The organism is Paracoccus benzoatiresistens (genome assembly GCF_026913015.1).
GTDB classification, from domain to species: domain Bacteria; phylum Pseudomonadota; class Alphaproteobacteria; order Rhodobacterales; family Rhodobacteraceae; genus Paracoccus; species Paracoccus benzoatiresistens.
In genome coordinates, this window is record NZ_JAPTYD010000011.1 from 55352 (window position 1) to 98219 (window position 42868).

Sequence of the window (42868 nt, forward strand, 5' to 3'; positions counted from 1 at the left end):
GGGGCATTCGGCCCCTCGACATGGACGGACCAGGACAGGTCCTTCTCCAGCGACCAGGGGCCGCGTTCGGCAAAGACGGCGTCGCCCGCCTCGCCCGACAGGGCGGGGCTGGCAGCCAGCGCGGACAGGCCCAGCCACAGGGCCGCGGCAATGGCACGTTTCATGGTCATCCTCCCAGTTCCGGGGCCAGAGTTGCGCCACCAGGCGCGAAGAACAAGCCCCACCCTGCCGGGCATCGGCCTTTGGTCGCAGCCGTCATGCCAGGATCCCGCCCAGCATCTCGGCCAATTCGGCCGGACGAACGGGCTTTTCCATCAGATGCACCTGCATGGCCACGCAGTTGCGGGCGATCTGCGGGTCGCGATGCGCGGTGATCATCACCGCCGGGATCGGCTGCCCGGCCGAGCCGCGCAGCGCCCGGATCGCATCCACCCCCGTATCGCCGTTTTCCAGGTTGTAATCGGCCAGGATCACGTCCGGCGGATCGTCGCCCATGGTCGCCAGGGCCTCGGCCGTGCCGCCGGTCACACGGGCGACCATGCCGAGGCGGTCGCGCAGGATCATTTCGTATCCCCGCTGCATGCCGGGATCGTTTTCCACCACCAGCGCCACGCGGCCCCGCAGGGGCAGGGCGGCGGGAGCGGGGCGGGCGGAGGGGCCGATCCGGTGGCGGTCCACGACGGGCAGGCCCACGCGGAAGACGGTGCCGCGCATCGCCTCGGAATCCAGGCGGATCGGGTGGTCCAGCTTGGCGCAGGCGCGGCGCACGATGGACAGGCCCAGGCCCATCCCCGGGGTTCGCGCGTCATTGCCGAGCCGCTGGAATTCGTCGAAGATCCGGTTGCGATCCACTGCCGGGATGCCGACGCCCGTGTCATAGACGCACAGCCAGCAAAGCGCGCCGCGCCTGCGCGCACCCACCACCACGCCGCCCCGGTTGGTATACTTGATCGCGTTCGAGACCAGGTTCTGCGCGATCCGGCGCAGAAAGACCGGGTCGCTTTCGACCACCGTATCGGTCGGCACGAAGGACAGGCGCAGGCCCTTGTCCTCGGCCAGGGGGGCGAACTCGATGGCCAGCCTGCGGAACAGCTCGCCCAGGGGAACCGGCTGGCGATGGAATTCGATCCGCTGGCTGTCCAGCCGCGAGATGTCGAGGACCGCGTGCATCAGCTGTTCCACCGATTCGAAAGCGCCCGACAGCCGGTCGGTCAGTTCCTTCTGATGCTCGTCCATGGGCGTGTCCGCCAAGGCCGACAGGAACAGCCGCGCCGCGGAGAGGGGCTGCAGAAGGTCATGGCTGGCCGCGCGCAGGAAGCGGGTCTTCGAGCGGTTCGCCTCCTCGGCGCTTGCGCGGGCCACGGCCAGTTCGCGGTTTCTTTGCGACAGATCGGCCAGGGCGCGCTCCAGGTCGCGGGTCCGCGCCATCACCTCCTGCTCCAGCGCGACGGCGGCCTGGAACATCGACCAGGCGGAACCGCGCGATTCCTCCAGCCGGTCGATGCGGTCGATCAGCACCTGGTTGATGCGCGTCAGCTTTTCGACCCGCCGTTCAGGCCCGTCATCGTCACGCAGCATCGGAGGCCTCGGCCCGGGTCTCGTCTGGGGGCTGGGGCATGAAGGCCAGGCCCACAAAGGTCTGGTTCACATGCATGCCGCTGTGCTGTTCGCCATAGGTGTTGAAGCCCGCCACCCGGTAATGGGCCAGAAGTTCGGACATCCGGTCGCGCAGGCCTTCGCGCTCCACGGCAAGGCGCCGCAGGATGCAATCGAAGCCCAGGATCATCAGCGGCGGCCGCGGCAGGGAGGCCAGCGCCTCGGCAAAGCCCTGGGTCATGTCCTCGGCCCGGCCAAGCGTCAGGACGGTGCCGGTGTCGATGGCCGACATCAGCGACAGCCCGCCATCAGAGGTCAACGCGCTGATCGCGCGGACATGGTGGTGGCGCCCCGTGCGCAGCAGCAGGGGATGGCGCGCGAATTCGGCAGGCGTCAGCGCGTTCAGGGCGGTGCCGGTCAGGCGGGCATATTCCTCGGCCGCGGGTTCGGCGTTCAGTTCCAGGATCCGGCGCTTTTCGGGGATCGCGTCGGTCACGACGACGCGCGTCTCGGTCGGGCTGAAATGGGCGAAGGTGATCTCGCTGACCGCCAGATCGGTTTCGACCATCAGGAAGACGGCGGCATTGGTGATCACCTTGCCTTCCGCCAAAAGCCAGGTCTGGCGGAAGAACAGCCCGTCGCCCGCCGATCCGCCAAGCGTCGGAACCGATGGCAGGGCCGCGTCGATCGTGGCGACCAGCGCGTCTTCCTGGCCGGCCAGGCCATCGACCAGAAGCAGACCGAACACCGCCCGGTCCGGTCCGGGGTCGAAGCGGGCCTGCAAGGCGCGCAGGCTGGCCATCCAGTCCGACACGGGCAGCGCGTCCAGTCGGGGCAGCACCATCGCCTCGGCCCGGAAATGGGCGGACGGAAAGCCGATGGCCACGATGCTGTCGGACGCATATCCCCCCGGCCCGATCTCGCCGGCCGAGGAACAGCCCGCGATAACGCAGCCCTGGGGCAGGCCCGACCGCAGCACGGCGTCAAGCGCGGACAGTTCGGGGCCATGCGCGCCGAAAACCAGGACCAGACCCGGATTGGCTCCGCGCAGGCCGTCCAGCAGGACCAGGCCGTGATCGGCCTGTCCGCGGTCGGCCTGCACGGCCACCGGCCCGGTGGCGCCCTCCTTCGCTGCCGGGCCGGTATTCATCAGCCCGCCTCGAACAGGCGGACCGTATTGGCAAGCAGCACCGCCTGGGTCCGGCGGCGTGCGTTGATCTTGGACATGATGGCGGTGATATGGGTCTTCACCGTCGCCTCGGCGATGGACAGGTCATAGCTGATTTCCTTGTTCGCCTTGCCCTGGCAGATCAGCCGCAGGATCTTCATCTGCTGCGGCGTCAGCGTGGCGAAGCGGCGGGCGAGTTCCGCCTTGGCCTCGTCCTCGGCATCTGCCTGGTCGGGGGCCCAGCCTTCAGGGGTGACATGTTCCCCTTCCCACATGCGGCGCAGGCTGTCGACCAGGGCCTCGCGGCTCAGCGACTTGCTGATATAGCCCTGCGCCCCCGCCGCCATCGCGGCCGAAATCATCGCGCTGTCCAAGTCGGCGGAAATCATCGTGATGGGCACATCGGGCAACTGCCGGCGCAGCGTCACGATGCCCTCGGCCCCGCGCGCATCGGGCAGGTTCAGGTCCAGGATCACGGCATCGGGCGCGCCCTGCGCCCTGATCCCTTCCAGGGCCGCGCCCAGGCTGCGCGCGGTCCTGACGTTCTTCAGGCCGAAACTGATCTTCAGGGTCAGCGCCAAGGCATCGCACATCAGCGGATGATCGTCCACGATCAGGATTTCCCGGACCTGATCGGCGCTTTGCCGTGGCGTCTGCGGCGGTCGTGCCTGCATGGCTGCGGCTGTCATTCGTTTCCTCCCCAGGCGTGAGGCCGCGGTCTCCCCTCCGCAGCGTCTTCGGAAGATTGTAGGGGAGCGGCGCAGCAAAGCAAGCCTGCATCTGCGACCAATGTCGGAGAACAGGTCAAAGCCCGAGAAGGCGAGCGGTCATCCGCCCGCGGCGAATTCCTGGTCCCAGACATTGCCGTCGGTATCCTCGACATGCACGCGGATCGGCTGGCCGTTGGGCTGATAGGCGAAGCGGAACACCGGATCCTCGCTGATCGAGATCCCGGCTTGAAGGGCGAACAGCAGGTCCTCGCCCTGGCGCACGTCCAGCCGGTCGATGAAATGGGCAGGGATGGTCAGCAGCGTCAGCTGGTCGCGCTGCAGGCCCGAAAAGTTCGGGTGCCGGATCATCAGCGTGCCGATCTGGCGGCCGTCCTCCTGGCCTGCGCGCCAGCGCATCTGGCCCATGGTCTCGCGGACCGCCGCCATGTCCTTGCCGGCAGGGGCCGAGCAGCCCCCCGAGGCCTTGACGAAGCGGCCCGCCATCACCTGGCTGCCATTTCCCACATTGGCGATGGCGCGGACATCGGAATAGCTGTCCACGCGGACGCGGAATTCGAAGTCCAGCGGCATCATCGCGGGGCCGAAGGTATATTCGGCGGCCACGGGGGCCGGGTTCTCGTCGATGACAAGGGTCACCGCCTCGACCGCCGGGGCGCCGTGCGGCTGCGTCAGGCGGATCGGGACGATCGCGGCCTCATGCGCGCGGATCGGCGCCTCCATGTCCAGGACGCCGATGTCCTGCGGCACATCGGAGGCAAGGCCCAGGACCGATTCCTTCAGGTCCTGCCATGTTGCCGAGTTCTGCAACGGGTTTTCCTGCGCCGCGACGGGACTGGCCAGCAGCATTGCGGCGACAAACAGGCCTTTCATGGCTATTCTCCTTTCCTCATGCGGCGATAGATGAAATCGGCGGTATCAGCCCCCGCATCGGCTTCGGCGCGGGCCACGACATCGGCGTGGAAGGGCGACAGCGAACAAACGGGATCCGTCGCCCGCGCGTCGCCCGCAAGCGCCATGGCCTGGCAGCGGCAGCCGCCGAAGTCGATGGTCTTGCGGGCGCAACTCTGGCAGGGCTCGGGCATCCAGGCGGTGCCGCGAAAGGCGTTGAAGCTGTCCGACAGGTGCCAGATATCGGCAAGGTCACGGTCGCGGGCGTTCTCGAAGCGCATCCAGCCGATCGACTGCGCGGCGTGGCAGGGCAGGACCGTGCCGTCGGGCGCGACGTTCAGCCCGGTCGAGCCCCAGCCCCCCATGCAGGCCTTGGGATAGATGGCGTGATGGTCGGCGGGGACATAGTCGATGACCATGCGGCCCCGCAGGCGGATGCGCGCGTCGTTCACCACCTGGCGCGCGAAGGCCGCCTGTTCGCGCGTGGGCATCAGCGCCTTGCGGTTCAGGTCCGCCCAGCCGTGGAACTGCACGGTCGCGACCTCGATCCGCCGCGCGCCCAGGGTTTCGGCCAGCTCGATCATCTCGGGCAGGCGTTCCAGGTTCTGGCGGTGGACCACGGCATTGATGGTCAGCGGAAAGCCGATCTCGCGCACCCAGTCGGCAAAGACCATCTTCTTGTCCCAGGATCCGGGATGGCCGCTGATCCGGTCGGCCATGTCGGGGCGGATGCCCTGCAGGGACAGCTGCACGTGATCGACGCCCGCGCGGTCCAGTTCCTCCAGGCGCTCGCGGGTGATGCCGATGCCCGACGTGATCAGGTTGACGTAAAGACCGGCATCCCGCGCGTGGGCCACGATCTGCGCCAGATCGCGCCGCGCGCCGGGTTCCCCGCCCGAGACATGGACCTGCAGGACGCCCAGATCGGCCGCCTGCCGGAAGACGCGCCCCCATTCGTCGGCGGTCATCTCGCCTTGGGCGCGGGTAAGCTCGACCGGGTTGGAGCAATAAGGGCAGGCCAGGGGGCAGCGATGCGTGATCTCGGCCAGCATGGCCATGGGCAAGCCGGGGGTGACGGGGTTGCCGTCCAGGTCGCGGGGTTGGCTCAACTGATCCTTCATGGATGCCCCCTGACGAACACCATCCGCCGTTCGATCAGCCCGGTCAGGAAGTCGCGCACATCGCCGGCGATCTGGTCGGGTGGCGCATTATAGCGCGCCGCGAGGTCGTTGACGATGGCGCCCATGCTGCGCGTGCCGTCCAGTTCCGACAGGATCGCATCGCCGATAGCGTCCAGCTGCATCGCCCGTTCCGGAGCCTGCAACACGCGGATGCCGCGAACCCGATCGTCGGCCAGCCGGACCCCGCGCGGCAGATAGGGAATGTCGTCGGGGGCGATCAGAGGGGCTGGCCGAAGGGGCGCTGGCTGGGCGTTCATGATGCCATCCCCTCTCCAGGTTGCCAGGCGCCTGGCGGGATGTTGCCCTCGACATAGCCGTGCCACAGCGCATCGAGCTGCGCCCAGAGCACGTCGGTCTTGAAGATCAGCGCCGCCGCCGCCGCGTCCTGTTTTTCCTTGGTGTCGGCATGGGTCAGGACGTAATCCAGCCCGAACTTCACATCCTCGGGCGCCTCGGTCAGGCGTTTCCTGAAATAAGACAGGCTGCTGTCATCGGCGAATTCGTAATGCGCCAGCAGCCCCTCGATCCGCTGGGCGTGGATTTTCGGCGCAAAGAGTTCCGTCAGGCTGGCCGCCACTGCATCCAGCAAGGGCATGTCGCGGACAAAGCGGACATAGGCATCGACCGCGAACCGCGTGGCGGGCATGATCCCCACGCCACTGGCGACATAATCCGGGTCCAGCCCCACGGCCTTTGCCAAGGCCAGCCAGCGCCGGATGCCGCCGCCTTCGGCCACGGTGCCATCGTGATCCTCGATCCGCTTGCGCCAGTGGCGGCGCAGGTCGGGATCCTCGACGCGCGACATGAAGGCCGCGTCCTTCATGGGGATGCGCGACTGATACATCCAGCGGTTGATGACCCAGGCCCGAACCTCGTCGGGGGTGCAGTATCCGCCGTGCAGGCGTTCGTGAAAAGGGTGGCGGTCGTGGTAGCGCTCGGCGCCGATGGCGCGCAAACGGGCCTCGAACTCCTCGCGGGACTGGGCCTGGCCCGGTTGGTCAATGGCGTCCTTCACAGCGTGATCTCCATCCCGTCGCGGCCGACCTGCCAGCCGCTGGCCACCGCCTGTTGCGTCTGCGTGCTGCCCGGATCGGTCAGCGGGTTCGAGTTGTTCAGGTGAAGAAAGACCCGCCGCCCCAAGGGCACGTCCTTCAGCGCCACGAGCGTCTGGACCACCGGCATATGGCCCATGCGGCGTCCGGTCTTCCGGCCCAGGCCCAAGCGGATCATCTCGTCATCCTCCCAAAGGGTTCCGTCGAACATCAGAAGGTCGGCCCCGGCAATGCGGCGGACCAGCCAGTCCGGCAGTTCGGCGCAACCCGGAATATAAAGCGCGCGGCGCCCCCGGGCTGTCAATTCCACGCCCACGGTCGTCTCGCCCACCAACCCCGTCTCGACCACGGCGCCTTCCTGGTAAAGCGGCACCTTGCCCGGCACCGCGAACAGCGTGGCCATCAGCCCCGGCGCGATCTCGACCGTCTGGTCCAGGGCCAGGGGTTTTCGCGCCACCAGATCGTCCCGCAAGGCCCCCAGCATCGGGTTTCCGGCCAGCGCCTCGTGGATCACGGGCGTCGCCCACAGCGCGAAGGACTGGCTTTCCCGCAGGGTCAGCAGCCCCGCCACATGGTCGATATCGCCATTCGTCAACAGGACAGATCGCAAGGGCAGGTCCCGCAGCCCTGTCGGATGCAGCGCCGGCGTCGCCGCCAGTTGCACCCGGATATCGGGCGAGGCGTTCAGGATCGCCCAAGTTTGCCCATCCGCGCTGACGGCGACCGAGCTTTGTGTCATGGCCGGTATCCGTCCGGCCCGCGCGGCGTTGCAATTGTCGCAGCCGCAATTCCATTGCGGCAGGCCACCGCCCGCCGCCGCGCCCAGCACGATGATCCTCATGATGCTCCTGACGAAAAAACCCCGCCCGATTGCGTCGGACGGGGCCGTCTACGATGCCTGAAGCCTGCGCCTCAGAACAGGACCGGTTCGTCCTCGGCCGGGGCGTACATGTTGATTTCCATGCCGCAGGCGATTTCCTTCAGGGTAGGTTTCGTCCAAGCCATGCAGTCCTCCTCCAAACTCCATGCCGCACATCTGGCGACTGTTTATTATGTTAGACGAGAGACAACACGTTTCAACACGACTAAGGTCGCAGGTAACAAAAAGTTAATGCGCGGCAACTGTTAACGGGAAGATATGGCAATGTTCTTCGCCATTTTATCCGCATGTCTTGCGACAGATTTCCCGGCCTGCGGCCCGGTGATGCTGGCGGGCCAGCCCTTCGCAAGCCAGGAACAATGCGAGGCGGAAGCGCCACGAATCGCAGCGGACTGGCTTGCGGATCACCCCGCCCTGGTCCGGGACGGCCTGCATTGCGCAGCCCCGGGCGACCTGCCCGCCCTGCCGGTGCAGCAGGTCGCCGAGGGCATCCATGTCCACCTGGGCCAGACGGTGCAGTTCGAGGACAGCCCCGACGGCTGGATCGCCAACCTGGGCTTCGTGATCGGCCGGGACAGCATCGCGGTCATCGACGCCGGGGCCTCGCGCCAGCAGGCGCAGGCGCTGCTGGCGGCTATCCGGCGGATCAGCGACAAGCCGATCACCCACCTGATCATCACCCACATGCATCCCGACCACGCCCTCGGCGCCGCCGTCTTTGCCGAGGCAGGGGCGACCATCGTGGGTCATGCGCGGCTGGGCCAGGCCATGCAGGCGCGCGGGCCGGTCTATGTGGACAATCTCATCCGGCTTTATGGTCCCGGGCCGATGATCGGCACGCAGGTGGTGCTGCCCGATGTCACGGTCGCGGAAAGCCTGGATCTGGATCTGGGCGGGCGCATCCTGACGCTGACCGCCGCGAGCCCCGCCCACAGCGACAACGACCTGACGGTTCTGGACCGTGCGACGGGCACGCTGTTTGCGGGCGATCTTGTCTTTCGCGAACTGACGCCCATCGTCGATGGGTCGTTGCCCGGCTGGCTGACCTGGATGGATGCGGCGCAGGACGCGGGTCCCATCGTGCCGGGCCACGGCCCGGTGGCGCGGAACTGGCCCGAGGCCATCGGCGCGCAGCAGGATTTCCTGACGGCGCTGGACCAGGCCGTGCGCGATGCCTTGGATGCGGGGCTGCCCATGTCCCAGGCGGTTCCCGCCATTGTCCAGTCGCTGCAGCCCTTTGCTGGGGGCTGGAACTCGTTTCCCGACTCGGTCGCGCGCGATGCCACGGCTGCCTTCAAGGAGCTGGAATGGGAGTAAGGATTTGACACAACTACCCGTTTCCTGTGACGATCACGCCAACGGCTCGCACAATGGTTGCGAAAGCCAAGGGGAGGGGGGAAGACGTGAAGCATCGGTTCTGCATCACCGTGGCCTTGGCCGCGCTGGTGGCCGGGGGCGCGCAAGCGCAGCTGGTCATCGAAAAGAACAGCGACGACCGCATCAACTGGAAAAGCCTGGAGGACTTCGGCGCGGCCCATGCCGACCTGAAGGGGCAGAGCGTGACGATCCTGGCGCCCTGGCTGGGCGCGGACCAGGCGCTGTTCACCTCGATCACCGCCTATTTCGAGGATGCCACCGGGGCGACCGTCAACTATTCCGGGTCGAACAGCTTCGAGCAGCAGATCGTCATCGACAGCGAGGCCGGATCGCCGCCCGACATCGCCGTGCTGCCGCAACCGGGCCTGGCCGCCGAACTGGCCGCCAAGGGGTATCTCAAGGACCTGGGCGATGAAACCAGCCAGTGGGTCAAGGACAATTATGCCGCGGGCGAAAGCTGGGCCGCGCTTGGCACCTATGCGGGCCAGGACGGGGCCGAGCGTTTCTTCGCCTTTCCCTACAAGGCCGACGTGAAGTCGCTGGTCTGGTATGTGCCGGAGAACTTCGAGGATGCCGGCTACGAGATCCCCGAAACCTACGAGGAGCTGAAGGCGCTGACCGAACAGATCGCCGCCGACGGCGAGGTGCCCTGGTGCATCGGCCTGGCCTCGGGCGGCGCGACCGGCTGGCCCGCGACCGACTGGGTCGAGGATCTGATGCTGCGCCTGAACACCCCCGAGGATTACGACGGCTGGACCACCAACGCGCTGGCCTTCAACGATCCCAAGGTCGTCAAGGCCATCGAGGAATTCGGCTGGTTCGCCAAGAATGCCGATTTCGTCGCCGGCGGTCCGGCCTCGGTCGCCTCGAACGATTTCCGCGAAAGCCCCGCCGGACTGTTTGAAAGCCCGCCGGGCTGCTACATGCACCGCCAGGCCAGCTTCATCCCGTCCTTCTTTCCCGAAGGCACGGTCGAGGGCGAGGATTACGATTTCTTCTATTTCCCCGCGCCGGCCGATGGCAGCCTGGGCCAGCCCGTCCTGGGCGGCGGCACGCTGTTCGGCGTCTTTACCGACAACCCGGTGGCCCTGGCCTTCATCGACTTCCTGAAGACACCCGCCGTGCATGAGCTGTGGATGGCGCAATCGGGTTTCACCACGCCCCATACCGGCGTGAACATGGAGGCCTATGCCAGCGAGACGCAGCGCAAGATGGGCCAGATCCTGCTGGACGCCACCACCTTCCGCTTCGACGGGTCGGACCTGATGCCCGGCGCGGTCGGCGCGGGCGCCTTCTGGACCGGCATGGTCGACTTCGTGGGCGGCGCATCCGCGCAGGAGGTCGCGGACCGCATCCAGCAGACCTGGGCCACGCTGAAATGATGCCTTGGCGCGGCGGCCTGACCGCCGCGCCCCGTCGCGACTTCGGAGGGCTATCGGCATGGAACTGTTCTGGCTGGCTGTCGGCACCATCGCGGTCGGCGTCTTTGGCTGCGTGGCCTGGTTCTGGGGATCGAACTGGATCCTCGACCGCATCTATCCCCCGCGCGGCTTGAATGCCGGGGACAACATCCGCAAGGCCAACCAGATCCGGCCCTGGCTGTTCCTAGGCCCGGCGATCCTGTTCCTGACCGCCTATCTGGTTTATCCGATCTTCGACAGCCTGTGGCGCTCGGTCCACAACGCGCGCGGCACGGATTTCGTGGGCCCGTCGAACTATGCCTGGCTGATGGGCGACGGCAAGTTCCGCGAATCCATGCGCAACAACCTGGTCTGGCTGCTGGTGGTGCCGGCGCTGTCCACGTTGTTCGGGCTGCTCGCGGCGCAGCTGACCGACCGGCTGAAATGGGGCAACATTGGCAAGTCGCTGATCTTCATGCCCATGGCCATCAGCTTTGTCGGTGCGGGGGTCATCTGGAAGTTCATCTATGAATACCGCGAGCCGGGCGAAAACCAGATCGGCCTGCTGAACGCCATCGTGCAGGCGCTTGGCGGCGATCCGCAGCTGTGGCTGACGCTGATCCCCTGGAACAACCTCTTCCTGATGATCGTGCTGGTCTGGATCCAGACCGGTTTCGCCATGGTGATCCTGTCCGCCGCCCTGCGCGGCATCCCCGAGGAAACCATCGAGGCGGCGATCCTGGACGGCGCATCGCCCTGGCAGGTGTTCTTCAAGATCAAGGTGCCGCAGATCATGGGCACCATCGCGGTGGTCTGGACCACCGTCACCATCGTGGTGCTCAAGGTCTTCGACATCGTCTTCGTGATGACCAACGGGCAATGGGGCACGCAGGTGCTGGCCAACCTGATGTATGACTGGATGTTCCGCGGCACGCCCGACTATGGCCGCGGATCGGCCATCGCCATCGTGCTGATGGCGCTGGTGACCCCCATCATGATCTGGAACATCGTCAACGCCCAGCGGGAGGTGCGCTGATGGAAGGCATGGCCGGGCAGAAATCGGGGCTGGTCTGGGCGGTCAACATCGCCGCCTTCCTGCTGGTCCTGCTGTGGACCATCCCGACGCTGGGGCTTCTGGTGTCGTCGTTCCGCGACCGCGACCAGATCCTGACTTCGGGCTGGTGGCAGTCCTTTTCCCCGCAAGAGGCCACGGGCTTCGTGCGCACGGGCACGGGCGACGACGCGGTCCAGCAGGATGGGCTGTATGTAATCGAGGGCACCGTGCTGGAGGAGGGGCAGACCCTGATCGGCTGGGGCACCCGCGCGCGAGAGCCTGCCGCCTTTGAGCCGGGCGAGACGGCCGAGATCGGCGATGGCTGGCAGGTCACCGTGGCCGAGGATGGCACCTATCGCATGACCTCGCCCACGCCCTTCGAGATGCGCAGGGGAGAGCGGATCTTCGTCACCACCGGCGCCCCCGCCCGGCTGACGACCGAGAACTACAACCGCGTCCTGACCGCCGAAGGCCTGGGCCGCGCCTTCATGAACACCCTGACGGTGACGATCCCCGCGACCGTGATCCCGATCCTGATCGCGGCCTTCGCGGCCTATGCCCTGGCCTGGATGGAGTTTCCGGGCCGTGCGCTTCTGACTGCGGCCGTGGTGGGCCTTCTGGTCGTGCCCCTGCAGGTGGCGTTGATCCCGCTGCTGCGGCTGCACAACGAACTGGGCATCGGCAAGGGCTATCTGGGCATCTGGCTGGCCCATACCGGCTTCGGCCTGCCGCTCGCGATCTATCTTTTGCGCAACTACATGGTCGGCCTGCCGCGCGAGGTGATCGAAAGCGCCCGCGTGGACGGTGCGACCGAATTCCAGATCTTCCGCAGGATCATCCTGCCGCTGTCCTTCCCGGCGCTGGCCAGCTTCGCGATCTTCCAGTTCCTGTGGGTCTGGAACGACCTGCTTGTCGCCACCGTCTTCCTTGGCAACACCAGGGAGCAACTGGTCATGACCGGCGTGCTGCGCGAATTGATGGGGTCGAAGGGCGGGGAATGGGAGGTCCTTGCCACCTCGGCCTTCATCTCCATCGCGGTGCCGCTGGTCGTGTTCTTCGCGATGCAGAAATATCTGGTCCGCGGGTTGCTGGCCGGATCCGTGAAAGGGGGATGACTTGGCGGAAGCGAAAGGCGACCGGGGGAAAGGCGAGGCTTTGACGGAGCCCGTGGCAGGTACGGATTATCGAGGGATATCCACAAGAAGAGGGGGGAGCCGATGGCCGATCTGACACTGGCCGGTGTGGCCAAGTCCTATGGCGAGGTGCATGTCCTCAAAGACATCAACCTGGACATCGCATCGGGCGAATTCATCGTCTTCGTCGGCCCCTCGGGCTGCGGCAAGTCCACCCTTCTGCGGATGATCGCGGGACTGGAAAGGATCAGCGCCGGCACGCTGGCCATCGATGGGCAGCGGATGAACGACATCCCGCCCAGCCAGCGCGGCATCGCGATGGTGTTCCAGTCCTATGCGCTTTATCCGCACATGACGGTGCGCGACAACATGGCCTTTGCGCTGAAGATCGCGGGCAAGTCCCGGGCCGAGGTGCAGGAGGCCACCGACCGCGCCGGCCGGATGCTGCAGCTGACCCCCTATCTGGACCGCCTGCCCAAGGCGCTGTCGGGCGGGCAGCGCCAGCGGGTCGCCATCGGGCGCGCCATCGTGCGCGACCCCAAGGTCTATCTGTTCGACGAGCCGCTGTCGAACCTGGACGCCGCGCTGCGGGTCGCGACCCGGATCGAGATCGCGCAGCTGAAGGCCGCCATGCCCGACCGCACGATGATCTATGTCACCCATGACCAGACCGAGGCGATGACGCTGGCCGACCGCATCGTGGTGCTGGCGGGTGGCGGCATCGCCCAGGTCGGCGCGCCGCTGGAACTGTATGAACGCCCGGTCAACGAATTCGTCGCAGGGTTCATCGGCAGCCCGGCCATGAACCTGCTGCCGGGGCGCGTGACCGCCACGGGGCCCCTGACCACCGTGCAGCTGGATGGCGGCGGCATCGCGCAGGTGGCGATCCCGACCCGCGCGGGCGACGAAGGAATGCGCGTCAACCTGGGCGTCCGCCCCGAGGACATGCGCGAAACCGATGGTCCCGCGATCTTCGAAGGGACCGTGGATCTGACCGAGGCCCTGGGCGAGGTGACGCTGCTCTATTTCGGCACGCGCGGCGAGGGGGTGCCGGTCATCGCCAAGCTGCCGGGCATCCATCCCGGCCTGACCGGGCGGGTGGTGCGCCTGACCGCCGACCCGGCTGCGCTGCACCTGTTCCATGACGGCCGGTCGCTGCTTTATCGCGACGGGGTGGAGCTGCCACCCTACCAGCCGCGCGCATCGGCGGGCATGGCCATGCAGCCTCCGGCCTGACCGCCGGAACCGCCGGCCAGCGGGTTGCCCATAAGCTGCCTGCGCAGATTGCATGTCCGGCTTTCCGAATTTGTCTGGAACCATGGGCTTCCGTTCCGGTTCGGTGCGGAAAAGGGGACAGGCATGCGCATCATCATCACATTGGCTTTCGCCGTCATCGGCGCCGCTCTTCTGGCAGGAGGCGTCTATCTTGCGACCCTGGACGGAAGCCCCTTCATCGCCTTTTCGGGGGCGGTGCTGCTGCTTGTCGCGGTGCTGACCATCTTGCGAAGCCCTCATGCCCGTTGGGTTTATGCGGCCTTCCTGATCGTTCTGGCAATCTGGTCATGGCTCGATTCCGGCTATGACTGGTGGGCGCTCGCATCCCGCATGGGGATGTTCCTGGTCTTGGGGCTGCTGCTTCTGCTGCCGACCGGCGCGCCGCGCAACCGGCCGGCCTGGGTGGCGCTGCTGGCCGTGACGGGTATCGCCGGCATCGGCCTGCTGGGCAGTCTTGCGACCGACCCGCACGAAACCTCCGGTGCGCTTCCCGACCAGATCGCGAATGCCGAGCCCGACATGGGCCCGCCCGGCGGACCCGAGGATTGGCTGGCCTATGGCCGGACCAGTTACGGCCAGCGCTTCTCGCCCCTGGACCAGATCACCGCCGAGAACGTCGGATCGCTGGAAACCGCCTGGACCTACCGGACGGGCGACGTGCGCCTGCCCGAGGACACGGATGAGACGACCTATCAGGCAACCCCGATCAAGGTCGGCAATACCCTGTACCTGTGCACGCCCCATAACTGGCTGGTGGCGCTTGATGCCGATACCGGGGCCGAACGCTGGGTCTACAAGGCGGCCATCGGCCCCTTGAGCCAGCGCCAGCACCAGACCTGCCGGGGCGTCAGCTATTGGCCGGGGGAAGGAGGGGCGCCCGCCCCTGCCACCGCCCCTGCCGCCGCGCCGACGCCAGTGCCTGCGGCTGCCGTGCTGCCCGCCGCGACCGACCATCCGCAAAGCCCCGCCGTCAGCGCCGATGCGCAATCGTCCGGTCCCTGCACCGACCGCATCTTCATGCCGACCTCGGACGCGCACATGCTGGCGCTGAACCCCGAGACCGGCCAGCTTTGCAGCGATTTCGCGGACAACGGCGCGCTGAACCTGATCCACAACATGCCCTTCCGGCAGGCAGGGTTCTATTACTCGACCTCTCCGCCCGTCATCGTGGGCAATGCCCTGGTCGTCGGTGGCGCGGTCAACGACAACTACGATGTGAATGCCCCCTCGGGCGTGATCCGGGCCTATGACGTGCGCGACGGGCGGCTGCTGTGGAACTGGGATTCCGGCAATCCCGCCGCGACCGCCCCCTTTGACGTCAACGATCCGAACCAGACCTATACGCCGTCCTCGCCGAACAGCTGGGCGCCGCTGTCGGCGGATCCCGCGCTTGGGCTGGTCTATGTGCCGATGGGCAACCGCACGCCGGACCAACTGGGCATGTTCCGCAACGATGCCGAGGAAACCTATTCCAGTTCGGTGGTGGCGCTGGATGCCGCCACGGGCCAGGCCCGCTGGGTCCGACAGTTCGTCCATCACGACCTGTGGGACATGGATACCCCCGCGCAGCCCACGCTGCTGGATCTGGACATGCCGGATGGCCGGGTGCCCGCGCTGGTGGTGCCGACCAAGCAGGGCGACATCTATGTGCTGAACCGCCAGACGGGCGAGCCGATCCTGCCCGTCACCGAGCGCCCCGCACCCCAGGGCACCGTCCCCGAGGATTTCGCAGCTCCCACCCAGCCCGTCTCGGCCCTGAGCTTCGAGCCCGAGCCGCTGACCGAATCGAAGATGTGGGGCGCGACCCTGGTCGACCAGATGCTGTGCCGGATCCAGTTCCGCAAGCTGCGCTACGAAGGGCGCTATACCCCCCCGTCGCTGCAGGGCAGCCTTGTCCATCCCGGCAACTTCGGCGTCTTCAACTGGGGCGGCATCGCCGTGGACCCGCGCCGGCAGGTCATGTTCGGGATGCCGCTGCAACTGGCCTTTACCTCGCGCCTGGTGCCGGCAGAGCAGGCCGAGGGACGGGCGACCAATTCGGGCGAGCAGGGCCTCAATTCGAACACGGGCGCGCCCTATGCCGTGGCCATGGGGCCGTTCCTGTCGCCCCTCGGCGTGCCCTGCCAGCAGCCGCCCTGGGGCTTCGTCGCGGGCGCCGACCTGCGCACCGGAGAGATCGCCTGGAAGCACCGCAACGGCACGACCCGCGACATGAGCCCGGTTCCGCTCGCCTTGCGGCTGGGAATGCCGGGGATCGGCGGGCCGGTCATCACCGGGTCCGGCGTCGTCTTCATGGGCGCAGCGGTGGACAACTACCTGCGCGCCTATGACCTGACCACCGGAGAGGAACTGTGGCGCGGGCGCCTGCCGGCGGGCGGGCAGGCCACGCCGATGACCTATCTGGACAGCCAGGGCCGCCAGATGGTGGTGCTGGTCGCGGGCGGCCACGGCTCGATCGGGACGGACCTGGGCGATCACGTGCTGGCCTGGCGGCTGCCTGCCGGCGGGGCCAGCAATTAGCGCTTGGTCGAAGGGCATCGCTGCGTGCTATAATGGGCGTTACCGACCGAGGAGGAGCCGGCCCGGTATGCGTCACGCTGATCATGTCGCAAGAGAGTCGCAGTCGAATTCCGCGACCTCGGCCCTTGCCGCGTCCTGGCGGCGGTCGCTGCTGAAGCATGGGCTTGACCCGTCCGACGCGCGTCGCCCGGAACGGCTGACCCTTGAGGAACTGTCCCGCCGCCGGCAGGCGATGGAGCATTTCCTGCGCGTCGCCGCGCCCCAGCTGGACCAGCTGTTCAATCTGGTCTGCCTGTCGGGCTGCAACGTCCTGCTGACAGACGCCGATGGCGTGGTGATGGACCAGCGGGTGAATGCCGCGGATGCCGAGCAGTTCCGGGATTGGGGGCTCTGGCAGGGGGCCGACTGGTCCGAGGCCGCGCAGGGCACCAACGGCATCGGCACCTGCCTGGCCGAGGGGCGGCAGGTCACCATCCATCGCGGCGAACATTTCCACACCCGCAACACCGCCATGTCCTGCATGGACGCGCCGATCTGGGGTCCCGACGGGCGGCTGCTGGCGGCCCTGGATGTCAGCAGCGCCCGCGCCGACCAGACCGAACGATACAACCGCCTGATCTCGGCCCAGGTGGCGCAGACCGCCAAGGCCATCGAGGCGGTGTTCTTCCGCGCAAGCTTTCCCGGGGCCCGGATCGTCGCGCCCGACGACACGGCTGACGCCGCGGTGCTGCTGGCGGTGGACAATGACGACCTGGCCATCGGCGCGACCCGTGCCGCGCGCCGGGTCCTGGGCCTGGAACGCGAAGGCGCGTTCCGCCCGCGGCCGGCCGCCGACCTGTTGGGCCGCGACGACGACCTGACCGGCTTCGACAAGGGCGAACGGGCCGCCCTGGTACGGGCGCTTGCGCGGGCGGACGGCAATGTCTCGGCCGCGGCGCGCGCCCTGGGGATCGGGCGGGCCACCATGTATCGCCGCATGGCACGGCTGGGGCTGGTCGAAAAAAGCGGCTGACTGTCTCACCGCTGAGACAAACCCGGCGTCGTGGCGGAACGGCCCCGTTGCAACGAATCATCCCCGAGGCAAACCTCCACCCATGCCGAAGAGGGAGACTTCGGGCACGTTGAGGAGGAAAAAAGATGCCGAACGACCAGACGCACGAGTTCAAGGGCGTGGGCGTTATGCCCTTTGCCAAGCGTTACGACAACTTCATCGGCGGGCAGTGGACCGCGCCGAAATCCGGCCGCTATTTCACCAACACCACCCCCATCACCGGTGCCGAGATCGGCGAGATCGCCCGCTCGAACGCCGACGACATCGAGGCGGCGCTGGATGCAGCCCATGCCGCCAAGGACAAGTGGGGCCAGACCTCGGCCGCCGAGCGGTCGCTGATCCTGAACCGCATCGCCGACCGGATCGAGCAGAACCTGGAACTGCTGGCCACGGCGGAAACCTGGGACAACGGCAAGCCGATCCGCGAAACGATGGCCGCCGACCTGCCGCTGGCCGTCGATCATTTCCGCTATTTCGCCGGTGTCCTGCGCGCGCAGGAAGGCGGGATTTCGGAGATCGATCACGACACCGTCGCCTATCACTTCCATGAACCGCTGGGTGTCGTGGGCCAGATCATCCCTTGGAACTTTCCGCTGCTGATGGCGGTGTGGAAGCTGGCCCCGGCCCTTGCCGCCGGGAACTGCGTGGTGCTGAAGCCTGCCGAACAGACCCCGGCCACCATCATGGTCTTTGCCGACCTGATCTCTGACCTGCTGCCGCCGGGCGTCCTGAACATCGTCAACGGCTTCGGTCTGGAAGCCGGCAAGCCGCTGGCGTCCAATCCGCGGATCGCCAAGATCGCCTTTACCGGGGAAACCACCACCGGCCGGCTGATCATGCAATACGCGTCCGAGAACCTCATCCCGGTAACGCTGGAACTGGGCGGCAAGTCCCCCAACATCTTCTTCGAGGATGTCGCGCGCGAGGATGACGATTTCTTCGACAAGGCGATCGAGGGCTTCGTGATGTTCGCGCTGAACCAGGGCGAGGTTTGCACCTGCCCGTCGCGCGCGCTGATCCACGAATCGATCTACGACCGCTTCATGGAGCGCGCCCTGAAGCGCGTCGAGGCAATCAAGCAGGGCGACCCGCGCGACGCCGCGACCATGATCGGCGCCCAGGCCAGCAGCGAGCAGAAGGAAAAGATCCTTTCCTACTTCGACATCGGCCGCAAGGAAGGGGCCGAGGTTCTGATCGGCGGCGAGGCGGCAGACCACGGCGGCGAACTGTCGGGCGGCTACTACATCAAGCCGACCGTGTTCCGCGGCAACAACAAGATGCGCGTCTTCCAGGAGGAAATCTTCGGTCCCGTGGTATCGGTAACCACCTTCAAGGACCAGGACGAGGCGCTGTCGATCGCCAATGACACGCTTTACGGCCTGGGCGCGGGCATCTGGTCGCGCGAGGCCAATACCTGCTACCGCTTCGGCCGCGCGATCAAGGCGGGCCGGGTCTGGACCAACTGCTATCACGCCTATCCGGCCCATGCGGCCTTTGGCGGCTACAAGCAGTCGGGCATCGGGCGCGAGAACCACAAGATGATGCTGGACCACTATCAGCAGACCAAGAACATGCTGGTCAGCTACAGCCCGAAGAAGCTGGGCTTCTTCTGAAAACGGGCAGGCCGGGCAACCGGCCTGCAATGCCGCGCCCGGCGGGGCGTCTCGGACCTTCCCCTTGGGCGCAACCATCCGCCGGGCGCGGCGTTGAACCGGAAGCAATTGCTTCCGGTTCTCGCCATGCCCAAAGACGCTGTCATTTCCGACCCGCGCGATGCCGCCAAAGAGGCGGGACTGGTTTATGTCAACGACGACATGCCGGGGATCACGCGCAGGAAATCGGGCAAGGGCTTTTCCTACTGGGGCCCGGACGGACGCGCCATCACCGACAAGGCGGAACGCCAGCGGCTGGCCTCTCTGGCGATCCCGCCCGCCTATACCGATGTCTGGATCTGCCCCGATCCGCGCGGCCATATCCAGGCGACGGGCCGCGACGACAAGGGACGCAAGCAGTATCGCTATCACCCCGATTTCCGCGCGGTCCGCGACAGCGCCAAATACGACCACATGCTGGAATTCGCCCATGCCTTGCCGCAGATCCGCGCGCGGGTCGATCAGGACATGTCCCGGCGCGGAATGCCGGCCGAGAAGGTGCTGGCAACGGTTGTCCATCTGCTGGAAAACACCATGATCCGCGTGGGCAATGCCGATTATGTCAAGCAGAACAAGTCCCACGGGCTGACCACCCTGCGCGACAGGCATGTCAGCTTCGAGGGCAACGAGGTCCGCTTCCGCTTCAAGGGCAAATCCGGCAAGGAATGGAACCTGGGTCTGCGCGACCGCCGCGTGGCCCGGATCGTGCGCGCAGCCCAGGACATTCCCGGCCAGCACCTGTTCCAGTATCTGGACGAGGATGGCGAACGGCAGAAGGTCACCTCGACCGAGGTGAACGCCTATCTGCGCGACATCTCGGGCCAGAACGTCACCGCCAAGGATTTCCGCACCTGGACGGGCACGGTGCTGGCCGCCCTGGCCCTTGCCGAATACGAGAAATGCGACAGCCAGGCCGCCGCCAAGCGCAATATCCGCGATGCGATCGAGCGGGTTTCCAGCCGTCTTGGCAACACGCCCACGATATGCCGCAAGTGCTATATCCACCCGCAGGTGATCGACGCCTATCTGGCCGACGAACTGAAGCTGGAATTGCGCGAGGAAATCGAGGAGGATCTGCAACAGCCCGGCCTGCGTCCCGAGGAGCGGCAGGTGCTGGAGTTCCTGAAGAAAAGGTTGAAGGCATGAGCACGGTCACAGCCACCCCCGCCGCCCTTGATCTGATCGCCGAGATCGTGGCCGATCACGGCCCGGTCCTGTTCCACCAGTCGGGCGGCTGCTGCGACGGATCCTCGCCCATGTGCTATCCGCAGGGCGATTTCCGCGTCGGCGAACGCGACGTCAAGCTGGGCGAGATCGGCGGCGCGCCCTTCTACATCAGCGCATCCCAGGCCGAGGCCTGGGCGCATACCGACCTGATCATCGACGTGGTGCCGGGTCGCGGCGGCATGTTCAGCCTGGACAACGGGCGCGAGAAACGCTTCCTGACCCGGTCGGAAATCTGTTCGATCTGACCCACGGGCCGATTGGCAAGGACAGGGGCCTTCCCCTATAACTCCGCCGTAATCTGCGGAGATCGGTCATGGCATACAGCGTTTTCATCGATGGCGAGGCGGGCACCACGGGCCTGCAGATCCGCGAGCGGCTGGAGCCGCGCGATGACATCCGCCTGATCCCTATCGACCCCGAACGCCGCAAGGACGCCAATGCCCGGCGCGAGGCCTTCCGCCAAGCCGACGTGGCCATCCTGTGCCTGCCCGACGAGGCCGCGCGCGAGGCGGTGGAACTGGCGCGCGACCTGGACGTGCGGATCATCGACGCCTCGACCGCGCACCGGGTGGACGAACGCTGGGCCTTCGGTTTCGCGGAACTGGACGCGGGCGCCCGCGACCGGATCGCCGCGGCCCGGCGGGTCAGCAATCCTGGCTGCTATTCCACCGGCGCCATCGCCATCATCGCCCCCCTGGTCGCGGCAGGCCTGATCGAGCCGTCCGAGCCGCTGTCGATCAACGCCGTCAGCGGCTATACCGGAGGCGGCAAGGCGCTGATCGCGGAATACGAAGACGGCGTGGCCCCGGCCCATTTCGTCTATGGCCTGAACCAGCGCCACAAGCATATCCCCGAGATCATGGTCCATGCGGGGCTGACCCGGCAGCCGATCTTCGCGCCCTCGGTGGGCAATTTCGCGCAGGGCATGGCCGTGCAGGTGCCGCTGTTCCTTGACGCGCAGCGGACGCTGGAACGGCTGACCCAGGCCTTGGCCGATCATTATGACGGCCAGCGCTTCGTCGAGGTCCTGGACGGCACCGCGTCCCGCATCGTGCCGACCGACCTGAACGGCACCAACATGCTGCGCATCACCGTCCAGGGCGATGCGGACAATGGCTGCGCCACGGTTGTGGCGGTGCTGGACAACCTGGGCAAGGGGGCGTCGGGCGCGGCGGTCCAGAACCTCAACATCATGCTGGGCGTGGACGAGGCGGCCAGCCTCTGATCGCGCGGGGGCGGGTCTGCGACAGCCGCCCCCGCATCATGGGGGCGGTTCGCCATACCGTGCCGGGGCCGCGATCCGCCTGAGGGCCGTCGGTTCCATCCGAAAGGGCGGCACCGGCCCGGGGGCCGGCGCCATCAGGTCACTCGGCCGCCTCGGCATAGGTTTCCAGCGGCGGGCAGGTGCAGACCAGGTTGCGGTCGCCATAGGCGTTGTCCACCCGGCCCACCGGCGGCCAGTACTTGTCCACCCGGAAGGCGCCCGGCGGGAAGCAGCCCTGTTCGCGCGAATAGGGGCGGTCCCAGTCGGCGACCAGATCCTCCACCGTGTGGGGCGCGTGGCGCAGCGGGCTTTGATGGGCCTCGATGCGGCCTTCGGCGACCTCGGTGATCTCGGCCCGGATCGCCAGCAGCGCGGTGATGAAGCGGTCGATCTCGGCCTTGGTCTCGGATTCGGTCGGTTCCACCATCAGCGTGCCTGCGACCGGCCAGCTCATGGTGGGGGCGTGGAAGCCGTTGTCGATCAGCCGCTTGGCAATGTCGTCCACGGTCACGCCATGGTCGGCAAAGGGGCGCGTGTCGATGATGCATTCATGCGCGACCCGGCCCCGGTTGCCCATGAACAGGATCGGATAGGCCCCGGCCAGCCGCGACGCGATATAGTTGGCGTTCAGGATCGCCACGCGCGTCGCCTGCGTCAGACCCGCGCCGCCCATCATCAGGCAATAGGCCCAGGAGATCAGCAGGATGGATGCGCTGCCATAGGGCGCCGCGCTGACCGCGCCCTCGCCCGTCTGCGGATCGCCCGGCAGGAAGGGCGCCAGATGCGCCTTGACGCCGATCGGCCCCATGCCCGGGCCGCCGCCGCCATGCGGGATGGCGAAGGTCTTGTGCAGGTTCAGGTGGCTGACATCGCCGCCGATCTCTCCGGGTTTCACCAACCCGACAAGCGCGTTCATGTTGGCCCCGTCGATATAGACCTGGCCGCCGTGCTTGTGGGTGATGTCGCAGACCTCGCGCAGGGTATCCTCGAAGACGCCATGCGTGCTGGGATAGGTGATCATCACCGCCGCCAGCCTGTTCCCGGCCTTCGCGGCCTTGTCTGAGAAATCCTCCAGGTCGATGTCGCCGTTCGGGGCGGACTTCACCACGACGACCTTCATGCCGCACATCTGCGCGCTGGCCGGGTTCGTGCCATGCGCCGAAACCGGGATCAGGCAGACATCCCGATCCTCGCCGCGCGACTTGTGATAGGCCGCGATGGTCAGAAGCCCCGCATATTCCCCCTGCGCGCCGCTGTTGGGCTGCATGGAGAAGGCGTCATAGCCGGTGATCTGGCACAACTTGTCGGTGAGGTCCGCGATCGCCTCGGCATAGCCCGCCGCTTGCTCGGCGGGCGCAAAGGGATGCAGCGCGCCGAATTCGGGCCAGGTGATCGGCATCATCTCGGCCGCGGCGTTCAGCTTCATGGTGCAGGATCCCAGCGGGATCATCGCCCGGTCCAGCGCCAGGTCGCGGTCCGACAGGCGGCGCATATAGCGCATCATCTCGGATTCGGCGCGGTTCATGTGGAAGACCGGATGGGTCAGATAGTCCGTCTCGCGCAGCAGATCCTCGGGGATGGCGGGGGCCTGCGCCGGGGCCGGGGCGTCGGTGATGCCGAAGGCGTCCAGCAGCCGCGCGATGACGCCCGGATCCGTCGTCTCGTCCACGCTGATGCCCACCCGGTCGCGGCCAACCTTGCGCAGGTTGATGCCGCGATGGCGGGCGGCGGCCAGGATGCCGGCCTGCCCCACGCCCACGCGCACGGTGATGGTGTCGAAGAACGCGTCCGGCGCGACCTCGGCCCCCGCTGCCCGCAGCGCATTGGCGATGGTGACGGCGTGCAGATGCACCCGCTGCGCGATGGCCCGCAGGCCCACGGGGCCGTGGAAGACCGCATAGAAGGACGCCATCACCGCCAGCAGCGCCTGCGCGGTGCAGACGTTCGACGTAGCCTTCTCGCGCCGGATATGCTGCTCGCGCGTTTGCAGCGACAGGCGGTAGGCCTGGTTGCCCTTGGCGTCGATCGACACGCCGACGATGCGGCCCGGCATGGCGCGCTTCAACTCGTCCCGGCAGGACATGAAGGCGGCGTGCGGTCCTCCATAGCCCATCGGCACGCCAAAGCGCTGCGCGGAGCCCACGGCGATGTCGGCACCCATGGCGCCCGGCTCCCTCAGCAGGCACAGCGCCAGCAGATCGGTCGCCACCACGGCCAGGGCGCCCGCGTCATGCAGCGCCGCGATGTCGCCGGCCAGGTCGCGGACATGGCCATAGGTGCCGGGATACTGGAAAATCGCGCCGAAGACCGCCTTGGGATCCAGATCCTCGGCCGCGCCCTGGATCACCTCGATCCCCAGGGGCGCCGCGCGGGTCTCGATCACGGCGATGGTCTGCGGATGCAGGTTGCGATCCACGAAGAAGCCGCGCGCTTTCGACTTCGCCTGCCGTTGCGCCATGGCCATGGCCTCGGCCGCCGCCGTCGCCTCGTCCAGCAGCGAGGCGTTGGCGACCGGCAGCCCAGTCAGATCGGCGACCATCGTCTGGAAATTCAGCAGCGCCTCCAGCCGCCCCTGGGCGATCTCGGGCTGGTAGGGCGTGTAGGCGGTATACCAGGCCGGGTTTTCCAGGATGTTGCGCTGGATGGCAGGCGGCGTCACCGTGCCATGATAGCCTTGGCCGATCAGGCTGGTCATGACCGTGTTCCTGGCCGCCACCTGCCGCATCCTGTCCAGAAGTGCTGCTTCCGACAGGGCAGGCCAGTCCAGGGCCGCATCCTGCCTGATCGCCGCGGGCACGGTCTGGTCGATCAGTGCCTCCAGGCTGTCGGCGCCCACCACCTTCAGCATCTCGGCCATTTCGGCGGGCGAGGGGCCGATATGGCGGCGGTTCGCGAAATCGTCGGGGTTGTAGTCGGTCGGTTTCCAGCGGGTCATGATCGCCATCTCTCCAAGACAGTTTTCATCTTGGCGCAAATATCCTCGGGGATTGCCGGCCCGCGCCATCGGTTTTTGGGGGCCGGCAAGGGGGCAGACAGCCCCCGGGCAACATCAGCCGATCAGCGCCTGATAGGCTGCGTCGTCCATGAAGCCCTCGATGGCCTTGGGATCGGCGGGCTTGATGCGGAAGAACCAGGCGGCCTGGGGATCGTCGTTCACGCTGCCCGGCGTATCGGCCAGGGCGCTGTTCACCGCCGTGATCACGCCCGCGACCGGGGCCGCGATGTCCGAGGCGGCCTTGACGGATTCGATCACCACGACCTCGTCGCCGGCCGAGACTTCGCGGCCTTCCTCGGGCAGTTCGACAAAGACCACATCGCCCAGCTGCTCGCTGGCATGGGCGGTGATGCCGACCACGATCTCGTCGCCCTCGGCGCGCAGCCATTCGTGGTCTTCGGTGTATTTCAGCATGGGTCGGCTCCTCAGCGCTTGTAGGACGGGGTGATGAAGGGCAGGGGGGTTATGGCGACCGGAATGCGCTTGCCGCGCAGTTCGGCGTGAACGGTTGCGCCATCGGGAAGACCGGCAGGCAGGCGGGCCATGGCGACCGGGGCGCCGACCGACGGCCCGAAGCCGCCCGAGGAAACATGGCCGATGGCCTCGCCCCCCTCGGCCCCGGCGAAGATCGCCACGCCCTCACGGATCGGGGCGCGGCCCTCGGGACGCAGGCCCCGCCGCACAACCGCCGCACCATCGGCCAGTTCCGCCAGGATCGCATCGGCGCCCGGAAAGCCGCCGGCACGCGCCCCGCCCGTCCGCCGGGCCTTGGGGATCGACCATTGAAGCGCCGCCTGCGCGGGGGTCACGTCCTTGTCCATGTCATGGCCGTAGAGCGGCATTCCCGCCTCCAGCCGCAGGCTGTCGCGGGCGCCAAGGCCGATGGCGGCCACCTCGGGCTGGTCCAGCAGGGCCTGCGCGAAGCGCCGCAGGTCAGCCACAGGAACCGAGATCTCGAACCCGTCCTCGCCCGTATAGCCCGACCGCGAAACCCACAACTCGATCCCGTTCCAGTCGAGTATCCGGCTGTCCATGAAGCGCATGTCGGCGGCGGCGGGCACCAGACGCGCCAGCACATCGGCGGCCTGCGGGCCTTGCAGGGCCAGAAGCCCGCGGTCGGTGACGGGCGTGACCGTTACCTCGTCCAGGCCTTGCAGATGCGCGATGTCCTGGTGCGCGCAGGCGGCATTGACCACCAGCAGGAAGTGATCGCCCCGGTTGGCGAACATCAGGTCGTCCAGGATCCCACCCTGGGGGTTCGTGAACAGCCCGTAGCGCTGCCGCCCCGGTGCCAGGCCCAGCACATCGGCGGGGATCAGGCTTTCCAGGGCCAGCGCGGCGGTTTCCATCTGCCCGTCGCGGGGCGTGACCAGGACCTGGCCCATGTGGCTGACATCGAACAGCCCGGCATGCGCGCGGGTATGCAGATGTTCGGCCATGACCCCCATGGGATACTGGACCGGCATCTCCCACCCCGCGAAGGGCACCATGCGGGCGCCAAGGGAAAGGTGAAGATCGTGAAGCGCGGTTCTTTGCAACTCGGTCCGGCGCGGATCGTCGGTCATCTGACCTCCTTCAAACAGCCGGACAGCCGGCATCGATTGGCGGGCGGATGCCCGAAACGATGCCCCCTCTGTCCCTGCCCCGACCGGGGCGCCTGAGATCGTTATCCCTTCGGCGGGCCTTTCGGCCACTCTCCAGAGTTTCTGGCGGAAAACGGTCCTTCTGCCTGAGAGTTCGCCGGGGCGGCTGCTCCTTCGGCACCGGCGCGAGGGCCGGCTTCTCCCGAATTCCGATGGATGAGAGCTAGCCGGGCGGCGGCGGCAAGGCAAGCCTTTTGTCTTAACTGGCGCGCGCGCCGGCCGCGCCCTTGCGGCCCTGCCGCAATTGACAGCAGCGCCGCGCGCCCGCAGGGTCCGCGCATCATCATGAGGCGGGACGTGTCGCGGAAATTCTTTCAGATCGGCTACAACAAATGCGGCACGACCTTCATCGCCAGGCTGTTTCAGATGAACGGCTATCCGGCGGTCCACTGGGCCGAGGGCGCCCTGGCCGAGGACATCGCCTGGTCGAAGCTGGCGGGCGTCAGGCCCTTGCAGCCCTGGGCCGACACGGCGGTCGCCTTTACCGACATGGAATCGGTGCGCTACCTGAACATGCCCGTCATCGAGGCCTTCAAGGAATACCGCTTCCTGGATGAAAGCTATCCCGGCGCGGTCTTCCTGCTGAACACCCGCCGGATCGAGGACTGGGTCATCAGCCGCTACATGCACCGGGGGGGCAGCTATGCCCGGGCAGTCGCCCAGATCCGGGGCGTGGCGGTCGGCGATCTGGCCGATCTCTGGGCGGCGGAATGGGAGGCGCATCTGGCCGCCTGCCGCGCCTATTTCGCGAACCGGGCCGAGTTCATCGAGATCGACATCGACCAGGCCAGTCCCGGCGATTACCGCGATGCCCTGGCCCCCTGGTTCGACCTGAAGGAATGTCCGCCTCGGCCCGGCGCCGGGGTCAGGTCACGGCGCGAGGGCTATCTGGCCCAGTTGTCGCGGATGCTGACCGCGCCCCCGGCGACCTGCGGCGCGCAAGAGGACCGCAACCGGATCAACGCAGGCATCGTCAGCGCCGCCCGTCCCGCTCGGATCATCCCGGCGGATCATTCCGGCGGGTCCGGCCACCAGGCCGTGGTCGATCTGGACAAGGGCGAGGTCCGCGACAGGCGGGGCGAAATCATGCCGCTGCGCCGTGCGCCGGACGGGTTCTTCTACGCGCATGCCGCGATGCCGCAGCTGCTGCGGATCGCCACGACGGCCAACGACATCGCCCAAGTGGCGGAGCATGGAGTTTATCACATCGACATGCAGCCGGGATATGCGGGCGGGCAGACCGGCCCGGTCCTGGCCTGTTGTCGCCGCCGGGGGGCGGCCAATGTCTTCCTGTGGCCGATGCCCTGGATCCACCGGCTGGGCAATGACGGCCATCTGGGCCGCCCCGACCGCATCGACCCGCATTTCCCGCAGAAGCTGGACCGCGCCGTCTGGCGGGGCGACCTGTCGGGCCATGTGCCCGGCCCGGACGGCCAGCCCCGCCGCCCCGTGCATCAGGCCGTGGCCGACCTGCTGGCGGGCGACCTGCGCGCCGGACCCGATCTGCGCGCGTCCACCCGCGTAGCGCTTGCCCTGGAGCACCAGGGATCGCCCGACGTCGATGCGGCGCTGACCCCCGATGCGCGCGGCGCAAGGGCGCTGGAGCGGGCGGGGCTGTCGCATCTGGCGGCGACCCGCAGCGGCGACGATTTCCTGCTGTCGCACCGCTATCTGATCTGCCTCGGCGCGACATCGGGGGCCGAGGACCTTCTGCCGCTGATGAACAGCAACTCGGTCGTGCTGCTGGAGGAGGACGGCTGGGAAACCTTCGCGCGGGGGGTCGTCCAGCCATGGCGGCACTACATCCCCCTGCGTCCCGGCGCGGGCGACCTGGCCGAAAGGCTGGCCTGGGCGCGGGCCAATCCCGATGCCTGCCAACAGATGTCGTCCCACGCCCGCGGCCTGTGCGTGCTGCTGGCCGAACGCCAGGCGCGGCGCGACCAGCTTTCGGCCATCCTGCGCGACTATCGCCTGGCGACCGGCCAGCCCGCCTAGAGCGTCGCGTTCAGCGCGCCGCCATCCAGCAGGATGTTCTGGCCGACGATGAACCTGGCCTGCCGGCTGCACAGGAAGGCGCAGGTCGCGCCGAAATCCTCGGGCGTGCCATAGGTGCCGGTCGGGATTCCCGCCTGCCGCTGGCGCCGTGCTTCCTCCAGGCTGATGCCCTGCTTGTCGCTGACGCCCTTGTCCAGGCTGTCGGCCCGGTCGGTCGCATGGATGCCGGGCAGAATGTTGTTCACGCAGACCCCGTGCCCCGCCACCTGCCGCGACATGCCCGCGACAAAGCCGGTCAGCCCCGTCCGCGCCGTGTTCGACAGGCCCAGCACCGACAACGGGGATTTCACCGATTGAGAGGTGATGTTGACCACCCGGCCCCAACCCCGATCCATCATGCCGGGGACCAGGGCCTGCATCAGCGCGATGGCCGACAGCATGTTGGCGTCGATGGCCTTGATGAAGTCGTCACGGCTCCAGTCGCGCCAGTCGCCGGGGGGCGGGCCGCCCGCATTGGTCACCAGGATGTCGGCCTGGCCGACCGCCTCCAGCACCTTGGCGCGGCCTTCCTCGGTGGTGATGTCGGCGGCCACGGGGGTGACGGAGGTGCCGTACTTCGCGGCGATCTCCTCGGCCGTCCGGGTGATCTCGGCCTCGGTCCGGCTGTTGATGACCAGGTCCACGCCCGCCTCGGCCAGCGCCTCGGCGCAGCCACGGCCCAATCCCTTAGAGGCCGCGCAAACCAGCCCCCGCTTTCCCCTGATCCCCAGATCCATCATCCGTCCCCTTGTTGTCCTGCGCCGCAGGGAAGCGCGGGCAGGGCGGTTTGTCAAACCGCTTGGGCAAGCCCCCGAGCCGCCTCGCGGATCGTGCGGATGTTCTGCCCATAAACCTGCGGCTGGCCGACCGAGCCGCCCTTGAAGACCGCCGATCCCGCGACCAGCACATCCGCCCCGGCCTTGGCCACGACAGGCGCGGTCTTCGTGTCAACGCCGCCATCCACCTGGATATGGATGGGCCGGTCGCCGATCATGCCGCGCAGGCGGGCGATCTTGTCCACCTGGCTGTGGATGAACTTCTGCCCGCCGAAGCCGGGGTTCACGGTCATCACCAGCACCATGTCGGCCAGATCCAGGAGGTATTCGACCGCCTCGACCGGCGTGCCGGGGTTCAGCGCGATGCCCGCCTTCTTCCCGGTGGCGCGGATCGCCTGCAGGGTGCGGTGCGGATGCGGCCCCGCCTCGACATGGGCGGTGATCATGTCGGCCCCGGCCTCGGCATAGGCCTCGATATAGGGGTCCACCGGCGCGATCATCAGGTGGACGTCCATGAAGGTCCTGACATGCGGGCGGAAGGCCTTCACGGCGGGCGGGCCGAAGGTCAGGTTCGGCACGAAATGCCCGTCCATCACATCCACATGGACCCAGTCCGCGCCCTGATCCTCGATGGCGCGGATCTCGCGCCCGAAATCGGCGAAGTCGGCGGACAGGATCGAGGGGGCGATCTTGATGCTGCGGTCGAAGGTCATAAACGGTTTCCCTATTCGGCGGCTTGGCTCATCGCCTGCCCGGTCCTGCGATCCCCGTCAAGCCTGTCCACCGCAAGGCCGCCCTGGAAGACACGGCTGGCGCGCAGGTCGGGTTCCGTGATGGTGGACAGCGTGTCGGCGTCCAGCGGGCCTTTCGCCTCGTTGAACAGCCGGTTCGCCTGGCGCAGCCGGGCGCGGTCCAGCGCATTCCTGACGGATCGGGCATTGGCGAAATGGGGCTGGCCCCGCCGCGCGCCGATGTATTCGGCCATGGCCACCCGTGCGCCGTCGTCGAGGCGGTAATTCTGCGCGGCCAGCATCCGTTCGGAGATATGCAGCAGTTCCCCGTTCGTATAGTCCGGAAACTCGATGTGATGGGCGATGCGCGACCTAAAGCCCGGGTTCGAGGCGAAGAAGCGGTCCATCCGGTCGGCATAGCCCGCCAGGATCACCACCAGGTCGTCACGGTTGTTCTCCATCACCTGAAGCAGGATCTCGATGGCCTCCTGGCCATAGTCGCGCTCATTCTCCGGGCGGTAGAGATAATAGGCCTCGTCGATGAACAGCACGCCGCCCATGGCCTTCTTCAGCACTTCCTTGGTCTTGGGGGCGGTGTGGCCGATATACTGGCCGACCAGGTCGTCGCGAGTGACGGTGACCAGGTGGCCCTTGCGGACGTAACCCAGGCGGTGCAGCAGGTCGGCCATCTTCAGCGCGACCGTGGTCTTGCCGGTGCCGGGATTGCCGGTGAAGGACATGTGCAGCGTCGGCGTTTCCGTGGCCAGTCCCATCTGGCGGCGGGCCTTGTCCACCAGCAGCAGGGCGGCGGTTTCGCGGATGCGGGACTTGACGGGTTCCAGCCCGATCAGGGTTTCGTCCAGTTCCCGCAGCACGTCCCTGACGCCGCTTTCCTGGAAGGACTGGGCCAGATCGACATGGGTCGGGCGCGTCGGGGCGTCGGTATCGGCATCTTCGGTCATGATCGGCCTTTCCGGCAGGTGGCATGAAGGAACCGGGCGGCAGGGGGGTGCCGCCCGGTCCGGACCCTCAGGCGTAGCGCTGCCCTTCGGGTTCGCGCGTGGCATAGCTTTCGATCGTGTAGCGGACCACGCGGCCCTCGCCTTCCTGCCGGACCAGGCGGAAGCCGGGCTCGGTCGCGGGGCGGTTGACGATGAAGCTCATGCGGATGGATTCCCATCCGGGAGAGGCATCGAAGGCGATGACGCGGATGTACTTGCCGCCGTGTTCCTTGCGGCATTCGTTGACCTCGAAGACGACGGCGGCGGCATCCGGGTTGTCGAACATCGGATGCCCCCACATTTCCCAATAGGTGTTTCGGGGATGCGGGTCGTCAGAGTATTCCACGGACACGGCCCAACCATTGTCGATGGCGTATTGGGCCTGCACGCGAATGTCGTCATCCGAAAGATCGGGAAGAAAGCTGAACTGTCCTTGGCGCAGTTTCATGGCATGGTCCTTTCGTGGCGGGGGCGGTGCGTGCGACGCACGCACCCTGCGGGTCACATCGAGACTTCGGGCGTGGGCGCGAAATCGGGCGCGTCGGTCGAGGCATAGTTGAAGCTGACGTCCTTCCACACATCCAGCGCCTGCTTCAGCGGCGTGCAGGTCTTGGCCGCGTCGCGCAGGATGTCCTCGCCCTCGTTCCAGATGTCGCGGCCGGCGTTGCGGGCGAAGACCATCGCCTCCAGCGCCACGCGGTTCGCGGTCGCGCCCGCCTGGATGCCGTGCGGGTGGCCGATGGTGCCGCCGCCGAACTGCAGCACCACATCCTCGCCCAGATAGGTCAGAAGCTGGTGCATCTGGCCCGCATGGATCCCGCCCGAGGCGACCGGCATCATCTTGTTGAGCGACGCCCAGTCCTGGTCGAAGAAGATGCCGTTCTCCAGCGCCATCGGATTCCGCTCCTCGCGGAAGATGTCGTAATAGCCCTTGGTCGTGGCCGGATCGCCTTCCAGCTTGCCGACGACGGTGCCCGCATGCAGGTGATCGACCCCGGCCAGCCGCATCCACTTGGCAATGACGCGGAAGCTGACGCCGTGGCTGCGCTGCCGGGTATAGGTCGAATGGCCCGCGCGGTGCAGGTGCAGGATCATGTCGTTGTCCCGCGCCCATTTCGCCATCGACTGGATCGCGGTATAGCCGATGACAAGGTCGATCATCACGATCACGCTGCCCAGCTCCTTGGCGAAATTGGCGCGTTCGTACATCTGCTCCATCGTGCCGGCGGTGACGTTGAGGTAGGTGCCCTTCACCTCTCCGGTCGCCGCCGAGGCGCGGTTCACCGCCTCCATGCAATACAGGAACCGGTCGCGCCAATGCATGAAGGGCTGGCTGTTGATGTTCTCATCGTCCTTGGTGAAATCGAGACCCCCCTTCAGCGCCTCATAGACCACGCGGCCATAGTTGCGGCCCGACAGGCCCAGCTTGGGCTTGACCGTGGCGCCCAGTAGCGGGCGGCCATAAACGTTCAGCCGCTCGCGTTCGACGACGATGCCAGTGGCCGGTCCCTGGAAGGTCTTCACATAGGCCACGGGCAGGCGCATGTCCTCAAGCCGCAGGGCCTTGAGGGGCTTGAAGCCGAAGACATTGCCGATGATCGACGCGGTCAGGTTGGCGATGCTGCCGCCTTCGAACAGGTCGAGGTCATAGGCGATATAGGCGAAGTATTCGCCCGAGGAGTTCGGGACCGGGTCCACGCGATAAGCCTTGGCGCGATACTTGTCGCAGGCCGTCAGGCGGTCGGTCCAGACCACGGTCCAGGTCGCGGTCGAGCTTTCGCCCGCCACCGCCGCCGCGGCTTCGACGGCATCCACCCCGTCCTGCGGCGTGATGCGGAACAGCGCGATCACGTCGGTGTCCTTTGGCGTGTAGTCGGGTTCCCAGTAACCCATCTGCGCGTATTTCAGCACGCCCGCGGAATAGCGCTTCTTGCCATCGGCGATGGTCTGGTTCGACGACATGTCGTTCATGGTCTTTCCTCCTCTCAGGCGGCTTTCGCGCCGGTGATGGCCGGGTCCAAAGCCCCCGACGCATAGCGTTTGGCCATCTCGTCCATCGCGATGACCTTGATCCTGTGGGCCTGCCCCGCCGTGCCGAAGCGTTCGAACCGGTCGCGGCAGAGCGCCGTCAGCTCCTCCATCGCGGGGATCATGAACTTGCGGGGGTCGAATTCGTCCGGGCACTCGCGGGCGACCTTGCGGAAATGCCCGGTCATGGCCATGCGGCAGTCGGTGTCGATATTGACCTTGCGCACGCCCATGCGGATGCCGCGCTGGATTTCTTCCACCGGAACGCCGTATGTCTGGGGCATCTGCCCGCCCGCCTCGTTGATGAGATCCTGCAGATGCTGCGGCACCGAGCTTGATCCGTGCATCACCAGATGCGTGCCGGGCAGGCGGTCGTGGATCGCCTGGATCACATGCATCGCCAGGATCTCGCCATCGGGCTTGCGGGTGAACTTGTAGGCGCCGTGCGAGGTGCCGCAGGCGATCGCCAGGGCATCGCATCGGGTGCGCAGCACGAAATCGACGGCCTGGTCCGGGTCGGTCAGAAGCTGGCTGTGGTCCAGCTTGCCTTCCGCGCCCGATCCGTCCTCGGCTGCGGCCTCGCCGGTTTCCAGCGACCCCAGCACCCCCAACTCGCCTTCCACGGACGCCCCGACCGCATGCGCTGCCTCGGCTACCTTGGACGTCACCGCGACGTTGTAGTCGTAGTCGGCGGGCGTCCTCATGTCCTCGTGCAGCGACCCGTCCATCATCACGCTGGTAAAGCCGTGCCGGATTGCGGACATGCAGGTCGCCAGGTTGTTGCCGTGATCCTGGTGCAGGCAGATCGGGACGTTCGGGTTCATCTCGGCCAGGGCCTCGACCATGCGGCGCAGCATGATGTCGCCGGCATAGGAGCGCGCGCCGCGGCTGGCCTGCAGGATCACCGGGGCATCCACCGCCGCCGCCGCCTTCAGGATCGCCAGGCCCTGTTCCATGTTGTTGATGTTGAAGGCGGGCACGCCGTAGCCCTGCTCGGCGGCGTGGTCCAGAAGCTGTCTCAGCGTGATCAGCGCCATTCGTCCTCTCCCTTGATAAGCTGCTTGGCCAGGGCCGCGACGGCCTGTGGCGTGATGCCGAAGTGGGCGTAGAGCGCGGGGGCGGGGGCGGATGCGCCAAAGCCCGTCATTCCGACGAAGCCGTCCTCGGGGCGCAGGAACAGCTCCCAACCTTGGCGGATCGCGGCCTCGATCCCGATGCGGGGGGCGTCGCACAACACGCCCTGCCGATAGGCGCGGTCCTGCCGGGCGAACAGCTCGAAGCAGGGGGCCGAGACGACGGCGGCACTGATCCGGTCGGCCCTGAGCAGGTCGGCGGCGGCCAGGGCGATCTCGACCTCGGAGCCGGTGGCGATCAGGGTCACGTCGCGGGAGGTGGGCGTGGCGCGCAGGACATAGGCGCCCCGGCGCGAGCGGTTGGTGTCCTCATCCTCGACCCGAAGGGCGGGCAGGTTCTGCCGCGACAGGGCCAGGACAGAAGGGCCCTGGCTGGTCAGCGCGATTTCCCAGGCCTCGGCGGTTTCCACCGCGTCGGCGGGGCGGAAGACCTGCAGGTTCGGGATGGCCCGCAGGGATGCCAGATGCTCGACCGGCTGGTGGGTCGGGCCGTCCTCTCCCAGCCCGATGCTGTCATGGGTCATGACATGGACGACCGGCACCCCCATCAGCGCGCCCAGCCGGATCGCAGGGCGTGAATAATCGGCGAATGCAAGGAACGTCCCGCCATAGGGGATGAAACCCCCATGCAGCGCGATGCCGTTCATCACCGCAGCCATCGCATGCTCGCGGATGCCATAGTGGACATAGCGGCCCGCGTAGTCGCGCGGCCTGATCGATTGCATTCCCTTGCTGCGGGTCAGGTTCGACCCGGTCAGGTCCGCGCTTCCGCCAATGGTCTGGGGCAGGGTAGCGTTGACGACCTCCAGCGCCATCTCGCTGGCCTTGCGGGTTGCGACCTTCGGGCGAGCCTGGGTAAGCCTTTGGCAGTATTCGGCAATCGCCTTTCGCAAGGCCTGCGCGTCGGGCGCGCGCTGGGCGGCAAGAAAGGCGGCACGGTTGGCGGAGGATTCCAGCCGTGCCGCCCAGCTTGCCCGGGCCTGCGCGCCGCGCGCGGCAATCGCGGCCCAGGCGGCGGTCACATCCTCGGGCAGGGTGAAGGGGTCATGCGGCCAGTCCAGCTGCTTGCGCGCGGCGGCGATCTCATCCGCCCCCAGCGGTGCGCCATGCACGTCATGCCCGCCCTGCTTGTTCGGCGCGCCAAAGCCGATGACGGTCCGGCAGGCGATCATCGAGGGGCGGTCGTCGGCCCGCGCGGCCTCGATGGCAGCGGCGACAGCCTCGCGGTCATGGCCGTTCACGGCCTGCACATGCCAGCCCGCGGCGGCAAAGCGCGCCTGCTGGTCGGTGCTGGTAGACAGGTCCGTTCCGCCGTCGATGGTGATGCCGTTGTCATCCCAGAGCACGATCAGCCGGCCAAGCCGCAGATGGCCCGCAAGGTCGATCGCCTCGTGGCTGATCCCCTCCATCAGGCAGCCGTCGCCCGCGATCACATAGGTCCAATGGTCCGTCAGATCGGGCCAGCGGGCATGGGCCATGCGCTCGGCCAGGGCCATGCCGACGGCGGTGGTGATGCCCTGGCCCAGGGGACCGGTCGTGACCTCGATCCCCTTGGCATGGCCGTATTCGGGATGGCCCGCCGTGCGCGACCCCATCTGCCGGAAGGCGCGGACCTGGTCCATGCCCATGTCGTCATAGCCCAGCAGGTGGTGGATGGCATAGACCAGCATCGACCCATGCCCCGCCGACATCACGAAGCGGTCGCGGTCGGGCCATGCGTGATCCGAAGGATCCACCCGCATGAAACGGTTGAACAGCACGGTAGCCACGTCGGCCATGCCCATCGGCGCGCCGGGATGGCCGGATTTCGCGGCCTCGACCGCGTCCATCGCCAGGGCGCGGATGGCATTGGCCATCTTCGTCTCAAGGGCGGGGTCGATGCGGGTCATCTGGTTCATGGCATGTCCCCCTCAGGCGCGCTTGGCGTCGTCGATCAGACGCAGGATCATCGGCGTCAGGATCAGCTGCATGGCGAGGTCGGTCTTCGGCCCCGGGATCACGATGGAATTGGCCCGCGTCATCCAGGACCCGGCGATCATCTGGGTCAGGTAGGAGAAGTCGATGCCGCGCGGGTTGCGGAAGCGGATCACCACCAGGCTTTCGTCGGCCGTGGGGATCCAGCGCGCGATGAAGGGGTTCGAGGTATCGACCACCGGCACCCGCTGGAAGTTGATGTCGGTCTGGGTGAATTGCGGGCAGATGCAATGCACATAGGCGTGCATCCGGCGCAGGATCACATCGGTCACGGCCTCGGTCGAATAGCCCCGGCTGGCCTTGTCGCGGTGGATCTTCTGGATCCATTCCAGATTGATGACCGGAACCACGCCGATCTTCAGATCCGCCAGCGTCGCCAGGTTGACCCTGTCATTGACAACCGCGCCGTGCAGCCCTTCGTAGAACAGAAGGTCGGACCCTTCCTCGAACGGTGCCCAGTCGGTGAAGGTGCCGGGGGCGGTTCCCCATTTCCCGGCCTCCTTGTCGTCATGGACGTAATGGCGCGTCTCGCCCCGGCCGGTCTCTCCATAGACGCGGAAGATGTCCTCCAGCTTCTCCAACTCGTTGGCATCGAAGCTGAAATGGCTGAAGGTCTGGTCGCCCGCGGCCTGACGGCGGGCCAGTTCATCCTTCATCGCCTGCCGGTCGAAGCGGTGGAAGGCGTCACCCTCGATGCTGACGGCCTTGATCCCTTCGCGACGGAAAATCTGGTCGAAGGTCGTCTTGACCGTGGTCGTGCCCGCGCCGGAACTGCCTGTGACCGAGATGATGGGGTGCTTCTTGCTCATGAGGATCCTCAGGCCCGGAACAGGCCGCGATTGCCGAACAGCGCCGAGACCTCGGCATCGGGAAGGTCGTGATAGGCGGCCACGCGATCGACCTTTTCGGCCGATCCGAAGACCAGCGGCGTGCGCCCGTGCAGGTCGGTGATGGCGGCGTCCAGGATCGGCAGCGCGCCGTCTGTCGCCCGCCCGCCCGCCTGCTCGATGACAAAGGCGATGGGCGCGCATTCATAGAGCATTCGCAGCCGGCCCTTGTCGTAGCCCTTCCGGGCGTCCGAGGGGTAAAGGAAGATTCCGCCCCGCATCAGGATCCGATGCGCCTCGGCCACCAGGGACGCGATCCAGCGCATGTTGAAGTTGCGCTCGCGCGGGCCGTCGATGCCGGCCAGGCAGTCGTCGATATAGGCGCGGATCGGGCGCGGCCAGTGGCGATAGTTCGAGGCGTTGATGGCGAATTCGAAGAAACAGTCGGGCATCTGCACGCGCGGCGTGGTCAGATCGAAGCTGTCCGTGTCGGGGTTCAGCGTATAAAGCTGCGTGCCCTGGCCGAAGCTGACCACAAGACAGCAGCGCGGGCCATAGATGATGTATCCCCCGGCGATCAGGTCACGGGCCGGACGCAGGAAGCTGGCCTCGGCTCCGTCCTCGGCCGGATAGACGGCGAAGATCGTGCCGATGGACACGTTGGTGTCGACGTTCGACGATCCGTCCAGCGGGTCGATGGCCAGGGCGAAGGCTCCGCCGGGCTGCATGGCCAAGGGGGCGGGTTGTTCCTCGCTGGCATACCACCGCAACCCGGCATCGCGCAGGGCATCGCGGAACAGGGCGTCGGCCTGGACATCCAGCCGCTTCTGCCCGTCCCCGTCGCTGTTCGTGCCGACCTCGGCCGACAGGCTGCCATCGCCGCGCTGGATGACGCCTGCCAGGGTCGCGCCGCCGCGTGCCAGGGCCAGCATCAATGACCGGAACCGCGGCGGTATATGCGTGGTGTCGATGCTGGGCGTCGTCATCGGCCCCTCCCTTGGCGTCTGATGGGAGGAGGTTGACAGCCGGGAGTTTTCAAGGAAATTTAATAATCTGGAAGTCGGATTAGATACTGGTGAAGATGAAACTTGACGGGATCAGCCTGCGCCAGTTGCGCTGCCTGCGGGCGGTCGCGGGCAGCGGCAGCCTGACCGGTGCCGCAGGCCTGCTGGGCCTGACCGCGCCCGCCATCCACAGCCAGCTTCGCGGGCTGGAGGATCTGGCCGGCTGCCCGCTGGTCCTGCGAGGTGAGCATGGCGCCTTTCGTCCCACCCGCGAAGGCGAGGCCCTGCTTCTGGCCGAAGCGCAGATCGCCACCGCCCTTTCCCGCGCGGGTCGCGAGATCGGCGCGCTTCAGCAAGGCCATGTCGGCAATGTGGTGCTGGGCGTGGTCTCGACCGGCAAGTATTTCGCCCCCGGCCTGGTTGCGAGGCTCTTGCGACTTTTGCCCGATATCGAGGTGACGCTGCGCATCGGCAACCGCGATGCGGTGCTGGCGGCGCTGGCCGGCGACGACCTTGATCTGGCGATCATGGGACGCCCGCCGCGGGAACCTGCCGTCATTGCCGACCCGGTCGGCCCCCATCCCCATATCATCATCGCGGCGCCCGATCACCCCTTGGCCGATGCCGACCCGGTGATGCCGGGCGACCTTCTGGCCCAGACCTTCCTGTCGCGCGAGGAAGGGTCGGGCACGCGGATCCTGATGACCCGTTTCCTGGACCGCATCGGCGAGGGCGCGACATGGCGCGCTGTCGAGATGGGCACCAACGAGACCATCAAGCAGGCGGTGATCGCGGGCCTTGGCGTGGCGCTGATCTCTCAGCACACCGTGACCGAGGAATTGCGCAGCGGCCGCCTGATTGCCTTGCGCGGCATCGGCCTGCCGATCCAGCGCAGCTGGTACCTGCTGCGCCGCGCCGACCGCGAGATGAGCGCGGCGACCGCCCGGATCCGCGACGAAACCCTGGCCATGCGCGGCAGCTTCCTGCCGCAGCTTTAGCTTGGCTCGCGCAACGCCTCGATCTCGCTGGCCAGGGCCGATCCGCCGCCTTCGAAGATCAACTCGATCCCCCGGGCGCCGATCTGGGCCTCGGTGACGCGGACATAGGCACCAACCGCGTCTTCCGAGATCACCTCGCCCGCCCGGCTGCTTTCGATCACGAAGGAATAGCGCCCGTTGGCCAGCTTCTCGCCCGCCTCGTCGCGGCCAAGCCAGTCGATCTGGCCCTCGCCCGGCCCGATGTCCTCGCGCGATACCTCCCGGCCTGATTCGTTCAGCACCACCAGCGTGACACTGTCGGCGCGGCTGTCGGGCTTGATATCCAGCGTCAGCGCCTCGTCCCCGAACCAGACCGGCTCGGTCGTGCGGACCTCTTTGCCGATCCAGTCCGACAGTTGCCCCAGGTTGCTTCCCGATTGCACGATCATGTGCTCCAGCAGCATGTTTGTCTGGGCCTGCTGTTCGACCCCCGAGAAGGTCGCGAGTTGGACCGCGAAATCCGTCCCCTCCATCGGGTTCAGCGGATCCTGGTTCCGAAGCTGCGTGGTCAGCATCCTCAGAAAGGTGTCGTAATTCGTCGAACCGGCCGAACCCGCGCCGGATGCGATGGTCGTGGCCGCGGTCGTTGCGGCGGTCGAGCTGGCAATTGCGGAAACCAACGGATCTTCCTTTCAGATGCGGATATCCAGTCGCGCCGGGATCGCCATCGGCGTCCAGGCGACTGGAACGGATTGAACGGGCACTGCTGCGGCCAAGGCCGGGCGGTCGGAGGCTGCCGTCATCGGATGGCCGCCACGCGAATCGGAAGGGATATCGCCCTGGAATTCGAAAGAGGCATCGGGCATCCCCGCATCGCCCAGGAATTCCTGCAGAATGGCCGCGTTGCGGCGCAACTGGTCCAGGATCTCGGGCCGTTCGGCCCAGACGACGACATGCGGGCTGTGATCGGGGCCCGACAGAACCATGCGGACCCGGCCCAGTTCCTCGGGCGAAAGCGCGATCTCGACAACATCGTCGCGCGCCGTGACCACCGCCTCGGCGATCTGGCGCGCGGCAGGGACGATGGCAAGCTTGGCCGGGCGTGGCTCGGCTGCCGTCTCGGCCGGCGCATGGGCCACAGCCTCGTCACGGGCAGCGGGCACGACCGGCGGGGCAGCCGGATCGGACAGAAGCGGTTCTACCTTGGCCACATCTGCGTCCGCGAGGGGCGGCTCGATCGGCGCCATGTCGGTCGAGGGCGTATCCAGTGAGGGGACCTCCAGGGGCGCCGGCAAAAGGGTTGCCCGCGTCCTTTCAGGCATAACCTCTGCCTCGGCCACTGCGGCATCATCGGGCGGCAGGCCTGTCTCGCGCAGGGCGCCGGTAATGCCTGACAGATCCTCGATCAGCATCTGCAGCGGATCGGGTGTGGGGGCCGCGGGGTCCCCCTTGGCCTCGGCCAGCTCGGCCGCCTCCTCGGGCGGCGCATCTTCAAGGGTGAAGCAGGCGGCCACCTGCTCGCCCTCGGCTGCCGGTTCGGCAAGCGCCACCGGCTGCATGAAAGTCACGACGGGTAAAACAATACACTCTGCCATCTGGCGATTCCCGAACCATTACCAGGAAAGGGATAGGCATGACTCCTTACGATTTATTTACCGCAAGGCGCTAATTCCGAAGAAACCTCGCAAATCGGGAAAGATCATGCACGTCAGCCAAATTCAGGTGCCACCACCGACAGAGAAATCCACGCCACCGGCGGCGGAAAAACTGGAACAGGCATTCCTTGAAGAAATGTTGAAATATTGTGGCCCGAAATCGGCCGATGGCGCCTTCGGGGGCGGCATTGGCGAGGACCAGTTCGGCAGTTTCCTGACCCAGGAATATGCCGCCGTCATGGCCGCGCAGATCGACCTCGGCTTTGGCAAACGGATGGGGCTGCAATGAAAACAAGGCACAAGGCGATGCTGGACGGCATCCAGCAGGCCATCATTTCCGGCGATGCCACGCTTGCCCTTGCCCGGATCGAGGCACTGGCCAAGCGATTCGAGCGCGACCGCCTGAACCTGGATGCTAGGCCCCAGATCGAGCAGACCCTGCTGCATCTGCGCCGTCTGGCCGAGGATTCGGCGCGCGGAACACAACGCGCCATCGACCAGATCAGGGACATCCTGCAAAACGCGCGGACCCTGCAAACCTATGACCAAGCGGGGCGTCGCCGGCAGACGCCGACAAGCGCCGCAATGCCGCAGCGGTTTTAGCTAAAATCCTTTGTGTTCAATGTTTGGAGGCTGCGCGCAAATTCATTATCCGTAAATCACCGGCTGCTAGGACTGCGGTCATGCCGAAAGCGGCACAGGGACAAAAGCCCAGGGTCAGAAGGCCAACCGTCACAATCGCGGATGCAAAGCATCCCTTATATTCGAGGATAAGATGTCCAGTATTCTGACCAACAACGGCGCCATCGTCGCCCTGCAGACCCTGAAGAACGTGAACTCCAACCTGAACAAGGCGCAGTCGGAGATTTCGACCGGCAAGACCATTTCCAGCGCCTCGGACAATGCCGCGCTGTGGGCCATTTCCAAGACCATGGAAACCGACCAGGCCGCAGCCAAGACCATCCAAAGCAGCCTGAACGTCGCCAATGCGACTGTCACGACGGCTCTGAAGGGGTCCGACGAGGTTGTGAAACTTCTGACCGACATGAAGAACCTGGCAGCCAGTGCCGGCACCGACGGCTTTGATTTCACCACCGTTCAGAACCAGATCACCGAGAAGATGGCAAACATCACCTCGATCGTGTCCGGAACGCAGATGAACGGGGTCAACCTGCTCAGCACCGACGGGATCAACGGCGGCGCGACCTTCACCACGCTGGCCTCTCTGGACCGGACCTCGGGAACGGGCACCACGACCGCCAACACCATCGTCGTCAATTCGCTGGACTACGAGGCTGACATCGTCGGCGGAACACTTGATGCCATCACCGATCAGGCAAGTGCGGTCACCGCCAAGGGCCAGATCGAGACCTTGCTTGACATCGCAATCGCGGGGTCGGCGACCCTTGGTGCGGCATCGGCGCGGATCACCGACCAGGCCAAGTTCGTGGGCAACCTGGCGGATTCGCTCAAGGTCGGCATCGGCTCGCTGGTGGATGCGGACATGGAGGAAGCCTCGGCCCGCCTCCAGGCGCTGCAGACCCAGCAGCAGTTGGGCATCCAAGCCCTGTCGATCGCGAACCAGGCACCCTCGGCGATCATGAGCCTGTTCCGCTGATCGATGACACGCAGGGGCGCCAGACCGGCGCCCCGCAACCCGCAGAACCCCCCAGATCAGGAAGATCACCTTGAACGCGGTTCCGTCTTTTGCCGGGCATGGCTATGGCAGCAGCATCCTCCGCACCCCGCGCGATGCCGAATACGAAGTCCTCTCTCGCGTTACGCGGATGCTGCGCCAAGCGGCCGAGGATAACCACGGCCGCGACCTGATCGCGGCGGTGCACAAGAACAACCAGATGTGGACGATCCTGGCCGCCGACCTTGCCAGCTCGGGAAACGGGCTGCCGGACGAGGTCCGGGCGGGCCTTTTGTCGCTCGCCAGCTTCTCGCTGCGCCACGGGCATCTGGCGATGGCAGGCAAGGCAAAGATCGACCCATTGATTGACATCAACATGTCGGTGATGCGTGGCTTGCGCCAGGAGGCTTCGGCATGAGCGGCCTTGTCCTGAAGCTTGCCCCGAACGAACGCGTGCTGATCAATGGCGCCGTCATTGAAAACGGCGATCGCCGGTCCAAGATCGCGATCCGTACGCCAAATGCACATGTCCTGCGCCTGAAGGATGCGATCCATCCCGATCGCGCGAATACCCCGGCCGGCCGTGCCTGCTATATCGCGCAGCTGATCCTGTCCGGCGACGCTCAGCCGGCCGAGGGCAAGCGCCAGTTGCTGCTGGCCATCACGCAGCTTGCGCAGGTCTTCGATGATGCGGCGGGGCAGGCGATCCTGCAGGATGCCCGGACAAGTGTCGAGGACGGCGCGATCTATCCTGCCCTGCGCCGCTTGCGCGAACTTCTGCCGCAGGAAGACCAGCTTCTCCACGCCCGCCGCCAGTGAAGGTGCCATGACCTCTGCCATCAGCATCGGAATCACTGGCATCGCTGGTTGGCGCATCCTTCAGCGGATCGAGGCGCGGCAGGTCGAGGCCACGGCAAAGGACCCTGTTATACCAACGGCCCTAAGCATTGACCGCTTTTGCATACTCACGCGTAGCAACTGATCGGACGCGCTCGGGGTCGCCTG

The 42868-nt window shown here is 66.8% G+C and carries 42 protein-coding genes and 1 riboswitch (1 of these 43 only partly in view); of the genes, 18 read left to right on the forward strand and 24 right to left on the reverse strand.

The features are described from left to right. The 10 genes from OU682_RS10370 to pqqA all read right to left on the reverse strand — a co-directional run. A protein-coding gene (locus tag OU682_RS10370) for a hypothetical protein (RefSeq protein WP_268942033.1) crosses the window boundary here: on the reverse strand, positions 1-164 show its start. Its footprint begins 451 nt before the window's first position; only the first 164 of its 615 coding nucleotides appear in the window; its start codon is at positions 162-164; the stop codon falls past the left edge of the window. Positions 165-255: 91 nt separating this feature from the next. Beyond that, positions 256-1578 carry an ATP-binding response regulator gene (locus OU682_RS10375; protein WP_268942034.1) on the reverse strand — a complete coding sequence of 441 codons (1323 nt, stop codon included), beginning with the start codon at positions 1576-1578 and terminating at the stop codon, positions 256-258. Continuing rightward, a complete protein-coding gene (locus OU682_RS10380; RefSeq protein ID WP_268942035.1) occupies positions 1568-2746 on the reverse strand; it encodes an FIST N-terminal domain-containing protein in 1179 nt (392 codons plus the stop codon). Before OU682_RS10380 ends, OU682_RS10375 begins: the two co-directional genes overlap by 11 nt. Further along, positions 2746-3453: a response regulator gene (locus tag OU682_RS10385; protein WP_268942036.1), complete on the reverse strand. Its 708-nt coding sequence runs from the start codon at positions 3451-3453 to the stop codon at positions 2746-2748. The genes OU682_RS10380 and OU682_RS10385 overlap by 1 nt, the downstream gene beginning before the upstream one ends. Positions 3454-3591: 138 nt before the next feature. After that, positions 3592-4365: a quinoprotein dehydrogenase-associated SoxYZ-like carrier gene (locus OU682_RS10390; RefSeq protein ID WP_268942037.1), complete on the reverse strand. Its 774-nt coding sequence runs from the start codon at positions 4363-4365 to the stop codon at positions 3592-3594. 2 nt (positions 4366-4367) lie between these two features. Further along, positions 4368-5504 (reverse strand): pyrroloquinoline quinone biosynthesis protein PqqE, encoded by a 1137-nt coding sequence (gene pqqE, locus OU682_RS10395; protein ID WP_268942038.1) that lies wholly within the window; start codon positions 5502-5504, stop codon positions 4368-4370. Then, positions 5501-5821, reverse strand: a complete 321-nt coding sequence (pqqD, locus tag OU682_RS10400) for a pyrroloquinoline quinone biosynthesis peptide chaperone PqqD (RefSeq protein WP_268942040.1) — start codon at positions 5819-5821, stop codon at positions 5501-5503. Before pqqD ends, pqqE begins: the two co-directional genes overlap by 4 nt. After that, positions 5818-6579: a pyrroloquinoline-quinone synthase PqqC gene (pqqC, locus tag OU682_RS10405; RefSeq protein WP_268942041.1), complete on the reverse strand. Its 762-nt coding sequence runs from the start codon at positions 6577-6579 to the stop codon at positions 5818-5820. Before pqqC ends, pqqD begins: the two co-directional genes overlap by 4 nt. Further along, positions 6576-7457, reverse strand: a complete 882-nt coding sequence (pqqB, locus tag OU682_RS10410) for a pyrroloquinoline quinone biosynthesis protein PqqB (protein WP_268942043.1) — start codon at positions 7455-7457, stop codon at positions 6576-6578. Before pqqB ends, pqqC begins: the two co-directional genes overlap by 4 nt. 71 nt (positions 7458-7528) lie before the next feature. After that, the gene (pqqA, locus tag OU682_RS10415; RefSeq protein ID WP_076522366.1) at positions 7529-7621 is read right to left on the reverse strand and encodes a pyrroloquinoline quinone precursor peptide PqqA; all 93 of its coding nucleotides are present in this window, start codon (positions 7619-7621) and stop codon (positions 7529-7531) included. Positions 7622-7754: 133 nt separating this feature from the next. On the opposite strand from pqqA, the gene OU682_RS10420 reads away from it, so the two are divergent. The 11 genes from OU682_RS10420 (at position 7755) to argC (ending at position 21410) form a co-directional block, all read left to right on the forward strand. Then, complete coding sequence (locus OU682_RS10420; RefSeq protein WP_268942044.1) at positions 7755-8813, forward strand: quinoprotein relay system zinc metallohydrolase 2; 1059 nt, start codon at positions 7755-7757, stop codon at positions 8811-8813. An 86-nt stretch (positions 8814-8899) separates the two neighbouring features. Beyond that, positions 8900-10255 (forward strand): ABC transporter substrate-binding protein, encoded by a 1356-nt coding sequence (locus OU682_RS10425; protein WP_371832231.1) that lies wholly within the window; start codon positions 8900-8902, stop codon positions 10253-10255. Between the two features lie 58 nt (positions 10256-10313). Continuing rightward, complete coding sequence (locus OU682_RS10430) at positions 10314-11309, forward strand: carbohydrate ABC transporter permease (protein WP_268942045.1); 996 nt, start codon at positions 10314-10316, stop codon at positions 11307-11309. Then, positions 11309-12442 carry a carbohydrate ABC transporter permease gene (locus OU682_RS10435; RefSeq protein ID WP_268942046.1) on the forward strand — a complete coding sequence of 378 codons (1134 nt, stop codon included), beginning with the start codon at positions 11309-11311 and terminating at the stop codon, positions 12440-12442. The genes OU682_RS10430 and OU682_RS10435 overlap by 1 nt, the downstream gene beginning before the upstream one ends. Positions 12443-12544: 102 nt before the next feature. After that, the gene (locus tag OU682_RS10440) at positions 12545-13696 is read left to right on the forward strand and encodes an ABC transporter ATP-binding protein (RefSeq protein WP_268942047.1); all 1152 of its coding nucleotides are present in this window, start codon (positions 12545-12547) and stop codon (positions 13694-13696) included. Positions 13697-13819: 123 nt separating this feature from the next. After that, positions 13820-16255, forward strand: coding sequence for a membrane-bound PQQ-dependent dehydrogenase, glucose/quinate/shikimate family (locus tag OU682_RS10445; RefSeq protein ID WP_268942048.1), 2436 nt, complete (start codon positions 13820-13822; stop codon positions 16253-16255). 67 nt (positions 16256-16322) lie between these two features. Next, positions 16323-17267: a GAF domain-containing protein gene (locus OU682_RS10450; RefSeq protein WP_268942049.1), complete on the forward strand. Its 945-nt coding sequence runs from the start codon at positions 16323-16325 to the stop codon at positions 17265-17267. Between the two features lie 125 nt (positions 17268-17392). Beyond that, positions 17393-18919, forward strand: a complete 1527-nt coding sequence (gene adh / locus OU682_RS10455) for an aldehyde dehydrogenase (protein WP_268942050.1) — start codon at positions 17393-17395, stop codon at positions 18917-18919. Between the two features lie 126 nt (positions 18920-19045). After that, positions 19046-20104: a DNA topoisomerase IB gene (locus tag OU682_RS10460; protein WP_268942051.1), complete on the forward strand. Its 1059-nt coding sequence runs from the start codon at positions 19046-19048 to the stop codon at positions 20102-20104. After that, positions 20101-20430 (forward strand): DUF779 domain-containing protein, encoded by a 330-nt coding sequence (locus tag OU682_RS10465; protein WP_268942052.1) that lies wholly within the window; start codon positions 20101-20103, stop codon positions 20428-20430. The genes OU682_RS10460 and OU682_RS10465 overlap by 4 nt, the downstream gene beginning before the upstream one ends. Before the next feature lie 68 nt (positions 20431-20498). Further along, complete coding sequence (gene argC / locus OU682_RS10470; protein ID WP_268942053.1) at positions 20499-21410, forward strand: N-acetyl-gamma-glutamyl-phosphate reductase; 912 nt, start codon at positions 20499-20501, stop codon at positions 21408-21410. Positions 21411-21549: 139 nt separating this feature from the next. Here argC and gcvP read toward each other — a convergent pair whose 3' ends face one another. From gcvP to gcvT, 3 genes are all read right to left on the reverse strand, one after another. Then, positions 21550-24384, reverse strand: a complete 2835-nt coding sequence (gcvP, locus tag OU682_RS10475; RefSeq protein WP_268942054.1) for an aminomethyl-transferring glycine dehydrogenase — start codon at positions 24382-24384, stop codon at positions 21550-21552. 114 nt (positions 24385-24498) lie between these two features. Continuing rightward, entirely contained in the window at positions 24499-24855 is a 357-nt protein-coding gene (gene gcvH / locus OU682_RS10480; RefSeq protein WP_268942080.1) for a glycine cleavage system protein GcvH, read from the reverse strand. 14 nt (positions 24856-24869) lie between these two features. Next, on the reverse strand, positions 24870-26009 hold the full coding sequence (gene gcvT / locus OU682_RS10485) for a glycine cleavage system aminomethyltransferase GcvT (protein WP_268942055.1): 1140 nt from the start codon (positions 26007-26009) through the stop codon (positions 24870-24872). Between the two features lie 142 nt (positions 26010-26151). Further along, a riboswitch (glycine riboswitch) is annotated at positions 26152-26242 on the reverse strand. Positions 26243-26384: 142 nt separating this feature from the next. Here gcvT and OU682_RS10490 point away from each other — a divergent pair. Continuing rightward, the gene (locus OU682_RS10490; protein WP_268942056.1) at positions 26385-28082 is read left to right on the forward strand and encodes a glycosyl transferase family 90; all 1698 of its coding nucleotides are present in this window, start codon (positions 26385-26387) and stop codon (positions 28080-28082) included. Here OU682_RS10490 and OU682_RS10495 read toward each other — a convergent pair. The 9 genes from OU682_RS10495 to OU682_RS10535 all read right to left on the reverse strand — a co-directional run bounded on the left by OU682_RS10495 (position 28079) and on the right by OU682_RS10535 (position 37577). Beyond that, positions 28079-28858: an SDR family oxidoreductase gene (locus OU682_RS10495; protein ID WP_268942057.1), complete on the reverse strand. Its 780-nt coding sequence runs from the start codon at positions 28856-28858 to the stop codon at positions 28079-28081. The genes OU682_RS10490 and OU682_RS10495 overlap by 4 nt on opposite strands. Positions 28859-28911: 53 nt before the next feature. Continuing rightward, a complete protein-coding gene (gene rpe / locus OU682_RS10500) occupies positions 28912-29610 on the reverse strand; it encodes a ribulose-phosphate 3-epimerase (protein ID WP_268942058.1) in 699 nt (232 codons plus the stop codon). Positions 29611-29621: 11 nt separating this feature from the next. Then, complete coding sequence (cbbX, locus tag OU682_RS10505) at positions 29622-30590, reverse strand: CbbX protein (protein ID WP_268942059.1); 969 nt, start codon at positions 30588-30590, stop codon at positions 29622-29624. Positions 30591-30657: 67 nt separating this feature from the next. Continuing rightward, on the reverse strand, positions 30658-31077 hold the full coding sequence (locus tag OU682_RS10510; RefSeq protein WP_268942061.1) for a ribulose bisphosphate carboxylase small subunit: 420 nt from the start codon (positions 31075-31077) through the stop codon (positions 30658-30660). Between the two features lie 53 nt (positions 31078-31130). After that, positions 31131-32591 carry a form I ribulose bisphosphate carboxylase large subunit gene (locus OU682_RS10515; RefSeq protein ID WP_268942081.1) on the reverse strand — a complete coding sequence of 487 codons (1461 nt, stop codon included), beginning with the start codon at positions 32589-32591 and terminating at the stop codon, positions 31131-31133. Between the two features lie 23 nt (positions 32592-32614). After that, entirely contained in the window at positions 32615-33694 is a 1080-nt protein-coding gene (fba, locus tag OU682_RS10520) for a class II fructose-bisphosphate aldolase (protein WP_268942062.1), read from the reverse strand. Further along, the gene (gene tkt, locus OU682_RS10525; RefSeq protein ID WP_371832233.1) at positions 33685-35679 is read right to left on the reverse strand and encodes a transketolase; all 1995 of its coding nucleotides are present in this window, start codon (positions 35677-35679) and stop codon (positions 33685-33687) included. The genes fba and tkt overlap by 10 nt, the downstream gene beginning before the upstream one ends. A 21-nt stretch (positions 35680-35700) precedes the next feature. Next, complete coding sequence (locus OU682_RS10530; RefSeq protein ID WP_268942064.1) at positions 35701-36573, reverse strand: phosphoribulokinase; 873 nt, start codon at positions 36571-36573, stop codon at positions 35701-35703. A gap of 8 nt (positions 36574-36581) precedes the next feature. Beyond that, on the reverse strand, positions 36582-37577 hold the full coding sequence (locus OU682_RS10535; protein WP_268942065.1) for a class 1 fructose-bisphosphatase: 996 nt from the start codon (positions 37575-37577) through the stop codon (positions 36582-36584). Between the two features lie 95 nt (positions 37578-37672). Between OU682_RS10535 and cbbR the strand changes: the two genes are divergently transcribed. Beyond that, positions 37673-38593 (forward strand): LysR family regulator CbbR, encoded by a 921-nt coding sequence (gene cbbR / locus OU682_RS10540; protein ID WP_268942082.1) that lies wholly within the window; start codon positions 37673-37675, stop codon positions 38591-38593. Here the strand turns inward: cbbR and OU682_RS10545 are convergent. Both OU682_RS10545 and fliK read right to left on the reverse strand, forming a co-directional pair. Then, positions 38590-39252 (reverse strand): flagellar hook capping FlgD N-terminal domain-containing protein, encoded by a 663-nt coding sequence (locus OU682_RS10545; protein WP_268942066.1) that lies wholly within the window; start codon positions 39250-39252, stop codon positions 38590-38592. The genes cbbR and OU682_RS10545 overlap by 4 nt on opposite strands. A 12-nt stretch (positions 39253-39264) precedes the next feature. Then, a complete protein-coding gene (gene fliK / locus OU682_RS10550; RefSeq protein WP_268942067.1) occupies positions 39265-40167 on the reverse strand; it encodes a flagellar hook-length control protein FliK in 903 nt (300 codons plus the stop codon). A gap of 106 nt (positions 40168-40273) precedes the next feature. Between fliK and OU682_RS10555 the strand changes: the two genes are divergently transcribed. The 5 genes from OU682_RS10555 to flbT all read left to right on the forward strand — a co-directional run bounded on the left by OU682_RS10555 (position 40274) and on the right by flbT (position 42682). Continuing rightward, positions 40274-40516: a rod-binding protein gene (locus OU682_RS10555; RefSeq protein WP_268942068.1), complete on the forward strand. Its 243-nt coding sequence runs from the start codon at positions 40274-40276 to the stop codon at positions 40514-40516. Next, a complete protein-coding gene (locus tag OU682_RS10560) occupies positions 40513-40830 on the forward strand; it encodes a hypothetical protein (protein ID WP_268942069.1) in 318 nt (105 codons plus the stop codon). The genes OU682_RS10555 and OU682_RS10560 overlap by 4 nt, the downstream gene beginning before the upstream one ends. Before the next feature lie 172 nt (positions 40831-41002). Next, entirely contained in the window at positions 41003-41845 is an 843-nt protein-coding gene (locus tag OU682_RS10565) for a flagellin N-terminal helical domain-containing protein (RefSeq protein ID WP_268942070.1), read from the forward strand. Between the two features lie 70 nt (positions 41846-41915). After that, positions 41916-42281 carry a flagellar biosynthesis regulator FlaF gene (gene flaF / locus OU682_RS10570; protein ID WP_268942071.1) on the forward strand — a complete coding sequence of 122 codons (366 nt, stop codon included), beginning with the start codon at positions 41916-41918 and terminating at the stop codon, positions 42279-42281. Continuing rightward, positions 42278-42682 (forward strand): flagellar biosynthesis repressor FlbT, encoded by a 405-nt coding sequence (flbT, locus tag OU682_RS10575; protein WP_268942072.1) that lies wholly within the window; start codon positions 42278-42280, stop codon positions 42680-42682. The genes flaF and flbT overlap by 4 nt, the downstream gene beginning before the upstream one ends. Positions 42683-42868 lie beyond the last annotated feature (186 nt).

What these genes read in the sequence shown, in the direction of transcription:
- OU682_RS10375 (WP_268942034.1), bottom strand. Translation starts at nt 1,578, where the DNA reads ATGCTGCGTGACGATGACGGGCCTGAACGGCGGGTCGAAAAGCTGACG.
- OU682_RS10380 (WP_268942035.1), bottom strand. Translation starts at nt 2,746, where the DNA reads ATGAATACCGGCCCGGCAGCGAAGGAGGGCGCCACCGGGCCGGTGGCC.
- OU682_RS10385 (WP_268942036.1), bottom strand. Translation starts at nt 3,453, where the DNA reads ATGACAGCCGCAGCCATGCAGGCACGACCGCCGCAGACGCCACGGCAA.
- OU682_RS10390 (WP_268942037.1), bottom strand. Translation starts at nt 4,365, where the DNA reads ATGAAAGGCCTGTTTGTCGCCGCAATGCTGCTGGCCAGTCCCGTCGCG.
- pqqE (WP_268942038.1), bottom strand. Translation starts at nt 5,504, where the DNA reads ATGAAGGATCAGTTGAGCCAACCCCGCGACCTGGACGGCAACCCCGTC.
- pqqD (WP_268942040.1), bottom strand. Translation starts at nt 5,821, where the DNA reads ATGAACGCCCAGCCAGCGCCCCTTCGGCCAGCCCCTCTGATCGCCCCC.
- pqqB (WP_268942043.1), bottom strand. Translation starts at nt 7,457, where the DNA reads ATGAGGATCATCGTGCTGGGCGCGGCGGCGGGCGGTGGCCTGCCGCAA.
- pqqA (WP_076522366.1), bottom strand. Translation starts at nt 7,621, where the DNA reads ATGGCTTGGACGAAACCTACCCTGAAGGAAATCGCCTGCGGCATGGAA.
- OU682_RS10420 (WP_268942044.1), top strand. Translation starts at nt 7,755, where the DNA reads ATGGCAATGTTCTTCGCCATTTTATCCGCATGTCTTGCGACAGATTTC.
- OU682_RS10430 (WP_268942045.1), top strand. Translation starts at nt 10,314, where the DNA reads ATGGAACTGTTCTGGCTGGCTGTCGGCACCATCGCGGTCGGCGTCTTT.
- OU682_RS10435 (WP_268942046.1), top strand. Translation starts at nt 11,309, where the DNA reads ATGGAAGGCATGGCCGGGCAGAAATCGGGGCTGGTCTGGGCGGTCAAC.
- OU682_RS10440 (WP_268942047.1), top strand. Translation starts at nt 12,545, where the DNA reads ATGGCCGATCTGACACTGGCCGGTGTGGCCAAGTCCTATGGCGAGGTG.
- OU682_RS10445 (WP_268942048.1), top strand. Translation starts at nt 13,820, where the DNA reads ATGCGCATCATCATCACATTGGCTTTCGCCGTCATCGGCGCCGCTCTT.
- OU682_RS10450 (WP_268942049.1), top strand. Translation starts at nt 16,323, where the DNA reads ATGCGTCACGCTGATCATGTCGCAAGAGAGTCGCAGTCGAATTCCGCG.
- adh (WP_268942050.1), top strand. Translation starts at nt 17,393, where the DNA reads ATGCCGAACGACCAGACGCACGAGTTCAAGGGCGTGGGCGTTATGCCC.
- OU682_RS10460 (WP_268942051.1), top strand. Translation starts at nt 19,046, where the DNA reads ATGCCCAAAGACGCTGTCATTTCCGACCCGCGCGATGCCGCCAAAGAG.
- OU682_RS10465 (WP_268942052.1), top strand. Translation starts at nt 20,101, where the DNA reads ATGAGCACGGTCACAGCCACCCCCGCCGCCCTTGATCTGATCGCCGAG.
- argC (WP_268942053.1), top strand. Translation starts at nt 20,499, where the DNA reads ATGGCATACAGCGTTTTCATCGATGGCGAGGCGGGCACCACGGGCCTG.
- gcvP (WP_268942054.1), bottom strand. Translation starts at nt 24,384, where the DNA reads ATGACCCGCTGGAAACCGACCGACTACAACCCCGACGATTTCGCGAAC.
- gcvT (WP_268942055.1), bottom strand. Translation starts at nt 26,009, where the DNA reads ATGACCGACGATCCGCGCCGGACCGAGTTGCAAAGAACCGCGCTTCAC.
- OU682_RS10495 (WP_268942057.1), bottom strand. Translation starts at nt 28,858, where the DNA reads ATGGATCTGGGGATCAGGGGAAAGCGGGGGCTGGTTTGCGCGGCCTCT.
- rpe (WP_268942058.1), bottom strand. Translation starts at nt 29,610, where the DNA reads ATGACCTTCGACCGCAGCATCAAGATCGCCCCCTCGATCCTGTCCGCC.
- cbbX (WP_268942059.1), bottom strand. Translation starts at nt 30,590, where the DNA reads ATGACCGAAGATGCCGATACCGACGCCCCGACGCGCCCGACCCATGTC.
- OU682_RS10510 (WP_268942061.1), bottom strand. Translation starts at nt 31,077, where the DNA reads ATGAAACTGCGCCAAGGACAGTTCAGCTTTCTTCCCGATCTTTCGGAT.
- OU682_RS10515 (WP_268942081.1), bottom strand. Translation starts at nt 32,591, where the DNA reads ATGTCGTCGAACCAGACCATCGCCGATGGCAAGAAGCGCTATTCCGCG.
- fba (WP_268942062.1), bottom strand. Translation starts at nt 33,694, where the DNA reads ATGGCGCTGATCACGCTGAGACAGCTTCTGGACCACGCCGCCGAGCAG.
- tkt (WP_371832233.1), bottom strand. Translation starts at nt 35,679, where the DNA reads ATGACCCGCATCGACCCCGCCCTTGAGACGAAGATGGCCAATGCCATC.
- OU682_RS10530 (WP_268942064.1), bottom strand. Translation starts at nt 36,573, where the DNA reads ATGAGCAAGAAGCACCCCATCATCTCGGTCACAGGCAGTTCCGGCGCG.
- OU682_RS10535 (WP_268942065.1), bottom strand. Translation starts at nt 37,577, where the DNA reads ATGACGACGCCCAGCATCGACACCACGCATATACCGCCGCGGTTCCGG.
- cbbR (WP_268942082.1), top strand. Translation starts at nt 37,673, where the DNA reads ATGAAACTTGACGGGATCAGCCTGCGCCAGTTGCGCTGCCTGCGGGCG.
- fliK (WP_268942067.1), bottom strand. Translation starts at nt 40,167, where the DNA reads ATGGCAGAGTGTATTGTTTTACCCGTCGTGACTTTCATGCAGCCGGTG.
- OU682_RS10555 (WP_268942068.1), top strand. Translation starts at nt 40,274, where the DNA reads ATGCACGTCAGCCAAATTCAGGTGCCACCACCGACAGAGAAATCCACG.
- OU682_RS10560 (WP_268942069.1), top strand. Translation starts at nt 40,513, where the DNA reads ATGAAAACAAGGCACAAGGCGATGCTGGACGGCATCCAGCAGGCCATC.
- OU682_RS10565 (WP_268942070.1), top strand. Translation starts at nt 41,003, where the DNA reads ATGTCCAGTATTCTGACCAACAACGGCGCCATCGTCGCCCTGCAGACC.
- flbT (WP_268942072.1), top strand. Translation starts at nt 42,278, where the DNA reads ATGAGCGGCCTTGTCCTGAAGCTTGCCCCGAACGAACGCGTGCTGATC.